The organism is Streptomyces flavofungini (assembly GCF_030388665.1).
GTDB classification, from domain to species: domain Bacteria; phylum Actinomycetota; class Actinomycetes; order Streptomycetales; family Streptomycetaceae; genus Streptomyces; species Streptomyces flavofungini_A.
In genome coordinates, this window is record NZ_CP128846.1 from 8,660,675 (window position 1) to 8,718,345 (window position 57,671).

The following is a 57,671-nucleotide window of genomic DNA, read 5'->3' on the forward strand; positions in this document are numbered from 1 at the left end:
CCGACCTGGACGCGGCCATCGGCGGACTCGACCGCCTCGACACCGGCATGATCCGGGTCAACGCACCGTCCACCGGCGTCGACTTCCACCTGCCGTTCGGCGGCACGAAGGCTTCCAGCCTGGGGGCGCGTGAGCAGGGCCGGGCGGCCCTGGAGTTCTATGCGACGACCCGGACCTACACCCTGGCGCCCGCGATGACGGCGTGACGCCTGGTTCCGTGTGATGCCTCTGCGGGCCGGTGGGGGCTGATCGCGCAGTTCCCCGCGCCCCTGGCGGGGCTTGCGGTGCCGTCCCCCTACAGAGAAGGGCTCATGAACCCTGCCCGCACAGCCGTCGATCACTTCTTCACCGTCCCCCTGGACCACTCCGCCCCCGGCGGGGCGACCCTCCAGGTCTTCGCACGCGAGGTCGTCGACCCGGGTCGTGCCGGAGAGCGACTGCCCTGGCTGCTCTATCTCCAGGGCGGTCCTGGCGGCAAGTCGCCGCGTCCGTCGGCCGGTTCGCCGGGCTGGCTGGACGAGGCGCTCAAGACACACCGGGTGCTGCTGCTCGACCAGCGCGGCACCGGCCGCTCCACCCCCGTCACCGCGCGGGCCGCCGCCCGCTGCGCGGACCCGGCCAGGCTCGCCGCGTACCTCGGCCACTTCCGCGCCGACGCGATCGTCGCCGACGCCGAGCTGATCCGCCGTCGACTCTGCGGCGACGAACCCTGGGAGACCCTGGGGCAGAGCTACGGAGGCTTCCTCACCCTCACCTATCTGTCCCGGGCCCCCGAAGGCCTGAAAGCCTGCTACGTCACCGGAGGTCTTCCCGGGCTCACCGCCACCGCCGACGACGTCTACGCCCGCACCTACCCGCGCGTGCGCGACCGCGTACGCGACTTCTACGCCCGCTATCCGCAGGACGCCACCCGGCTGCGCCGCATCGCGGACCTCCTCGCCGCCACCGACGTCCGCCTGCCCGACGGCGATCGCCTCACCGTGCGCCGACTGCGCACGCTCGGCCTCGTCCTCGGCATGGGGGACGGGTTCGAGCGGATCCACTGGCTGCTCGACGAAGCACTCGACGCCGAAGGGGAGTTGACCGACACCTTCCTGCACCAGGTGATGGCCGTCACCGGCTTCACCGACAACCCGCTGTTCGCCGTCCTGCAGGAGACGCTGTACGGGCAGGGCGCGGGCCCCACCGGCTGGGCCGCTGCCCGCGCCCTCACGGGCTTCGCCGAGTTCGCCGAGAAGGCCGACCCGCTCCTGCTCACCGGCGAGATGATCTATCCCTGGATGTTCCGCGACATCGCGGGCCTGCGGCCCTTCGCGGACGCCGCCGACCTCCTCGCCGCCCGCACCGACTGGCCCCCGCTGTACGACCTCGACCGGCTCGCGGCCAACCAGGTCCCGCTCGCCGCGATCGTCTACCACGACGACATGTACGTGGACGCCGGGCTGTCCCTGGCCACCGCGTGCCAGGTCGGCGCCGCCCGCGTCTGGGTCACCAACGAATGGGAGCACGACGGCGTCACCGCGTCCGGCGGCCGCGTCCTCGAACGCCTGAAGGCGATGGCCGCGGGCCGCGCCTAGGTCCTTGTCCGGCCCGTTCCCGTTCCGCACCCGCGGACCGCCGCGCCCACCCGCACGTCCCGTACTCGCGAGCCGTTCCGCACCCCGGGAGAGCCATGCCCGCCCAGCCCCTCCGCCTGCGGCCGTTGACCGCTGCGTTCGCCCTCGTCGCCGCCCTCACCGCCCCCGCCGCGGCCGAAGCGGCCACCCAGTCCCCGTCGGCCGCCGCCCCCGCCTCCGACTGTGCCCTTCCCGGCCGCACCGGCTGGACCGACGAAGGGCACGACACCGACCCCCGGCAGTTCCAGCGCGCCACCGGCACCCGCAAGGTCCTCACCCTCTTCGTCGACTTCCCCGACGCCCCCGCCACCGAGTCCACCCGCCCCTACGCCGAACACCTCGCCCCCGCGGCCCGCTGGCTGAGGCAGGCCAGCCACGGCCACGTGCGCCTCGACGTCACCTCGCTGCACCGCTGGAACCGGATGCCCGCGGACTCCGCCTCGTACGGATTCGAGCGCGGTCTGACCTTCGAGGCACACGAGACGTACGTACGCGACGCCGTCACCGCCGCCGACCCGCACGTGGACTTCTCCCGCTACGACATGGTCCACATCGTCCCCACCAGAGCGGCCGCCGCCATCACCTTCTCCCCGACCTACCTCTTCGACCCGGGCACACCCGGCGTGCGAGCCGACGGCAGGCGCGTCAAATGGGGGGTCACCTTCGGTCAGGACCTGTGGCGCTGGGGGCACAGGGTCGCCGCCCACGAGACCGGGCACACCTTCGGACTGCCCGACCTCTACGCGTTCGCGGGCGACACCCACCGCCACACCGGCGGCTGGGACGTCATGGGCGACATCGCGGGCCGCGCGCCGCAGTTCCTCGGCTGGCACGCGTGGAAGCTCGGCTGGATCCGCGACGGCCAGGTGGCCTGCCTGCCCGGGCAGGGGCGGCGCACGGTGCGGCTGACAGCGGTGGAGCGCGGAGGGGGCACCCAGATCGCCGTCCTGCGCACCGGCGGGACGACGGCGTACGTCGCCGAGTCCCGCCGGGCCGAGGGCCATGACCGGACGGCCTGCTCCACCGGCGTCCTCATCTACCGGATCGACTCCGCCACCCCGACCGGCGAGGGTCCCGTGCGCGTCATGAACGCCGCGCCGTCCACGACCCCGCCGCCCGGCTGCGCACCGCTGGACATGGCCGCCCACGCCCCGGGCCAGACCTTCACCGACCCCGGCACCGGGGCGAAGATCACCGTGATCAGGCGCGGTGGGTCCGGTGACACCATCCGGCTCAGCAGGCCTTGAGAGCGATGCGCCCTTTGCCTCCACTTGATCTTCGTTGCGTAGGCTGGCGGGACAGGGGGAGGGGATCACCATCGCACAGCACAAGAAGCACAGGGCGGGAGCAGGCGGCCTCGCGCGGTCGTCGCTGATCATGGCCGTCGGCACCGTCGTGTCCCGGGCGACCGGCCTCATCCGGCAGGTCCTCCAGGCCGCGGCGCTCGGCACCGGCCTGCTCGCCAGTACGTACAACACGGCGAACACCGTGCCCACCGGCCTGTACACGCTGCTGATCGGAGGCGCGCTCAACGCCGTGCTCGTGCCGCAGCTGGTACGGGCCCGCACGACCCAGCCGGACGGCGGCAGGGCCTACGAACAGCGCCTGGTCACCCTGGTGTTGTGCGTCCTCGCGGCGGGCACGGCGCTCGCCGTGTGGGCGGCGCCGGAGATCGTCGGCCTGTACATGCGCGACACGGCCGAGAACCACGAGGCCTTCGAACTCACCGTTGTCTTCGCCCGCTTCCTGCTGCCGCAGATCTTCTTCTACGGCATGTTCGGGATGCTCGGCCAAGTCCTGGGCGCCCGCGAGAAGTTCGGCGCGATGATGTGGACACCCGTCCTCAACAACGTCGTCCTGATCGCCATGTTCGGCGCCTACCTCGCGCTGATGACGGCGCCCCGAAGCGTCGGTGACATCACCGCCGAGCAGGTCAGGCTCCTCGGCGTCGGCACCACCTGCGGCATCGCGCTGCAGGCCCTCGCGCTCGTGCCGTACGTGCGCGAGGCGGGCTTCCGCTTCCGGCCGCGCTTCGACTGGCGCGGCACGGGCCTGCGCAAGAGCGCCCGCGCCGCCCGCTGGACCCTGCTGTTCGTGTTCGTGAACCAGGTGGCCCTGACCGTCGTCTCCAACTACGCCAACGCCACCGACCAGCGACTGCCGCACGCGGGCGCCGGGTACACGGCGTACACGTACGCGCAGACCATCTGGCTGCTCCCGCAGTCCATCGTCACCGTCTCGCTGGTCACCGCGCTCCTGCCCCGGCTGAGCAAGGCGGCGGCGCAGGGCCGCACCGACGACCTGCGCGGCGAACTGTCCCGCGCGCTGCGCCTGACCGGTGTCGTGATCGTGCCCGCCGGATTCTTCTTCCTCGCGCTCGGCCCGCAGACCGCGGCGCTGCTGTTCGGCCACGGAGCCGCCGACGCGGCGGCCACGCGCCCGCTCGGCCAGATGCTCCAGGCCTTCGGCCTCGGCCTGATCCCTTTCTCCGCCCAGTACTTGCTGCTGCGCGGCTTCTACGCGTACGAAGACACCCGCACGCCGTTCTGGACGGCCGCGTGGATCGCCTCCGTGAACATCGCCCTCGCCGCCGCCTGTTACCAGCTCCTGCCCGCCCGCTGGGCGGTCGTCGGCATGGCCGCCGCGTACACGTTGTCGTACGCCGTGGGTCTGCTGCTCACCGCGCGACTCCTGCGCAGGCGCCTCGACGGTCGCATGGACGGCAGACGCCTGGTGCGCACCTACGGCAAGCTCACCCTGGCCGCCGCCCCCGCCGGGGCCCTGGCCTGGCTGGTGGCCCGGGTCTGCGCGGACGGGACGGGCGCCACGGACACGGCGACGACGGCCCTCGCGCTCACGGCGGGCGCCGCCGTGCTGGTCGTCGGATACGTGCTGCTCGCACGGCTGCTGAGGGTGGGCGAGCTGCGACTGCGTGTCCTGCGCTGAGGCGGCGCCGGACGGCCCTCGACCAGCAAGGTGGTCGAGGGCCGTCCCCGTGTGTGCGGTGGCTCCCGGTCGGGCTCAGTGCTCCGTCACGCACACGTGCGCGGCGGTCCGCGCGGGGAGTTCGGCGGCCGCTTCGCCACTGCCGACAAGGACGCCGCCGGGCGCCGACGTCACGCTCACGACCGCGCCGGGCCGCACCCCCGCCCGCCCCAGGGCGTCCATCACCTGCGGGTCGGTCTGGACGCTCTCCCTGATCCGCCGTACGACCGCACGCGTGCCCTCAGGGCCGGGTTCGAGGTCGCTGAGACTGACCACGCTCTCGTCGGGGCCCGGCCCCGCGGCGCGCTCCTCGCCCAGTTCATCGAGGCCCGGGATGGGGTTGCCGTAGGGCGACTGCGTCGGGTGCCGCAGCAGCCGCACGACGCGGCGCTCGACGGCCTCGCTCATCACATGTTCCCAGCGGCAGGCCTCGGCGTGGGCCTCCTCCCACTGGAGCCCGATCACGTCGACGAGCAGGCACTCCGCGAGGCGGTGCTTGCGCATCACGCGCGTGGCGGTCCGCCGCCCCTCCTCCGTCAGCTCCAAGTGCCGGTCGGCGGCCACGCGCAGCAGTCCGTCGCGCGCCATGCGGGCCACGGTCTGGCTGACCGTGGGGCCGCTCTGGTCCAGGCGTTCGGCGATGCGGGCCCGCAGCGGGGCCACGCCTTCCTCCTCCAGCTCCAGGACCGTGCGCAGATACATCTCCGTGGTGTCGATGAGTCGGGTCATGCCGTGTGTCAGGCGGAGGTCTCGGCGGTGGCGGTCAGGACCGCGCGGCCGAGTAGGTGACCGGCGATGTTGAAGCCGAGGAAGGCCGGGGTGGCCTCCGCGGGGACACCGAGGGACTCGACGTCGAGGGCGTGCACCACGACGAAGTAGCGGTGCGGGCCGTGGCCCGCGGGCGGGGCGGCGCCGATGTAGCGGGCCAGGCGGGCGTCGTTGGGCAGTTGGAAGGCGCCGTCGGGCAGGCCCGAGCCGGTGTCGTCGCCCGCGCCCTCCGGCAGCTCGGTGACGGTGGCGGGGATGTCGGCGACCGCCCAGTGCCAGAACCCGGACCCGGTGGGGGCGTCGGGGTCGTAGACCGTGACCGCGTAGCTCTTCGTGCCTTCCGGGGCGCCGCTCCACGACAGCTGCGGCGAGACGTCCTTGCCGCCGGGGACGCCGGCGGAGAGCTGCTCGGGCGACCAGGCGGCGCCGTCGGTGACGTTGGTGCTCGTCACGGTGAAAGAGGCCGCCTCGGGGAGGCGGGCGAAGGGGTCGTTGGCGTTCATCGCGTCGTTCCTTTCAGGCCGTGCTGTGGGTGGCGACGAGGGGCGGTGGCGTCTCTCGCCGTCGGTAAATCGACCATAACACTGATAATCGATTATTCAAGGGATCGTCTATGCTGACTCCATGACGCAGACGGTTCACACCTCGCCCCCGCCGGAAGGGCGGCCCGGGAATCAGTCCGGCAAGCAGTCCGGGAAGCAGATGCTCTCCGAGCAGGTCCACGCGCATCTGCGGGACGCGATCATGCGCGGGGACTTCGCCCCGGGGGACGCCCTCAAGCCGCAGGACCTGGCCAAGGAGCAGGGCGTGAGCCTGGCCGTCGTACGCGAAGCGCTCGTGCGGCTGGTCGGCGAAGGCCTCGCCGACCGCCTGCACAACCGCGGCTTCGCCGTCCCGGCCTTCTCCGACCGCCGCTGGCAGGAGATCGCCGAGGCCCGCAGGACCGTCGAACCGGTCGTCCTGCGCATGTCCGTCGAGCGCGGAGACGTCGACTGGGAGGCCCGCGTACGAGCCGCCCACCACCGCCTGGCCCGCACCCCGGCGTACGAACCGGGGGAGGGTGAGTACTACAGCGGCGCCTGGTCCGAGGCCCACCGCGTCTTCCACCGCACCCTGCTCGAAGGCTGTGGCAACCCCGTCCTGCTCGACACCTTCGACCGCATGTGGACCGCGAGCGAACTGGCCCGCCGTTGGTCGGCGTACCGCGACCCCGACCGGGACGGAATCGGCGAGCACCGTCGCCTGGAGGAGGCCGCCCTGGCCCGCGACGCGGACGCGGCCGCCGAGGTCCTGGTCCGGCACCTCACCCAGACGGCGACCGCGCTGAGGACCGGCTAGGCCGCCCGCCGCGCCCGCGACCGGTGCCGCCGGATCGGATCTGCGTACGGGCGCCCGCTGCCCTGCACCGTGCGCCGCGCGCCGGTGCGCCGCGCGCCGGTGCGCCGCTCTCCGGGGCGCCGAGTCGCCGTGGCGTTCGGGGAGTTCGGGGAGTCCTGCGTCGTACACCAACATCCCGGCGGGGAGGCTGCGGCCGTGCAGCGGGTCCAGCCACCAGCGGCTGGTGCGGCCGTCGACGCGCCGCGCCGCCGCGACGTCCTCGGGCCGGGAGGGGCCCATGACGGCTGTGTTCAGTGCTCGAAAGAGCTTCACGGCTTAATTTAGGGCGTGAATTAAATCCTGAGGACAAGTCGCGTCAAGGAGTACGGCACGGGTATGTTGCGACCGGGGAGAGGAGCCACATGGCCGAGCGGAGCAGCCGAACCGTGCGTGACCTGCGCCTGGGCAACCGGGCTTCGGTGCTGCGCCGGTTGTACTTCCACGGGCCGATGAGCCGCCAGGCGCTCGGCGGCGCGACCGGGCTCAGCTCCGGCTCCGTCAGCAACGTTGTCGCCGAACTCACCGCCGATCACCTCCTGGAGGAGGCCGGCGTCGTGGAGTCCGACGGCGGCCGCCCCCGCACCCTGCTGCGCGTGGCCCCCGGCAGCGGCCACCTCATCGGCGTGGACGTCGGTGAGACTCGCGTCCGCGTCGAGGCCTTCGACCTCGCCCTCACCGAACTGGCCCGCACCGACCGCCCGTTGACCCCGACCGGCCACGACGTCGAGGCCGTCGTCGCCCACATCCGCGACGGCGTCGCCGAAGTCACCGCCGCCGCCGGGCTCACGGCGGGCGAGGGCCTGATCGGCGTCGGCGTCGGCGTCCCCGGCATCGTCGAGACCACCGCCCCCGGCGGCGCCCTCGTCCACGGCCAGACCGTCGGCTGGGACGCGGTACCCCTGGAGTCCTTGCTCCGTGAGGCCGTCCGACTCCCGCCCGGGACCGCGTACTTCATCGACAACGGCGCTCGCGCGCTCGGCCAGGCCGAGATGTGGTTCGGCGGCGGCCGCGGGGTGCGCGACGCCGTCATCGTCCTGTTCGGCTCCGGCGTCGGCGCGTGCGTCGTCACCGACGGCGTCATCCACGGCGGGCCCGGCGAGTGGGGGCACCTGACGGTGCACGTGCGGGGGCGGCGCTGCCGGTGCGGGGCGCTCGGCTGCCTGGAGGCGTACGCGGGGGCGGAGGCGCTCCTGGAGCGCTGGCGCGAGGCGGGGGGCGAGCCGCCCGGGACCGGCGAGGAGGACGGGGTCGCCGCGCTGCTCGCGGCCGCTCGCCCTGAGGACGGCGGCGCCGCCGACCCCGTGGCGCGGGCCGTCCTCGACGAGACCGCCGAGTACCTGGGCGCGGCCATCTCCGGCCTGGTGAACCTCTTCGGCCCCGAACGCGTCCTCGTCGGCGGCTGGGCCGGGCTCGCCCTCGGCCCGCACCTCCTGCCCGCCGTCCGCGAGCACGCCGCCGCGTACTCCCTGCGCCGTCCCGCGGCCCGCGTCACCGTGGCACTCGGCGAGCTGGGCCCGGACGCGGTGACGGTGGGCGCGGCGACGCTGCCGCTCGCGGACTTCCTGGCGCGGGGCGGGCGGCGGCGCGAGGAGGCCGGGGAGGCGCCGGGGGCGGGGCCGTCGCTCGGCCCGGCGGCGCGCGCGGCGCTCTGACTCCGGCCCCGCCCCGGTCACGCGTCCCCAGCGGACTCGCTCGCTCCTCCAGTCGGTACGGACTCGCTCACTTCCCCAGGAAGGCGACCAGCGCCTCGTTCACTTCCTCGGCGTGGGTCCACAGCAGGCCGTGCGGGGCGCCCTCGATCTCGACGTACGTGGAGTTCGGCAGGATCTCGCGGAACGCGCGGGCGGTGGCGTCGATCGGCAGGATGCGGTCGGCGGTGCCGTGCAGCAGCAGCGTGGGGATGCCGGACGCGGCGATGGCGGCGGAGTCCTCCCGGAAGTCCGTGGTCCAGGTCGGCACGGCCGCGACCGAGGCGTGGGCCGACGCGCCCGCGGCCACGTTCCAGCTGGCGCGCAGCGCCGCCTCGCTGAGACGGGAGCCGAGGGTCTCGTCGGTGTTGTAGAAGTCGGCGTAGAACGCGTCGAAGTAGGCGTACCGGTCGGCCTTCACGGCGGCGAGTATGCCGTCGAAGACGGACTGGTCGACGCCGCGCGGGTTGTCGTCCGTCTTGAGCAGGAACGGCTGGAGCAGTCCGAGGAAGGCGGCCTTGCCGACGCGCTCGGTCCCGTACGTCGACACGTAGCGGGTGACCTCGCCGCTGCCCATCGAGAACCCGACGAGCACCGCGTCCCGCAGGTCCAGCGTCCGCATCAGGATGTCGAGGTCCGAGGCGAAGGTGTCGTAGTCGTAGCCGGTCGTCGGCCGGCTGGACCGGCCGAAGCCGCGGCGGTCGTAGGTGATGACGCGGTGTCCGGACTCCAGGAGGGCCGGCACCTGCTTCTCCCAGGAGTGCCCGTCCAGCGGGTAGCCGTGGATGAGGACCACGGGGCGGCCGCTGCCGTGGTCCTCGTAGTAGAGGTCGATCGACGCGCTGTTCTCGGTACCGACGGTGATGTACGGCATGGCAGTCCCTTTCGTTCCCTCTGGTCGTCCGACGTGCTGACGTAGAAACACCGTACACGATTACATCGCGCACGATGCAATCGTTCGCGCTGTGCTCTCGCTTACAGTGGTCCGCATGGAAGGCACCAGGGAAGACAAGTCACCGCTGGCCGAGCTGCTCTGCTTCGACCTCTACGCGGCCTCGCGCAGCGTCACGGCCGTGTACCGGGTCCTCCTCGACCCCCTGGGGCTGACCTACCCCCAGTACCTGGTGATGCTGGTGCTGTGGCGGCGGGACGAGAGCACGGTCCGTGAGCTGGTGGAGGAGCTGCGGCTCGACTACAACACGCTGTCCCCGCTTCTGAAGCGACTGGAGGCGCGGGGCCTGCTCGAGCGCCGCCGCCGTCCGGACGACGAGCGCTCGGTCGCCGTGGTCCTCACCGCAGAGGGGCGCGCGATGCGGAAGCAGGCGGCACATGTGCCCGCCGCCATCGGCGAGGCGATGGGCGTGGACGAGTCGGAGATCGCCGCGCTGCAGGCGGTGCTGCGGAGGATCACGGTGAACGCGGGGGCTCGGGCCGCGGAGTCGGGTGCGCGTCGCTCCTAGGCGGGCTTCCCGGTGGGTGCGCGGGTCCGTCGGGGACGGCTCCGTGGCCGGAGTCGCCGACCTGTCATGATCATCTCGTCGTGTTCCACGGTGGGAGGCAAGAGATGGCGATACCGCTGCCCGATGGGCTGGCCACGCCGGCGCTGGTGGTCGATCCGGATGTGCTGGACAGGAACATCGCGCGGATGGCGGAGGCATCGCGGGCCCAAGGGTTCGCCCTGCGTCCGCACGCCAAGAGCCACAAGTCCGCGCAGATCGCGGACCGACAGCTCCGGTCCGGCGCGCGCGGCCTCTCGGTGGCCACGGTCGGCGAGGCCGAGGCGTTCGCCCGCGCGGGCGTGGAGGACCTGTTCATCGCCTACCCCGTGTGGCTCGACGCCGCCAAGGCGCGGCGGCTGCGCCGGTTGGCGGACGACGCCGCCGTGAGAGTCGGGGTGGAGTCGGTCGAGGGCGCGCGGCGGCTGGGGGACGCCGTGCGCGGCAGCGACCGGGCGGTCGAGGTGCTCGTCGAGGTCGACAGCGGGAGCCGGCGGACGGGGGTGCGGCCCGACGCCGCCGGAGAGGTCGGCGAGGCGGCCGCCGACGCGGGCCTGGACGTGGTCGGTGTGTTCACGTTCCCGGGGCACGGCTACGGCCATGACGCCCAGGCGCGCGAGCGGGCCGCGCGGGACGAGGAGCGCACGCTGGGTGAGGCCGCACAGGCGCTGCGGGACCTCGGACTCGGCGTCCGTGTCGTCAGCGGCGGATCGACTCCGACGGTGGGGCAGTGGCAGCCCGGCACGGTGAACGAGCTGCGGCCCGGTGTCTACGTCTTCAACGACGCCACGCAACTGGCCATCGGCACCTGCTCGGTGGAGGACCTCGCGCTGGTCGCGGCGGCGACGGTGATCAGCGTTCCCGCACCGGACCGCTTCGTGCTCGATGTCGGCAGCAAGGTCCTCGGCTCCGACCGGTCGTCATGGGTGACGGGCCACGGCTACCTGCCGCAGTACCCGCAGGGAGCCGTCACGGGGCTGTGGGAGCACCACGCCGTGGTGCGCCTTCCAGAAGGGGTGCGAGGGCCACGCCTGGGGTCGTTGGTCGCCGTCGTCCCCAACCACATCTGCACGCCCGTGAACCTCGCCGACGAGCTGTTGGTCGTCCGCGACCACGAGGTGATCGACCGCTGGCAGGTCACAGCACGTGGTGCCAACACCTGAACGTCACGCCTCCGCCCGATGTCCCGGCGGCCGACCGCGAGATCCAGTCAGGCGGAACGCGCCCTGACGCGTCCTGTCGTGTGTGACTAGTCCAGAACCGACGTTCGACGAACAATCTCACGCAGAAAGAGACCGCACCGGCCCCGCCAACCTCACCGGCCCTCACGCGGCCGGACTCGACACCGACCCCGCCGAGGGGCCGACGGACGCCGAGGGGGCCGAGGGGGCCGAGGGGGCCGAGAAGGAAGCCGAGCCCGAGCGGCTTCCTGCCCGGGAGACCTGGACCGTTCTGTACCGCCACTTCAAGCCGCACCGCGGCGTCGTGGCGCTCGGCGCGCTGTTCACGCTCATCGGCGCCGCCACCGGCCTCGCGCAGCCGGTCGCGGTCGAGCAGTTGGTGAGCCGGCTCCAGGACGACGAGTCGATCACCTCGATCCTCGTCCTGCTCACGGGTCTCCTGGTGATCGGGACGGCCGTCGAGTCTGTCGGCAGCTACATCCTGGAACGCACCGCGCAGTCCGTCGTCCTCGACTCCCGCCGGTCCCTCATCGGCCGCCTGCTGCGCCTGAAGGTCGCGGAGATCGAGCGCGTGCAGCCCGGCGACCTGATGTCCCGCGTCACCTCGGACACCACGCTGCTCCAGGCCGTCACCACGCAGGCCGTGGTGTCCGCGTTCTCCGGGGCGCTCACCGTCGTCGCGACCATCGTGATGATGGCCTTCATGGATCCGGTCCTCCTCGGCGTCACACTCGGCGTGATCGTCCTCATCGGCGCCGCCACCGGCCTGGTCATGCCGAAGATCTCCAAGGCCACCCAGCGCTCCCAGGAGGCCGTGGGCATGATCTCGACGGCCCTCGAGCGGGCCTTCGGCGCGTTCCGGACCCTGAAGGCCTCCGGCGCGGAGGAGCGTGAGGTCGCCAAGGTCGAGGCGGCCGCGCGGGAGGCCTGGCGGCACGGCGTGAAGTCCGCCAAGTGGCAGGCGGTGGCGTGGAGTTCGATGGGCTTCGCGATCCAGGTGTCGTTCCTCGCGGTGCTCGGTGTCGGCGGCGCCCGCGTCGCCTCCGAGGCGATCTCCGTCGCGACCCTCGTGGCGTTCCTGATGCTGCTCTTCTACCTGATCGACCCGGTGAGCCGCCTCGTCGACGCCGTCACCCAGTACCAGGTGGGCTCCGCCGCCGTGGCCCGCATCGTGCAGGCGGAGCGGATGGAGACCGAGGAAGCGGCCGTCGTCGAGGACCAGGCCGATCGACCGGGGCGGGCGGCGGGGCGGCGGGCAGCAGTGGAGCGGCCCGCGTCCGTCCTCTTCCAGGACGTCACCTTCCGCTACCGCCCCGACCTCCCCCACGTCCACCACGGAGTGACCTTCGCCGTCCCCGGCCCCGGCATGACGGCCTTCGTCGGCCCGTCCGGCGCGGGCAAGACCACCGTCTTCGGGCTCGTGGAGCGCTTCTACGACGCGACGGGCGGCCGCGTCCTCGTCGACGGCCGGGACGTACAGGACTGGCCGCTCGCCGAACTGCGCGCGACCATCGGGTACGTCGAGCAGGACGCCCCCGTCCTCGCGGGCACCCTGCGCGAGAACCTGCTGTTCGCCGCGCCGGACGCCACCGACGCAGACATCCGCGACGTCCTCGTGCGAGCACGCCTCGACGGCCTCGTGGAGAAGCTGCCGGACGGACTGGAGACCGTGGTGGGCCACCGCGGCTCCAAGCTCTCCGGCGGTGAACGCCAGCGCGTGGCCATCGCCCGCGCCCTGCTGCGCAAGCCCCGGCTGCTGCTCCTCGACGAGGCGACGTCGCAGCTGGACGCCGTCAACGAGCTGGCGCTGCGCGACGTCGTCGCCGAGGTGTCGAAGACCGTGACGGTGCTCGTCGTCGCGCACCGCCTGTCGACGGTCACGCTGGCCGACCGGATCGTCGTCATGGACGCAGGGCGGGTCCGCGCGGTCGGCACGCACGACGAACTGGTGGAGAGGGATCCGCTGTACGGCGAGCTGGCGGCGACCCAGTTCCTGGCGACGTCGTGACGGCGTGACGTCGCCCTGAAGCGGTTCCTCCTGTTCCCCGTGTTCCCCTGCTCCAGCCCCCTGGAAGCAACGCTCCGTGCCCAGGAGAAGCGATGGCTCGACGCCCGGGAAACTGGCCGGACCCGGCGCCGAGCCGTCGCTATCGTGACCGCATGACCGACTTGACCTTGGATCGCTACGCCGCCGAAATCATCGCCCAGACCGAGCAGTTGACCGCTTCGGTCAAGGGCGCCGACCTCGCCGCCCCGGTGCCGACCTGCGCCGGCTGGAGCCTCGGCGACCTGCTGCGGCACGTGGGCGGCGCGCACCGCTGGGCCGAGGAGATCGTCCGCACCCGGGCGACCGGCCCGGTCCCCGACGACCGGGTGAACGACGTCTCGGGCGACGACCGGGCGGACGCCGCCGCGCTCGGCGCCTGGCTGACCGAGGGCGCGGCCCTGTTCGCGGGCGCCCTCCGGGAGGCGGGACCGCACGCGCGGGTGTGGACGGTGGCGCCGGGCGGCACCCCGGTGTTCTGGGCGCGCCGGATGACCGTGGAGTCGGTGGTGCACCGCGCGGACGCGGTCGGGGCCGTCGACGGGACGTACGCCCTGGACCACGACGTCGCCCTCGACGCCCTGGCCGAATGGCTGGGCTTCCTCGAACTGCCGCAGGTCTACGAGTCCGTCGAGGCGATGCGCGCCCTGCTCGGCCCGGGCAGGACCATCCACTTCCACGTCACGGACGCGGCCCCCGGGGCGGAGGGCGACTGGAGAATCGACCTCACCGGCGAAGCGCCCGCCGTGCGGCGCTCCACAGCGGCGGACCGTACGCCCGAAGAAGCGGCCGCGACCGCGCGGGGTTCGGCGGCGGCACTGCTGCTGCTCATGTACCGGCGGGACTCCCTCCTGGAGGACAAGGCGGAGATCGTGGGGGACCGGGAGCTGTTCGATGAGTGGCGGGAGGGGGTCAGCGCCTGGCTCCGGAGGTGAGGAGTGCGGCGGTGGGGGGCACTGACGGAGTGCGCCCGGCCTCGCTCCGCCGGCCCCCGAAAGGCCTGAGCAGGCCCACCCCGGCGAAGCGGGCGCTCGCGGACGCGGGGGCGCGGCGGGCGTGGTCCGGTCCCCGGCGCGGTGTACCGGCGCGGGAGACCGGAAGCGGCCGCTTCGCGCTGCACCGGGGTGTGCGCGGCGTGACGCACCCCCGCCGCCCGCCGCAGGCGTGCCCCGGGCCCCATCGGCTTGAAGGGGCGTCTCACGCACCGCACTTGAGCTTGTACTCGACGACGTAGGCGCGGTTGCCACGCCCGCGTCTGCGGTAGGTGGGGTGCTGCTGCCAGGGTCCGGGCGGCCAGGGTCCCGGCTGCGCGGGCCGGGGAGGGAGTTCGTCGCGCTCGTCGGGGGCGGGGGCGGCGCACAGCGCGGGGTCGGGGGCGCGGACCGGCAAGGAGGTGAGACGGCGGACGCGGTCGTGGAACCCGCCCATGGGCAGCGGGAGTTCGACGTCGTCGTCGACGAATCGCACCGCGACGGCGGCGTACTCCATGACGGCGACGGCGACGGGCGGCCAGGACCGCAACGTCGATCGATTGGTCATCCGGAGGATGCCGAGCATCCGCAGCGTGGCCGCCACGCTGACGGCCGGGGCCTCCGTGGGCCACTCCAGTTTCAGCAGGGGCGCGCCCCGTTCGGGCCGGGGGGCGTGGCGCGGCGGGTGCTCGTCGGACGCGGGGGCGGGCAGGGCGGCGTCGGGGGTCTGCTCCCTCCACCAGGCCGCCTCCTCGGACTCGCCGAGGGTGAGGTGGTGGAGGTAGAGGCAGTAGGCCGCCGCCGTCTCCCCGGCCCCGGCGGCGTACTGCCACAGGAAGCGGGCGGTGTGGGCGCTGTCGTTGAGCCGCAGCATGCAGCCGAGGACGAGCGCGCCGGTGGGGGTGGGCAGGGACTCGGTGAGGAAGTCGGTCACGGACGCCAGGGGCATGGTGGTCACGACGGCCTCGCACAGGATCCGCAGATCGCCGTCGGCTGCCTGAGCGGTGGCATGGCGGGGGCCGTCGGCCGTGGTCGGGGCCGGGGGTGACGCGGGTCGGGTCGGCACCGGGTCGTGGGGGGTAGGGGAGTCGTCGAGCAGCAGAGCGCCCTTGAGCAGCTCATCGATCGGTGAGGTCACCGGGGTGTCCCTCCTGGGTGATGGTGCGGAGATTTGCCGTCAGATGGCGTTTGGCGTGGCGGTCCGCCGCGCGGACGGTGGCGCACGGGACGCCGAGGACGTCCGCGACGTCGTTGTCCCGCAGCCCGCGCAGGTGCAGCAGCACGATGACGTCGAGGTGCAGGGCGGGCAGCCGCCGGATCGCGTCGAAGAGGTCGAAGGTCCTGACGACCTGGGCGAGCGGGTCCGCGGCCTCGCGCTGGGCGCGGGTGTCGAACGCGGCCTCGGAGAGCGCCGGATGGCCGTCACAGCGCGGGGCGCGCTCCATCACCGTCTGGCGCAGGAGCCGCCACGCGTACTCCTCGGGCCGCGTGCTGGCCACGGCGTCCGGCCAGAGGATCAGCAGCAGGTAGAACACGTCGCTCACCGACTGCTTCGCCTCGCCGGCCCGACGCTGGAACGTGGCCGCGTACGCGGTGTAGTTCGTGCGGTGGGTGTCCCTGAAGGCGAGGAAGTCCCGGGGCGGACGCTGGCCGGGCAGGCCGTTCTTCCGCTCCTTGGCCAGGGCCTTGTGTATCCAGTTGAGGCGCTTGTCGGCCTCCTGGGCGGCGCGGACCCACTGGGCCCGGATGTCCGCGAGCGCCGGGTCGGGCAGGCGCAGGGCGACGAGCAGGTCCCGGGTGATCTGCCAGCGGGGGTAGCGGCCGACGGCCCGCAGCAGCTCGGAGATCTTGGAGCGCGGCCAGTTCGCCTCCTTCTCCAGCTGAATGAACGTCAGGCCACTGTCGTGATAGGCGCCGCGCAGGTGCTCGAGCCAGGCCCGGTGGGCCGGCTTGGTGCCCTCGGCGATGGGCCCCAGCTTGCGCCCGGGGCGCCGGTGGCGGGCGCCTCTCGGGGCCGGCTGTGCGCTCACCGAGTGCCCTGCCGGGCGTCGGCCTCGGGCGGGGGCGTACGCAATCCGTCCGCCCGCGGGCTGGTCTGCGGCCTGTGCATCAGGCTCCTTCGCTTACGTCATGATCGTGCGTCCAGGTACGTGGAGCAGCCCCTGCGACGCCACCGGCGCCCCCCGCCCCAGGAACTGGCAGCCAGCATGGGCCGCACGTGCCCCGATGGCGAGGCGATCGAGCGGTTCGGGAACATTGCCGTCGTCGCCGGGGCCGCGGAATCGGCCGTCCCGCCCGATGGCCGGTGGGCGGTCTGCCGCGTCCGACCGGCGCGGAACCCGTGGGTGTGGAAGTCCCGTGCGTGAGCTGTGGGTTGTGCGTGACCGGTGTGTGGGGAGGGCTTGCCGTGCCGTTCGGTGGGTCCTCATAATCGCGGAAGCACTTCACGGGCTCACCCCACTGGGCCCGGACACCTTGCGGGCAACTGCCCTTCTCCACGCGGTTTTTCCGAAGGGCGCCTCCGGTCATTGGGGTTGGCATGAGCCCATCAGGGTGCTGACCCCCCACCGAGAGGAAGTCCGTTGAAGAACACGGCCACGTACCTCAAGAGGGCTGTCGCCGTCGGCGCCGTCACCCTCGCCGCCGTCAGCCTGAACCCCGCCAACTCCTGGGCTGTGCCCGCTGACGGGCCCGGCGGCGACGGGCCCCGCACCAGGGTTGTCGGCGGCACCCCGGCCGAGCAGGGTGAATTCCCGTTCATGGTCCGGCTTTCGATGGGCTGTGGCGGCTCGCTCCTCGAGCAGGACGTCGTGCTCACGGCGGCCCACTGCGTCGACGGCAGCAGCGACAACCCCGACATCACCGCCACCGGCGGTGTCGTGGACCTGCAGTCGCCGGATGCCGTCACGGTCAAGGCCACCAAGGTCATCCAGGCGCCCGGCTACAACGGCACGGGCAAGGACTGGGCGGTCATCAAGCTGGAGAAGGCCATCGACCAGCCGACGCTGCCGATAGCCGAGAACGACTCGTTCGACAAGGGCGACTTCACCATCGCCGGCTGGGGCGCCGACAAGGAGGGCGGCAACCAGCAGCGCCACCTCCTCAAGGCCCAGGTGCCGTTCGTGGACGACGCGACCTGCAAGGGCGCCTACTCCAACCTGGTCGAGAACGAGGAGCTGTGCGCCGGAAAGATGGACACCGGCGGCGTCGACACCTGTCAGGGCGACTCCGGCGGCCCCATGTTCCGCAAGGACGACAACGACAAGCTGGTCCAGGTCGGCATCGTGAGCTGGGGCGAGGGCTGCGCCCGTCCGACCAAGCCGGGCGTCTACACCCAGGTGAGTCACTTCGCGGCCGACATCAAGAAGGCGGCGGGCGAGCTGGGCTGACGCCCGTCCCGTGCGGGCGGGCCGCTGTCTGAGCCCGTCCGGTGAGTCTGTACGCGCCGTGCGTCCGCGGGGGCCGGTTCCGACCGCCCCGCGGACGCACGGCGCACCCGTGTGCCGACCGCGCGACCCGCCAGATCTCGATCCCGCTCCCCGGTCTTCACTCGTACGTGCGGCCGCTCGCCAAGATCCTTGCCTGTCCGCACGCGGTCGCCGACCCTGGCGGAGGCCAAGATCCTCCTCGATCCGCAGGTGGGACGGCCCGACCCCCAGGCTTGCGGGTAGAAGGAGTGCGAATGCTGCGACGGTCACTGGCAAAACGAGCGTTGTTGGCCTCCAGTGTCACCGTCGCGCTCGCGACGGGCGCAGGACCGACGGCGCTGGCGGCGACACCGGGTTCAGTCGAACACACCCTGGTCCGGGCAGCCGGTCAGGCCCCGATGGCCCCTCCCGGCTGCACTCTCAGGAACATCGACGGCGGTCGGACCGCGGAGGCCAGGTGCATCACTCCCGGTCACTACGAGCACTTCGTCAAGTGCAGGACACCGACCGGGTACGACCTCCGCATCGAATACTTCGTCACCGACTCCGACGTGTTCTGCGAACGAGGCGTGATGACTCACGACGTTCGCAAGGTCGAGGGCCTGTGAAGTGCGTCCGTCGGCGAGCGTGTCCCAAGCCCTGATCCTCAGGCGGGCTGTTGGGTGGCCTCGTGCGCACCGGCGCTGATCAGGCCCGTCTCGTAGGCGACGATGACGGCCTGGACACGGTCACGCAGTCGGAGTTTGGCGAGGATGCGGGCGACGTGCGTCTTGACCGTCGCCTCGGCCAGATGCAGGCGGGAGGCGAGTTCGGCGTTGCTCAGGCCGCGGGCCAGCAGGCCGAGCACCTCCAGTTCGCGTGGGGTGAGCGGGGCGAGGCCACGGGGGAGCGCGGCGGTGTCGCTGTCGGGCGGGCCGCCGGATCGATGGTCGCCTCCGGCACAGGCGAAACGCCGTACGAGGCGGCGGGTGATGGTGGGCGCGAGGAGGGCGTCGCCGGTCCGGACCGTGCGGACGGCCGCGGTCAGCTGCTCGGGGGTGACGTCCTTGAGGAGGAAGCCGCTGGCCCCGGCGGACAGTGCCGCGTAGACGTACCGGTCGAGGTCGAAGGTGGTCAGGATGATGACCCGGGGAGTGGCGGGGGGCGGGGGCTCCTCCGCTCCTCGGACGGCGTCGGGGGAGCGGGGCGGCGCGAGGATGCGGCGGGTGGCCTCCAGGCCGTCCATCTCGGGCATCCTGACGTCCATCAGGACCACGTCGGGACGTGTGCGGCGCACCGCTTCGACCGCTTCGGCTCCGTTGGTCGCCTCGGCGACGACGTCGATGCCGTCGGCGCCGAGGATCAGTCGGAAGCCGGTGCGGACCAGGGTCTGGTCGTCGGCGAGGAGCACACGGAGCGGCTCGGTCACGGTGCCTCCAAGGGGATCAGGGCCTCCACACGGTAGCCGCCGGTCAGGCGCCGGCCGGTGTTCAGGGTTCCGTCGTAGACGGCGAGGCGCTCGCGCAGGCCGATCAGACCCCGGCCGCTGCCGGCGGCCGCGTCCGCGCAGGGGCGGCCCCCGGCGTCGGTGACTTCCACCCGGAGCCGTTCCGGGCGGTATTCCACGGTCACGGCGGCGGTGGCGCCGGAAGCGTGCTTCACGGTGTTGGTCAGGGCTTCCTGGACCACGCGGTACGCGGCGAGTTCGAGACCGGGCGGGAGGGGACGGGGCGGCCCCGTCACGGTCAGTTCGACGGGCAGCCCGGTGTCCCGGACCCGTCCGACCAGCGTTTCCAGCTGGCCGAGGCCGGGCTGCGGGGCCAGCTCCGCCGCCACGTCGACCACGTCGGCACCCCGACGCGTCTCCTCGTCCTCGTCGGCCATGGTGAGCAGCCCCATGACGTGGCGCAGCTCGGTCATGGCCGCCCGCCCTCCCGCCTCGACGGCGAGCAGCGCCTCGCCCGCCTGCTCGGGCGATGACCTCATGATCGTGCGCGCGGCGCCCGCCTGGATGACCATCACGCTGACGTTGTGCGTGACGACGTCGTGCAGTTCGCGTGCGATGCGGGCCCGTTCGTGCTCGACAGCACGGCGCAGCGCCTCGGCCTGCTCGCGCTCCAGGGCGGACAGGCGGGTGCGGCCCTCGACGGTGCGGAGTTTCCAGGTACGCAGGCCGACGGCGGCCACAGCCATCGGGACCAGGATCAGCAAGGCGATGTACTCGTTGGGGACGATCGGCGTCACGGAGTTCCCCGAGGTGCCGACCAGGAGGACCGACACCGGCAGCGCCGCCAGGGTCGCCACCCGGTACGGGCTGTACACGGCGGCGCTGTAGACGGCGATGACGAACGCGTAGAAGGTCAGCCGCAGGACGCTCTGCGGTGTCGCCAGCGTCGCGGCCGTCACGACGCACAGCACGGCGAGCGGATAGCGGCGACGCAGCGCCAGCGCACCCGAGGCGACCGCCGCGAGGGCCACCATGAAGGCCAGGCCGCCGGGGCCGTGCGGGCGCGGCACGGCGTGCTGCACGCCGGGCGCGATCTCACGCACCACGACGTTGCCGACGTTGTCGATGCCGTAGTAGACGGTGGAGATGCCGATGACCAGGGCCACCAGCGCGTCGAACCGCCAGGCGCGCCGGGTGGGCCGCAGCGGCGGACCGCTCGGGATCCGGGCGTCGCGGACCGTCCGGCGGGCGGCCTCCCGCAGCTGGTCCAGCGATGCCCGCAGCCGCTTCGGCGTCGTACGTACGTTCATCACCGGCTCATTGTTGCCGCCGCGCGGCCCCGTGGAGTCCTTCTTGGCGGTCGTCGTCGACGCACCGCGTACATCACCCGCCTACATCCCAGGGATGACGTTCGCGCGGCTGATCCCAGCGGGGTACCGCAAAGGGTTCGGGCGGGCGACGCGCGCGGGCCGGGCCCGCTCCTAGCGTTCACGCATCCAACTGTCCGTAGCCAAGGAGCCTTCCATGACCGTGCCCGTGATCGAGCTGCGCGAGGTGAGCCGCCGGTACGACGACGGCCCGCCCGCCCTGCACGAGGTGTCCCTGACTGTGCGGCCCGGCGAGTCCGTCGCGATCCTCGGCCCCTCCGGCAGCGGCAAGTCCACCCTGCTCAACCTGATCGCGGGCCTGGACCGGCCCGACGCGGGGACCGTCACCGTGGACGGGGTGCGGGTGGACCGGCTCGGCGAAGGCGGATCGGCGCGCTACCGGCGGTCCAAGATCGGCATGGTCTTCCAGTTCTTCAACCTGCTCGACGATCTGACCGTCACCGACAACGTCGTCCTGCCCGCGCGCCTCGCGGGGATGGCACGGAGGGAGGCGGACCGCAGGGCGGCGGAGCTCCTTCAGCTCCTCGCCGTCGACCGGCACGCCCGCGCCCACCCGGGGCGGCTGTCCGGCGGCGAGCGGCAACGCGTCGCGGTGGCACGGGCGTTGATGAACCGGCCGCCGCTGCTCCTGGCGGACGAGCCGACCGGTGCCCTGGACACGGCCGCCGGACAGGACGTCAGCAGGCTGCTGACCGGCCTCAACGCCGAGGGCCAGACCGTCGTCGTGGTCACCCACGACCTGGCTCTGGCGCGGTCCTGCACGAACCGTACGGTCCGGATCGCCGACGGCCGGATCACCGAGGACGCCTCCTCGCGGGCCGTCGCCACGGAGGCCGTCCGATGAGCGCGCTCGGCAAGGTGGTGCGATCGGGGGTGGGGCGACGGCGGGTGCAGACCCTGGTGATCGGGCTCGCCACGATGATGGCGGTGGCCGCCTCCGTCATGGGCGGATCGCTGCTCGTGGTGTCCGGCGCGCCCTTCGACGACGCCTTCGCGGAGCGCCGCGGGGCCCATCTGTCCATGGAGTTCGACGCGAGTGAGGTGAGTGCCGGGCAGCTGTCGAGGTCCAAGGACGCCGAGGGGGTGATCAGTTCGACCGGCCCTTTCCGTGCGGCGACGGTCACTCCGCGGTCGGACGGGGCGGGCCCCGAGTGGCCGATGACCGTGGTGGGCCGGGGTGACCCCGGCCGGGACGTGGACGAGGTGGCGCTGCTCGACGGGCGGTGGCCCGCGCGTTCCGGCGAGATCGTGCTGTCCGCCGAAGCCGCGGTCGTCCCGACCCTGGGCAGGAAACTCGCCTTCCCCGATCTGCCCGGCGATCCGGCGCTGACGGTGGTCGGCGTGGCGCGCTCGGTCACGCACACCGCTGACGCCTGGGTGGTGCCTTCCCAGATGCCGGCGCTCACCGTGCCCGGCAGCGGCGGCCACCAGATGCTCTACCGCTTCACCGACGCGGGCACCGCCGCAGAGATCACCGCGGGCGCCGAGGCCGTCACCCGACACCTGCCGCCCAAGGCGGTCGTAGGGGAAAAGTCCTGGCTCACCGTCAGGAAGAACGCCGAGCGCGACACCGCCGTCTACGTCCCCTTCCTCCTCGCGTTCGGCGCCCTGGGCCTGGTCATGTCCGTGCTCATCGTCGGCAACGTCGTCGCCTCGGCCGTCGGCACGGGAACGCGTCGCATCGGCATTCTGAAGGCCGTCGGCCTCACCCCGCCCCAGGTCGTGCGGGCCTACGTGGGTCAGGCGCTGATCCCGGCCGCCGTCGGCACGGCCCTCGGCGTGCTCGCCGGCCACCTGCTCGCCGTGCCCGTACTGGCCGAGACCGAGGAGGTCTACGGCACCTCGTCCCTCGGCATCGCCCCCTGGGTCGACCTGGTGGTGATCGCCGGGGTGCTCGGCCTGGTGGCGGTGACCGCGTGGGCGAGCGCCTGGCGGGCGGGGCGGCTGCGCACGGTCGACGCGCTCGCCCTGGGGCGCAACTCCTCGGCGGGGCGCGGCCGGTGGGCGGCCCGCCTGACCGCACGGCTGCCGCTGCCGCAGCCGGTCGCCCTGGGCCTGGCCCGGCCCTTCGCCCGGCCCGTCCGCACCCTGGCGATGGGCACCGCGATCCTGTTCGGCGCCATCGCGGTCACGTTCACCGTGGGCATGGGCGCCACGCTCAACCAGGTGATGAAGGCCAAGGCGCACGACGTCGCCGACGTTGTCGTGCCCGCGCCCCTGCCGGACTTCGGACCCCAGGGTCCCGGGCGCGGCCCCGAGAAGCAGCCCGAACCCGCTGCGGTCGCCACGGCCATCAAGGCCGCCACCGGAACCGGGAAGTACTACAGCGTCGCGAGGGTACGCGCGACCGCGTCCGGCCTGACCGGCACCATCGATGTGAACGCCTTCACCGGCGACGCCTCCTGGGGCGGCTACACCATGGTCTCGGGCCGCTGGGTCGACAGACCCGGCGAGGCCGTGGTCCCGACCCCCTTCCTGACCGCCACCGGCTCCCGCGTCGGCGACACCGTCACCTTGAACGGCCTGGCCGAGCCGGTCACGGTACGCATCGTCGGCGAGGTCCTCGACCCCCGCAACGACGGCATGCAGGTCTTCACCGACGCCTCGACCCTCGCCGGCGCACATCCCGACCTGACGGAGACCAGCCATCACATCGCGGTCACATCGGGCACCGACGTCTCCCACTACGTCGACACGTTGAACAAGGACCTGACCCCGCTGGGCGCCACCGCCCGGGCCGGCGGGCCCGACGCCGGTGGAGACATGGTCGCCACGCTCAACTCACTGTCCGCGATCCTCACGTTGATGCTCGTCGCCGTCGCTGCGCTCGGTGTGCTCAACGGCGTACTGCTCGACACCCGCGAGCGCGTGCGGGAACTCGGAGTCCACAAGGCGCTCGGCATGACCCCCCGTCAGACCATCATGATGGTCATCACCTCGGTCGCCGTGACCGGACTCCTCGCGGGCGCCGCGGGTGTGCCGCTCGGCGTCGCCCTCCACGGCCGGGTCCTCCCCGCGATGGGCGACAGCGTGGGGCTCCGCCTTCCCGATTCCACCATCGCCGTCTACCACACGGCGGAACTCCTCCCGCTCGTACTCGGCGGCCTGCTCATCGCCACCCTGGGCGCACTCCTGCCCGCCGGCTGGGCGGCAAGGGCCCGAACCGCAGTGGCCTTGCGCACCGAATAGTCGGTGCGCCGAAGAGGAGGTCGGCTGCCCGGTGCGACGTCCCGCTCTTCATGGAACCGTTGCGGAATCCTCTTCTCTGACAGAGAGTTTGATCTCGGCGTCTTACAGGCACGGGGGGTGCACAGCGTTGACGTATGACATGCAGCGCCAGCGGGGCGGGGTCGGACGGGAAACCGTGGAAGTCCCGCTGTCCGTCGGTCAGAGCTCGTTGTTCTTCATCCACGAGATGGCTCCGGAGTCGACCATGTACAACATGGCCGTCGGCATCACGATGCGGGAGAGGTTCGACGACGAGCGTCTCAGGGGCGCATGGGCGAGGGTGTGGGCCCGCCATCCGGTGCTCACGGGAGTCGTCCGCGCGGGAGCGGGCGGTTACGCACAGCACTGGTACGCGGCCGAGCCGACGTGCACGGTGCGTGAGGTACCCGGCATGGATGCCGACGAGCTCACGCGACTGGTGAACGAGGACTACTCCCTCGCCTTCGCCCTGAAGAAGGAAGCGCCCGCCCGACTGTTCCTCTATCAGCACGCGAGGGGCTCCACGCTGCTCATGGTGGTGCACCACATGGCGGGTGACCTGACCTCCCTCTTCGCCGTGTGCGAAGACCTCCTCGCCGGGCATCGCGAGGGCGCTGCCGAGGAGACGGTCGAGCCGGACACCTCGTACGCCCGCTACGTCGCGCACGAACGCACCTTCTTGGAGAGCGCCAGGTCGGAACCCATGCGCCGGTACTGGGCGGAGCGCCTCGACGGCTGTACCTTCGCGCTCGACGTTCCCGGCGCGTCCGGGTCCACCGTGGCCGCGGACGCCCCGGCGCTGGCCCGGTTCACCCTGCCGCGCCCACTGGCGGACGGGATCCGGCGCACGGCCGACGACAGCGGTACGTCCACCGCCACGGTCCTGCTCGCGGCCTTCAACGTGCTGCTGCACAAACTCACCGGTGCGAGCGACATCGTCGTGGGCTTCCCCATCGAGGGCCGCAAGAAGCCCTTCAAGCGCACCGTCGGGTACTTCGTCAACTCGCTGCCCCTGCGCACCAGTGTGGCCGCGGACGACAGATTCCACTCCGTGCTGTCCGCCACCCATGCGGCACTCGTCGGTGCGGTCCGGCACCAGGCGATACCGATACCCGCCGTGCTCAGCAGCGTCAGCCCCGAAGTCGTGAGGGCCATCCACCAGGTGAGCTTCCAGTTCGAGCCCGAACGCATCTCCCACGGGGCCCGCATGCACTTCGGCGACCTGGGAGCGGCTCAGTTGTTCGGCCACGAGGTCGAAGCCGTCCCGATCCGTCAGCAGGTCGGCCAGTTCCCCCTGTGGATGCAGATCGGCGAGATGGAGGGTGCCCTGCAGGGCGGCCTGCACTTCGACCCCGCGAGGTTCGGCATCGAGGACGCCACCGGTTACGTGCGGCTGTACGAGGCGCTGGTGCGGGACATCGTGGCCGACGCGACCGCCTGCGTGGCCGACCTGGGGGCCGGCTGGACGGGGTCCGACTAGGCCGGCGCGGAGGTCGGACGGGGACACGCCGCACCGGCCGGAGGGTGTCAGGCCGGGGGCTGTGTCATGCGGTTGTTGCCCATGGTGTCGCTCCCGCTCACCAGGACGCACGCGTGGCCCGGGAACAGGGGTGAGGAGTCCTGGTCGACGATGTTGACCTTGGGGATCGTGTAGCGGGCGGACAGCCCGAGCCTGCGCCGGTCCGACGTGTTCTTGTTGGAGTGGTGCATCAACTGCTCGCTGAAGAGGAAGAACTCACCGGGGGCGAGTTCCATGTCGATCGCCGTGGTGGTGTCGACGAGAGCCGGGTCGATCTCCTGCGGGAACGCCTTCCCCGGGCGCGAGGGCACGTGGTGCAGCAGCTCACGGTGCGAGCCGGGGATGATCTGCACGCACGAGTTCTCCGCCGTCGCCTCGTCGACCGCCAGCCAGAGGGAGAGGTTCACGGGCGGATCGAGCGGCCAGCTGTCGATGTCCTGGTGCCAGGGCACCTCGAGGCCGCCCGGCTCCTTGTTGAACAGGAACGTGGACCACAGCAGGATGTCGTCGCCGAGCAGGCTCCGCACCCGGCCGAGCACTTCCGGCAGGGTGGCGAGATCGTGCACCGGACGATGGTCCAGGTGACGGGAGTGCAGGGGCGTCGCCGGATTCGGTCCCGGCGAGGTGAGCACCTCGGCGTCGATGTGCTGGCGGAAGGCGTCCATCTCCTCGGGCGAGCAGGCGACGTAGGGCCCGAGGAAACCCTGCTCGTGGAATCGGGTGACCTCGTCGCGGGTCAGTGCTGCGGTGGTGGTGTCCATGGAGATCACGGTGGCACCGGGCGGCCCCCGGCGACCATGGCCGAGGCCGGGTAAAGTTTGCACTCAACCGCGCGCCTCAGCGCGCTCGGTAGGTCCGCGGGGAGACACCCATCACGGACTTGAACTGGCGGCTGAAGAGATAGACGTCGCAGTACCCGAGGCCGCGGGCGATCCGAGTGATCGTTTCCTGTGTCTCGTCGAGCAGCCGCGCGGCGTGCTGGATCCGCCGCCGCACCAGCCACACCTTCGGCGGGCAGCCGTAGGTCCGGCGGAAACAGCGGGTGAAGTGCTCCGGGGACATCCGAAGGAGCCGGGCCAGCTCGGCCGGGTGCACCCGCTCGGCGACCCGCTCGTCGGCGTGGTCCTCCAAGAGGCGCCGCTGCGCGGCGTCAAGCGCCGGACGTACGGTCTGCTGCTGCTCCGCGAGCCGGAGAGCCGAGCTGAACAGCAGCTCGAGCGCGGCCCGCATCCGGACCTCGCGGAACGGCTGCCGTTCCTCCCTCTCGCTGATCAGCAGGTCGAGGGGCGCCCGCAGCTCCCACGCGCCGGGCAGCACCACGACCGGCCCCAGCGGCGGTTCCTCCGCGGGCGCCGGCGGCAGCTGGAGCCGGTAGAGAGCGAGCGGCCGCGATGCGGCGGCGCGCAACGTGAACGGCACCCCGGGCTTGAGCCACACCAGGGTCCCCGGCCCCACCTGGATCCGCTGGTGGCCGGCCACGCCCTCGTACCGGCCGGCCACCACGAGGTGGATCACATGCTCGGAGTGCCCGCGGTCGTACGACACCTCCCAATTCGTCGGCGCTGTCCCGTACTTCAGCACCCCGATCTCGGGATACCGATCGAGACGCCGCAGCCAGTCGCGATCCTCCCGTGCCCTCTCCGGGGCCTCCAGCAGAACGGGCATCGCAGACATGTCAGACCGGGACGTGGAATCCGCTGACCGGCTGCCCTGGGTCGGCGGACGCCGCGGTGAGGACCTGGGCCAGCCCTCGTACCAGGGCCTCGACGGTGCTCCGGTCGAAGAGGTCGGTGGCGAAGATCAGGTTTCCCTCGAGGCCGGCCGGGCGGCCCGCGGAGTCGAACCGCTCGTACAGGTGGATGTTGATGTCGTACACGATGAATGTGTGCTCCATCGGAACCGGCACGGCGGTCAGCCCCGGGAGGTCGAGGGCGGCTTCCGGCGTGTTGTGCAGGACCAGCTTGACCTGGAAGAGCGGGTTGCGGGCAGCCGACCGGTCGGGGACCAGCTCCTCCACCAGTCGCTCGAAGGGCAGGTCCTGGTGGTCGTAGGCCGCCAGCGTGTGCGTGCGGGTCCGCTTGAGCAGTTCGCTGAAGGACGGTTCTCCGGACAGGTCGTGACGCAGGACGAGGGTGTTGACGAAGAAGCCGACGAGTCCTTCCAGCGCGTCGTCGGTGCGTCCGGCGATGGCCGTACCGATGGGGATGTCCTCGCCCGCCCCCATGCGGTGGAGCAGCGCCGCCAGCGCCGACTGCAGCACCATGAACACGCTCGCCCCGTGCCCGTCGGCCAGCGCGATGAGATCGCGGTGCAGAGCGGCCGGCAAGCGCACGGGCACATCGCCGCCCCGGCGCGACGCGACGGCCGGACGCGGCCGGTCCGTGCGCAGCGTCAGCTCTTCCGGGGCCCCCGCCAGCCTGGCTTTCCAGTACGCCAGTTGCCTGCGCAGCGGGCTTTGCGGGTCGCTCTCGTCGCCGAGCAGGTCGCGCTGCCAGTGCGTGTAGTCGGTGTAGCGCACCGGTGGTGGGGTCCACCGCGGCGCATCGCCCTGGACGCGGGCCGCGTAGGCGGCCGAGATGTCCCGGCCAAGCACGTACTCGGACCATCCGTCCGACGCGATGTGGTGCACCACGAGCACCAGGACGTGTTCCTCCTCGGCCACCGCCAGCAGGTGGGCGCGCCAGGGGATCTCGTCGCTGAGGACGAAGGCGTGGTGGGACTCCCGCTCGACGGCCCGGCCGACCTCCTCGCGCGCCACCCGCAGCACCGGCAGGCCGAAGGCAGCGGCGTCCGCGTCGACGACGTGCTGACGGGGCTCGCCGTCCCTGAACGGGAACACCGTCCGGAGCGTCTCGTGCCGGGCCACCACGTCCTGGAGCGCCGCCTCCAGCGCCTTGCGGTCCAGGGAGCCGGTCAGCCGCAGCGCCATCGTGATGTTGTGCCGGGTGGGGCCGTCCAGCTCGTCCCGGAACCACTCCTGGGCGAAGGACAGCGGAGTCTCCCCCGAGCCGGTCGTGGGGACGAGCGCGGGCCGGTGGCGACCCGGCGTGTCCAGGGCCGCGGCGAGTTCCGCGACCGTGGGCTTCTCGAAGAGGGTGCCGATGCTCAGCTCCGCGCCGAACTCGGAACGGATGCGCGAGACAAGGCGGGTCGCCAGCAAGGAGTGGCCCCCCGCGGCGAAGAAGTCGGCGTGCACGCCGAGCTGTTGCCCGCCGAGGAGTTCGCTCCACAGTTCGAGGAGTCGGGCTTCGCGGGCGTCGCGTGGCGGTGTGGTGTCGCGTGACTCGTCGGTCAGCAGGGTGCCCGGCACCGACGGCAGGGCCTTGCGGTCCACCTTGCCGCTCCCGGTGAGAGGCATCGCGTCGAGTTGCGACCAGACGGTCGGCACCATGTACGCGGGAAGCCTGCTCGCCGCATGAGCGGCGAGCTCTCCGGCATCGGGCCGGGCCTCCGCGTCCGCCACGAAGTAGGCGGCCAGCCGCCCCTCGTGGAGCAGTACGGCGCACTCCAGCACGTCGGCGTGGCTCCGGAGCACGGCCTCGATCTCGCCCGGCTCGATCCGGTGGCCGCGCAGCTTGAGCTGCGCGTCGGCACGGCCGCGGAACTCCAGCGCGCCGTCCGGCCGATGCCGTACGAGGTCACCCGTGCGGTACATCCTGCGGGTCACGCCGGCGTGGTCGGTGTGCTGGATGAAGCTGGCCTCGGTCAGGTCGGGCCGCCGGTGGTAGCCCTCGGCGAGTCCGGCGCCCGCGAGGTAGAGCTCCCCGGTCACGCCCTGGGGGACCCGCTGTCCGTGGCGGTCCAGGACGTGCACTTCGGAGTTCGCGATCGGCCACCCGATGGGCACGGTTCCGCTGCCGTCCTCCGTGCACCTCCAGTGGGTGAGGTCGGCCTCGGTGGGACCGTAGATGTTGTGCAGCTCCGCGGGGAGCGCGGCCTGGAAATGCCGCTGCAAGTCGTACGGGAGCGCCTCGCCCGCGCACAGGACACGGGTCAGCCCGGTGCACCCGGAGCTGGCCGGATCCTCCAGGAACGCCCGGAGCATGGAAGGCACGAAGTTCACCGTCGTGACGGACTCGGCGACGATCAGCTCGGCCAGGTAGGCGGGATCGCGATGGCCGCCGGGCCGGGCCACGACCAGGACACCGCCGGTGAACAGCGGCCAGAAGAACTCCCAGACGGACACGTCGAAGGTGGCGGGCGTCTTCTGCAGCACCGGCTCGCCGGGCCGCAGGGGGAACTGCCGCTGCAGCCACAGCAGTCGGTTGGCGATCGCGCCGTGGGACACGAGGACGCCCTTCGGCTTCCCGGTCGAGCCCGACGTGAAGATCATGTAGGCCCCGTCCTCAGGCCCTGCCGCACCACCCTCGGGCGGCCCCGGTGGACAGGTGAAGCCCGGCACCTCGGCCGCGTCGGGCCGGACGACCGTGACGCCGGGCGCCGCGACCTTCTCGCCGGCGGAACCGCGGGCGACCGCCATGGTGATCCCCGCGTCGGTCAGGATCTCGCGCAGCCGCCGCGGCGGGTGCTCGGGGTCCAGCGGCACATAGGTGCCACCGGCCTTCAGCACCGCGAGCAGGCTCACCGGCAGCTCCGCCGAACGGTCGAGCACCACCGCGACGAGGCTGCCACGCCGGACGCCCCCGGCCCGCAGCAGCCGGGCGAGCCGGTCGGCCCGCTCGTCCAGTTCGCGGTACGTCATGCCCGCTCCGTCGAACCGCACGGCCGTGGCGTCGGGGGTCCGGCGTGCCTGCTCCGCCACCAACGTGTGGAGGACGTGTGGGCGGTCGTACCGCTCGGCGGTGTCGTTCCACCCTTGGATCGTGCGGTGCTCGGCCGCCGACAGCAGATCGGTGGTCTCGTAGCGCGCGTCCCCGTCCGTGGCGAGGGCGGTGAGCGCCGCGACGTAGTAGCCGTGGATGAGGTCCACCTGCTCCGCGGTGAACAGCGAGGCGTCGAAACGCAGTCCGAGGCCCAGCGCGTCCTTGGTGCCGCTCTGGAGGAACTCGACTCCGAAGGGGAAGTGCGTGTCGGCGACGACGTCCTGCTCGACGACTTCCACCTCCGACTGGTCGGCAAGGGAACGCTCGACGTGGAAGTGGGTGTAGTTGAAGAACGTCTCGAAGAGCTCGGGCGCGTTCGTACCGCGCAGGATCTCCGCGAGCGGATGGCGGCGGTGGGGCTGGACGGCACGGTCGAGCTCCGCCGTGTGGCGCACCAGGTCGCGCCAGGTCCCGCCGGTCAGACGGCCGCGCATCGGCAGCGTGTTGAGGAAGAGCCCGAGGGTGAGGTCGCCGTCCTGCTCCTCACTGCGCCCGTTGTGGATGACGCCGGTGACGACGTCGTCCGAGCCGCTCAGCAGGCTCATCACCCGCAGATGAGCCGCGAGCAGCACGATGCGCAGCGACACGCCGAGCTGACGCCCGAGGGCCCGCAGGCCCTCGTACACCTGCGGGGAGATCCAGCGGCCGTCGATCCGCATCAACGGCCCGGCCGGCTTCTCGGCGTCCGGCACGCCGCGCGGCAGCGGCGTGAACGTCGCGCCCGCCAACTGATCGGCCCAGAAACGCCGGTCGGCCTCGTTCGCCACCGACGCGCGCTCCGACTCGACGAACGAGGCGAAGCGGGCGGCGGGCGCGGGAGGCGTCGCGCCACTCGTGCCCCGCACCCCGTCGGCGTACCGGCGCAGCAGTTCGACGAAGAGCGAGCGTTCGCTCCAGCCGTCGAGGATCGCGTGGTGCTCGGTCACGAACAACTGGTGCGTGTCGTCGGTGCGGCGCTGCACATGGAATCTGATCAGCGGGGCCGACCGCCAGTCGAACCGCTCGGCGCGCTCCTGGCCGAACCTGCGGTCCGCGGCGGCGTCCAGGTCGGCTCGATCACGACCGCGCAGGTCCTCGAAGGTCAGGGGCGGTTCCGCCCGTCGGTGCACCAGTTGCAGGGGCTCGCTGAAGTGGACCAGGTCGAAGGACGTGCGCAGGACGTCGTGCCGCTGGAGGAGGCCGGACACGGCCTCCCGCCAGGCGCGTTCGCTGAAGGGGCCGCGCAGCCGGTACGTCGAGACGTTGTGGTACGCCGCCCCGGGTGCCGTCGGGTCGCTGTGGAAGAGCATGCCCTGCTGCAGCCGGGTCATCGGGTAGGCGTCGGCGAGACCCTCCGGCAACAGGGCCCGGTCCGCCGCAGTGAGCAGGGAGAACGCCTCGTACACCGGTGTCGCCCGGGGCTCGTGCTCGGTGTCCCGTGCCACCGCGGCGAGCGTGCGGACCGTCTGGTGCTCCAGCAGGTCCTGGAACGCCAGTTCCAGACCGGCCTTCCGGGCGAGCGCCAGCATCCGGATGCTGAGGATGGAGTCGCCGCCGAGGCCGAAGTAGTTGTCGTCGATGCCCACGCGGTCCACGCCGAGGACCTGGCTCCACGCGTCGGCGAGGACCCTCTCCGCGCGGTCGCGGGGAGCCGCGTACGGCTCGGCGGCCCCGCCCTCGTGGGGGTCCGGTACGGGCAGCCGCTCGCGGTCCACCTTGCCGTGCTCGGTGAGCGGGAGTTCGGGCAGGACGGTGAAGACCGACGGGACCATGTGGGCGGGCAGCCCGCCGATCGCGTGGGTGCGCAGCGCGCCGGGGGCGGGGGCGGGCCCGCGTACGGTGACGTAGGCCGCGAGGCGGACGTGTCCCTCGTCGTCGGTGCGCGGCACCACCACGGCCTCGTGCACGGCCGGGTGTTCGGCGAGCACCGACTCGATCTCGCCGAGCTCCACCCGGAATCCCCGGAGCTGGACCTGGGAGTCGAGTCGGCCGCGGTATTCGACGTCCCCGTCGGGTCGCACGCGCACCAGGTCGCCGGTGCGGTACAGCCGCTGTCCGGGGAGCGTCGCGAACGGGTGCGGGACGAAGCGTTCCGCGGTCAGACCCGGCTTGCCGGCGTAGCCGTGTGCCAGACCCGCCCCACCCACGTACAGCTCGCCGGTCTCCCCGGCCGGCACGGGCCGTCGCCGGGGGTCCAGGACGTACAGGTCCAGATCCGGCAGAGGCCGGCCGATCACACTGCCGATGCCGGCCGTGACATCCCTCAGCGTGATCGGCCGGTAGGTGACGTGCACCGTCGTCTCGGTGATTCCGTACATGTTGATCAGCTGGGGCGTGGCGTCGCCGTGCCGGGCGCACCAGTCGGCCAGCGCGCGCGGATCGAGCGCCTCACCGCCGAAGATCACATATCGGAGGGCCAGCGGGCCCGCGTCCGGCGGCGCGTCGGCGTCGGCGCGGATGAGCTGGTGGAAGGCCGACGGTGTCTGGTTGAGCACGGTGACCCGCTGTTCGCGCAGCAGCCGCAGGAACGCGTCGGGCGCACGGCTGGTCTCGTACGGCACCACCACGAGCCGGCCCCCGTGGGCTAGGGCACCCCACATCTCCCAGACCGAGAAGTCGAAGGCGTACGAGTGGAACAGCGTCCACACGTCCTGCGGGCCGAAGCCGAACCAGTCCTCGGTGGCGGTGAACAGCCTGCTGACGTTGCGGTGCGGCACCACGACGCCCTTGGGGCGGCCGGTGGAGCCCGAGGTGTAGATGAGGTACGCGGGGTCGTCTGGCCCGGCGCTCTCCGCTACCGGCGTGGCCGGGCACGGATCGTGCTCATGCGTGCCGGCCAGGTCCAGGACGGTGCCCGTGAACCCCGACCACCACCGCGGGATCTCCCGGCTGACCAGGACGGTGGTCACACCGGAGTCCTCGGCCAGATACCGCAGCCGCCGCTCGGGGTACGAGGGATCGAGGGGGACGTAGCAACCCCCGGCCTTGAGGACGCCGAGGAGAGCCGCGACCAGGTCGGCGGACCGGTCCATGCTGACGCCGACGAGGACGCCGGGGCCGACTCCGTTCGCGCGCAGGCGGTGCGCGATCCGGTCGGCGCGGGCGGCCAGTTCGGCATAGGTGATCCGGGTGTCGCGGTCCACCAGGGCGGTCGCGGCCGGGGTGCGCGCGGCCCAGTGGGCGAAGCGTTCGTGCACCAGGGCGGGGCGCGGCTCGGGGCCGGTGGGGCCGGGCGCGTCCTGCCGGTCGGAGACGGGTGGCGCGGGCTGCTCCGGTGACGGAGCCTGCCGGGGCGCGGCGTCGAGAACCGTGTCGAGATGAGCGCGCAGTTCGTCGGCGCTCATCCGGCGGAAGGTGTCCTGGAGGCGCTCCGCGGTGCCCTCCGGCGCCGGACCGCCCGTCTCGTGCTCCGGGCCGCGTGCCTCACGCGTAGTCATGGAAGCCCTTTCCGGTCTTGCGGCCGAAGTGCCCCGCGTCCACCAGCTCCCGCAGCACGGTCGGTGCCGTGTAGCGGCTGTCCCCGGTGTGCGCCCGCAGGACGGTCAAGGTGTCGTCGACGTTGTCCAGGCCGATGAGGTCCGCGGTGCGCAGCGGGCCCATCTGATGGCCCAGGCACTGCTCGAACAGCGCGTCCGTCGTCGCCGCGTCCGCCTTGCCCTCGCCCACGGCCGCCGCGGCCTCGACGATGGTCAGCATCAGCACGCGGTTGATGACGAAGCCGGGGCCGTCGAGGACCACCAACTGGCGCTTGCCCATGCGCTCCAGAAGGCGCGCGGCGATGTCCAGCGTGTCGTCGCTGGTCTCCGCAGTCCGGACCACCTCGACGGTCTCCTTCAGCGGCGCCGGGTTCATGACGTGCAGTCCGAGCACCCGGCCGGGGCGTTCGGTGCGGGCGGCGAGCCCGGCGATGGGGATCGCCGACGTGCAGGACGCGAGGACGGCCTCCGGCGGGGTGACGCGGTCGAGCTCGGCGAAGAGCTTCTCCTTGAGGTCCTGCCGCTCGGTGGCGCACTCGATGACGAAGCCGACGTCGTCCAGGGCGTCCAGTTGCTCCGCCCAGCGCACGCGGCCGAGGACTCCGGCGGCGGTACCCCGCTCGAGTCGGCCGAGGAGAGCGGCGAGACGCACACCGTCCTTGATGGCGGCGCGGGCCCGGTCGGCCGCGGCGGGGTCGGGTTCGACGACCACGACCTCGTACCCGGCCTGGGCGAGGCTCTGGGCGACTCCGCTGCCCATGGTGCCGGCGCCGACGACGCCGACACGTTCCCGAGCTTCCTGGGGGCGGTTCCCTGCGGTCATCGTGGTCCTTCCAGGTGTGAGTCGGCGTCTCGGCGCGGCGTGCCGGAGGGGTCTTGCCGAAGAACGTCGGAGGTGCTCCGCGCGGCGGCGTCGAAGGCTTCCCGCGCGGCGCTGTCCGGGGTGTCGAGCAGCGCGGCTATCGGCTGCGCGGGGTCGTGCGTGAACGCGAGGGCCCGCAGCACGTCCTGGTAGGCGCTGATGAAGCCGGCGGCGGTCTCGGCGGTGAACAGCTCGGTGCTGTACTCCAGGCCCGCGGTCACGTCCGCCCGGCCCTCCCTGACGCTGGTGACCAGGGTCAGGTCGAGCTTGGAGGTGTCGGCGGGCATGCCCTCGACGAGGGTGACGACGTTCTCCCGCTCGTCGAAGAGCCCGCCCCGGCTGCCGTCGGCCAGCGTGAAGACGGGCACCTCCTGGTGGACGAACGACACGTCGACGACGGGGTCGCGACCGGCCTCGCGCTGGGCTCCCAGCGCGCTCACCACCCGGTCGAAGGGAACCTCCTGGTGGTCCATGGCGTCGAGCACCGTCGCCCGCGTCCGGCGCAGGAAGTCACCGAGACCGGCCTGGGGCGGCACGGCGCAACGCAGCGCGACCGTGCTGTTGAAGTAGCCGATCAGGTCCTGGAGCGCCGGGTGGTTGCGGCCGGACGTCGGCGTGCCGACGACCAGGTCCCGCTGTCCGGTGAGCCGCGCGAGCAGCAGGTTGAACCCGGCCAGGAGCACCACGAAGAGCGTCACCGACTCCTCGGCCGCCAGCGCCCGCAGCCCCCGCACCACCGGGGCCTCGACGGTGAACGGCACCATGTCGCCGGTGTACGACTTGCGAGCCGGGCGCGGACGGTCGAGAGGCAGCTCGACGCGCGGCGCGTCGCGCAAGGTCTTCTTCCAGTACGCGAGTTCGTGGTCGAGCGCGGCACCGGCGAGCAACTCGCGCTGCCAGAGCGCGTAGTCCCGGTAGCGCACGGGCAGGGCGGGCAGCCGGGCCTTGCGCCCCTCGCGCCGTGCCGCGTACAGCTCGGGCAGTTCCCGGCGCAGGACACGCGGGGTGCCGCCGTCGCTCACTGCGTGGTGCGTCGTGTACTGCATCACGTGCCGTTCGGGCGCGAGCCGCACCAGCAGGACCCGCAGCAGCGGTTCCCGGGCGACGTCGAAGCGGTGCCGCGCGGCCCGTGCGACGAGCTCCCTGGCGGACGACTCGGGGTCGGGGGCGTCGGAGACGTCGGCGAAGGTGAAGAAGTCGCCGGGGTCGGGGCGGACCCGCAGTTGCGGAGCTCCGTCGACGTCGACGAAATTGCACCGCAGCGGCTCGTGCCTCAGGGCGAGGTCGTGCCACATGCCGCGCAGCGCGTCCACGTCCAGCGGACCGTCGACACGTCGGACCGTCGGCTGGTTGTAGAGGGTGGTGCCCGGCTCGATCTGGTGGTGGAACCACATGCGCTCCTGACCGAAGGACATGGTCATCTCGTCGCGGACGACCAGTTCGGGCCGTTCGGTCGGTGCGGCGGGCCGCGGGGAGGGAGCGGGCTCTGTGGTGGTGGGAGCGGCGTGGCTGCCGGGTGTCCCGGCGGGGGCAGGGGCCGCCTCGCGGCGGGCGGGCGAATCCGGGAACTCCCCGATGAACCGGGCGAAGTCCTCGATCCGCGGGTGTTCGTAGAGGTCGAGGAGCCGATGCCGGACCCCGGACCTCTCCTCGACGCGGTTGATGACCTGAAGCGCGACGAGCGAGTTGCCCCGCAGCTCGAAGAAGTCGCTCTCGGGGTCGGGGACCGGTATCCCCAGGAGTTCGCCGAGGGTCGCGCAGAGCCAGTCGAGCGTGTCGGGGCCGCCGTCCGGCTCCGCGGCACGGCCGGTGCCGTCCTCGGTCTTCGGCGTCGGCGCCGGTGCGGGCGGCGCCGCGCTCGCGTCCCGAGGCGGCAGCCAGCACGGCGTCGGCCGCAACGGGTGCCCCGGGAGCCGGGCGCGGCTGTGCCGGGGTGCGGCCGGGCCGACCGCGGACCAGTCCGGGTCCACCCCGGCTTCGTACAGCGCGCCGAGGACCCCCAGCAGACCGCGGTCGTCGGCGTCGACGATGTGGCAGCGGGCACGCGGATCGGCGCCGAACCGGGCACGCGTCAGGGAGCCCAGGGACCCGCCGGGGGAGACGTCGATGAAGACGGCGGGTCCCTGGTCGAGCAGGTCGGCGGCCACCTCGGCGAAGCGGGTGGCGTCCAGCGGGCCGGGGACCGTGCCCGCGGCGAGGTCGGCGGTGTCGGCAGGTGTGAGTTCGGCGCGCAAGTAGCGGGCCAGATAGCGGGAGACGCCCGCGCCGATGACCACGTCCGGGCGGACGCCGCAGCGCCGCAGTTCGTCGACGGCGGCCAGTTGGCTGGAGAGGATCTCGGCGGCGGCACCGTCGGCCGGGAGCCGGTCCGGCAGCTCCGGCGGCTCGGTCGGCAGGGGAAAGGGTGCCGGGGCGTCAGGGGAGAGCAGCAGCACCACCTGGGGGCGGTCGCCCCGGGACGGTGCGATGGACGTGTGCTCCTCAGGACCGGCGGCGAGCCAGGTCGCCTGCGCGGCCAGGTTCAGGGCGAGCGCGCCGGTCGAGTCAGCGGTCAGGCCGACGCGGTGCTGATAGTGGGTGCGGCCCCGGTTGAGGGTGTCGGCGATGTCGTCCAGGTGCCGCGTGTCGCCGTGGAGGGCCACGGCGAGGTCGGCGCACAGCCGCGCCAAGTCCGCGCGGGTGCGGGCCGATACGCCGACGAGCCGCGGGGTCCGCGGTTCCGCCGTGCCGGGCGCGGGCGTACGGGGCGGAGCCTGGACGACGCAGTGCGCGTTGCCGCCGCCGAGGCTGAAGGAGCTGACCCCCGCGATACGTTCGTCGTCCTCCCACGGACGCGTCTCGCCGATCATCTCCAGTGAGGCGGCCCGCAGGTCGACCCCGGGCGGTGGTTCGGTGAAGTGCAGCGAGGGGTAGAGCTCGCCGTCGCGCACGCTCAGGACGGCCTTGACCAGGCTCGCCACTCCGGCCGCGCCGTCGAGGTGACCGATGTTGGACTTCACCGCCCCGACGGGCAGCGGTCGCGCGCGGCCCCGGAAGACCTCGGTGAGACCTTCCAGCTCCACCGCGTCCCCGAGCCTGGTCCCCGACCCGTGGGCCTCCAGGTACCCCGCGCGGGCAAGGTCCGCGCCCGCCGTCCGCCACGCCTGCCGGATGACGGTGGCGTGCGCCGACGCGCTGGGCGCGCTGATCGTCGCGGCGGCGCCGCCGTTGTGGCGGGCCGCGATCCCGCGGATCACGGCGTGCACCGGCAGGCGCGCGGCCCGGGCGCGGGCCAGCGTCGTCAGGAGCAGGGCCGCCCCGCCCTCGCCCGCGACGGTGCCGTCGGCCGTCGCGTCGAACGACCGGCAGCGGTCGGTGCTCGACGCGATCTCGGCGAAGCCGCCGACCTGCTCGCGCGTGACACCGTCGGGCCGTAGGCTCACGCCTCCGGCGAGCGCGTACTCGGCGTCGCCCGCGGCCAGTTCGCGGCACGCGAGCCGGACGGCGAGCAGCGACCCGTTGCAGCCGCTGTCGAGGGAGTAGCAGGGGCCGTCGAGGCCGAGGGTGTGCGCGATCCGGGAGGGCAGGCCGAAGGGCGCGTTGCCCAGGGAACCGACGACGTCGGACAGGTCGAGGCGCTTCCCGTAGCCGGAGGACGCGGCACTGAAGACCACGGCGGTGGACCGGCCGCGCAGTTCTTGTGTGCTCTGGCCGGCGTCTTCGATCGCCTGGTGGGCCAAGGTCAGCGCGAGACGGTGCTGGGGGTCGATCAGCCCGGCCTCGTGCCGGGTGAGTCCGAAGAACGCGTGGTCGAAGGTGTGGATGTCGTCCAGGTACCCCATGGGCAGGTAGTCCGCCGCCGGGTCGAGTCCGGTCGCCGCGGCGCGCGCCGCGGGCATGGTGCGCACGCCGTCATGACCGGCCCGGAGGTTGGCGCGGAAGGCGTCCAGGTCGTCGGCGCCCGGAAAGCGCACGGCCATGCCCACGATGGCGATGTCGGTGTCGCGTGGGCCCCTCGCCGGGGCGTCCGTGTCGTCGTGGGCCAGGTGGGCCCGGTCCGCCCGAGAGTCGTGGAGGCCGCCCTGGCCCGTGGCCGGTTCATGGGGCCCGTGCGCCTCGCCCTGCCGTCTCGCGGTACGCGGCTGTGCTCCCCCGCTCATGCGGCCCCTCCGTCTCGTCTGCGTCTCGTGCGTTCCGCTCCGCTCATACGTCCCTCCCCGTGGGCACGGCCGGGCCCGGCGCCCGCGTGGCGGTGTCGTCCGGAGCGGCGGTCCCGGCGATGAGTTCGGCGTGTGCCGCGACCGTCCGGCTGTCGTAGAGCTGGCCCAGTTGGACGGCGCCCGGCCAGCGCAGTTCGTACGACGCGTGCAGTGCGAGCAGTTGGAGCGACGTACCGCCGAGGTCGAAGAAGCTGTCCCGCGCGTCGAAGTCGCCGTGGCCGAGGACGCCCGCCCAGCACGTCGCGACCTCCCGCTGCGCGTCGGTCGGCCACCGGTCGGTGTCGAGTGCCACGGTCTCGGCCGTCGGCGCCTGGAGTCGGCGCAGGGCCTCCTCGTCCGTCTTTCCGTTGGGAGTCAGCGGGATGGAGTCCACCGCCACGAACCGTCCGGGTACGGCCTGAGGCACGAGCTGCCGTGCGCAGAACTCGCGCAATTCCCGGACGTCAGGGGGCGATTGCCGCCCGTGATCCGCGGTGGCGCGCACCCAGTAGGCGGTCAGCGTGGTGACGTCCACGTCCTCCACCCCCGGAAGCGCCTCCCTGGTGTCGACCACGACGGCCTGTCCGACCCCGGGGTGGCTCTCCAGAACGGCCGCCGCGGCGACCCGCTCGACCCGGACCCCGCCGATCTTGACCTGGCCGTCTTCGCGACCCAGGAACTCGAAGTGCCCCTCGGCGTTGAGTCGCGCCAGATCACCGGTGCGGTACAGCCGCTCCCCGGGCGCGAACGGGTTGGCGACGAACCGCAGCGCGGTCGTCGTCGGGCGCGCCGCGTAGCCGAGGGCGAGCTGCAGGCCGCCCAGGTACAGCTCGCCGACATCGCCCGTCGGTACGGGGCGGAGCCGGTGGTCAAGGACGTACGCGGTGGAGCCCGCCGTGATCGCCCCCATGGGCACCACGCCTTCCGGGACGCCGCTGACGTCATGCGCGGTGACCGCCACCGTCGCCTCCGTCGGCCCGTACTCGTTGCCGAGCCGCGTGCCCGGCAGCGCGGCGCGGTGTCGCCGCACCAGCGCGGGCGCGGTGGCCTCACCGGCCAGGACGAGGAGCCGCAGATGGCGGTCGGCGCCGTCGAGGTGCGGGAGCAACTGCCGGTAGAAGGACGGTGTGGTGAGGCACTGCTGGGCCTCGTGGGCGCGCAGCAGGTCCGCCACCCGCTCGGCGGACGGGAGTTCGTCCGCGCCCGGGAGCACGGCGGTGCCGCCCGTGCACAGCGCGTGGAACGTGAACATCAGCGAACCGTCGAAGGCGAGGCGCAGCGCGGAGAAGGCCGTCAGCCCCGGTTCGTAAGGGCGCGAGGCGATCAGGGAGGCAAGCCCGCCGCGGCTGATCATCACGTTCTTGGGCGGTCCGGTCGTGCCGGAGGTGGAGATGAGGTACGCGGGGGAGTGGGGGGACGGAGCGGCGTACGACGGGGTGTCGGGCGGCCCCGCGTGGGGCGAGTGGGCCCGCGGTGTCGCACCGGCACCGTCGGTCGGCGTCCCCGCGCCCGGCGCCGCGTCCAGGTCGATGAGCCCGGGTGCCGTGCCGTCGGCGGCCACTGCCGCGCGTACCTCCTCGGGCGGGGTCGCCGCGTCCCCGCCGTGGAAGACGACCGCTGCACAGCCGGTGTCGCCGACGACCGCACGCAAGTGCGCCACGGGATGTCCGGGGTCGGCGACGCACCAGGCCGCTCCCGTGCGCAGGGCCGCGACCATGCCGACGATGAGCGAGAGGCGCTGCCGTGCGTGGAGCACCACGACGTCCCCGGGGCGCACCCCCGCACTCTGCATGCGTCGGGCCAAGTCTGCGCTTTGCACGTCGAGGTGACGGTATGTCACCGATTCCGTGCCAACGGCCGCGGCGGTCCGCTCGGGCACCCGCTGGAACTGTCGGGCGATGAGGTCGAGCACGTCGGGCGGAGCGGCGGATGGGGCGGGCACCGGCGAGTCGTCGATGAGCGTGACGTGCTCGGCGCTCGGCGCCACCTCCTCGGGCGCGACGAGCACCATGGGCTCCGGCCCCGGATCAAGGACCTGGAAGCCGGAGAAGCGCAGCGTCACGAGCATGACGCGGTTGACGTCCGTCGCCACGAACTCGGCGAGCGGGCGCAGCCCCGCCGCCCTGGCCCGGGCGTTGACGTGCTGGATGAAGAGGGTGCCCACGCCCCGGGACATCACCCGGCAGGACATGAGGAGCAGTCGCAGCACGTTGTCGCCGCCGCGCCGGTGCGAGACGGAGAGCCCGATGGTGCCGTAGTCGCCGAAGCGGTCCCGCAGCGATGCCACGAGGATCTCGTGGTCGGGCGAGGCCATCAGCTCACGCAGTTCCTCCATCCCGTACACCAGGCCGGTGCTGTTCAACTGATGGGTCCGGACGGTGAGTTCGTGGGCCCGCGCCAGGTCCTCCGGGGTGGCCCGCCAGATGCGCATCTCCAGGCCGAGCCAGGTCAGGAACTCCTCGCGGGTGCCGTCGAACGCCTCCTCGCTCTCCTTGCGCGCGCGTTCCGTGCGGTAGAGGGCGGCGCGGTCCGCGGACTCCGCGGTGGTGACGGCGGGGGTGAACTCGGGCCGCTCCGGAAGCCCGGCCATGTCCTCGGGGGCGTAGACGCGGACCTCCGGCAGGGCCTGCTGGACCTCGGCCCGCTCCAGGGGGTCGTTGTCGATGAAGGCGAGCGAGTCGACGCCGATGTTCAGCTCCCGCGCGATCCGCCGCATGGACTCGGACTTGTCGCCCCAGCCCACGCACACCGCGGCGAACCGGTCGAGGAGGCCGTGGGCGCGCAGGTGCGTCGTGGCCGTCGTGTGGTCACCGCGGCTGGCGACGGCGTGCAGGATGCCGCGCCGCTCCAGCTCGGCCAGGGCGCGCAGGGCCTCGGGCCGCGGGGTGACGGTGTCGTTCTCCAGGATCACGCCGTCCCACATGGTGTCGTCCAGGTCCCACACCAGGCACTTCACCGGCGAGGTCGGTGAGGCCGATGAGTTCGACGAGGTCATCGCGGTTCCTCCGTTCCCGGTGTCGGGGTCGCGGGGTGTGCTGTGCGGCGTACCAGCCAGCTGCTCCAGGCGGCCACGGGGCTGCTGTTCATCACGAGGGCATGGGCGCCGGGGGCGAGGGCGGGCGCCGTGTCGGCCATGTTGAGCAGCACGTCGACGGGGCCCAGGTGCCCGTAGCGGGAGAGGTTGCGCCCGCAGACCGGGTCGATGGGGACGTCGAGGGCCTCCTGCCAGAAGCCGAAGGCGGCCCCGGACAGGTTCTGCATCAGGTGGGTCGTGATGTCGTCGCCGGTCAGGCCGTTGCGGCGGAGCAGGTCTTCGTTGAGGGCGAGGAACTCCTTGCGGCTGCGCACCGCGAGCCGGAACGTGTAGTCCGGCTCGTTGGCGCACTTCTCCGCCCAGTCGCGTTCCGGTACGTCCCGGTAGTCGATGCGGAACAGGTCGGCGAAGGCGCCGTCCGTGCGCAGCGACTGGTCGACCAGTTCGAAGGGGCCCGGCACCTCGGACGTTGTCAGGAGCACGGCGGCGGCGCCGTCCCCCACGATCGTCATCGGCGGGCGGTAGCGGGCGGGCGCGGCGGCCTTGGAGGTGGCGACGACCAGGACGCGGCGGAAGCCGGGCATGCCGCGAAGCAGCGCGGTGCCGAGGCTGAACGCCGCCGACACCGAGACGCAGCCCAGGTCGCCGACGCCGGAGACCAGCGCCCGGTGGGCGCCGATGGCGTGCTGGACGCGGGTCGCCTCCGAGGCCATCAGGTACTGCGGCGCGCGGCCCTGGACGAGCAGCAGCGCGTCCAGCTCGGCCGCCCCGGTGCCCGTCGCGCGCAGCGTCGCCTCGGCAGCGCGTACAGCGAGGTCGGACTCGGTGAGGCCGTCGGCGGCGCGTACCTCGTCGATGCCGAGGGCGCGGGCGTGCCCGCGCCGGGCGGCGGGGAGCCCGTCCGTCAGGCCGTCGAGGGACCTGACGGTGTCGGGGAACCAGGTGCCGACGTGGCCGACGGTCACCGGCGGGGCGGCGGTCACCGCTGCCCGTCCCTGACGTGCGGGGTGTGCCGCGCGATGACCCGGTCGCCGATCGCGAGCGCCGAGACCTCGTCCGTTCCCTCGATGACCTGCATGATCTTGGCGTCCCGGAAGAAGCGCCCGACCCGGTCGTTCAGGGTGCAGCCCGCCGCGCCGAGGAGCTGCACGGTGTCGCGGGTGACCGCGGCGGCGGCGGTGGCGGCCGCGTACTTGGCCATGATGGTCGCGGTGATGGCCTCGCGGTCCTTCGACTCCCGCAGGGCGGCGGCCCGTTCGCACAGGGAGCGTGCTCCTTCGGCGCGCACGTGGGCACGGCCGACGGCGGTGCGCACCGTGGCGTGCCCGGAGAGCGGGATGTCGCCCTGCCTGCGCCGGGCGACGTGCCCGGCGGCCTCGGCCAGACTGCCCTCGGCCATGCCGACGCACCCCCAGGCGACCGTGTGGCGGCCGTGGTCGAGGGCGGTTCCGACGGTGTGGGTGAGCCCGAATCCGGGCGGGCCGACGACGTGGTCCGCGGGGACGCGGACGTCGTCGAGGCTGATGTGGGCGAGGCGGGCGCCGCGCAGTCCGAGCGCGTCCGTGACCGGCTGTCTTCGTACGCCGGGGGCGTCGGCCGGTACCAGGACCGTGGTCAGCCCGCCCGGCGCGCGGCCGAGGACCAGCAGCACGTCGGCGTCCTGGCCGAAGGTGACCCACACCTTGTGGCCGCTGACCCGGACCTCGCCGTCGTGTGGCTCGACGCGGGTGGCGACGGCCGCGAGTTCGGTCCCCGCGCCCGGTTCGGTGGCGGCGAAACCCGCGAGCAGGTCCCCCGAGGCGAGGCGCGGCAGCCAGGTCTGCCGCTGGGCGGCGGTGCCCCAGCGGTGGACGGCCGCGTTGACCATGCCGCTGACGGTGAGCAGGGCGCGCAACGAGGAGCAGACCGCCCCGAGTTGGGCGGCCGCGTGCCCCACCGCGCGGGCTCCGGCGCCGCCGCCTCCGTACGCGGTGGGAACGTCCAGGCCGAGAAGACCGGCCCGCGCCGCTTCGCCGATCACGTCCTGGGGCAGACCGGTTCCGGCGTCCCACGCGGATGCCTCGGCCGTCGCTCTCGCGAGCAGTGCGGGGAAGCCGGGTGGGAGGTCGGGCGAGAGACCGGGAGCGAGGTCGGTCACCGTCACTTCGACACCGCTTCCGCGGTGGGCGACGACCGCTCCCCACGCTTGCGCCGCACGTACTCGGCGATGCGCCTCACGGTACGGAAATTGTCGAGGTCAAGGTCCTCCACCTCGACGGAAACGCCATAGGCCTGTTCCACATGGACCACGATTTCCAGCGCTCTCAAGGAATTGATGAGTCCGCGCTCGAAGAAATCGTCGTCCGGTTCGATCGGAGAGGCAGTGAGGGACTCAAGGTGATTCTTCAACTCAACAATGAGATCGTCGTGCACAGCGTCATGCAAAGAATGTGCCTGTTGGGTCATGCCGCGTTCAATTCCTTTCGCGACGGCCACCGCGACGGCCGCAAGGGCGCGAAGCTTCGGTGGCCGCTACCGCATACCGCCACATAAGTGCAGTTCGTGGCGGCATGCATGGGCGGTCGGTCAAACTGCGTGCAGGATTCACGTGCAACGCGGCGAGTCTGTCACAGGGCTTGTTCATGCGTCTAGAGATCTAATGGATCTCCTTGTGTGACATCAAATGAAAGGGAAAGTCTGCAGCTCCGAGGTACTTCGGAACATGAACTTCCCCTTTCACTTGACAGCAGTGTGCAGAAGTTTGCCCGTTTCGGGACGTGAAAGCGGTGAGAAGCGGCTAGGCCGGGGTCGGCTCCAGGCGGGCGGGCAGGCGTTCATAGCCGCGGAGTATGCGGGTCCCGCGACGACGGGCGCCCGCCGTCAGGGCGAGCCGTGGAAAGCGCTCGTGGAGAATGCGCAGCCCGACTTCCCCCTCCATGCGGGCGAGGGCCGCGCCGAGGCAGTAGTGGCGGCCGGCGGAGAAGGACAGGTGGTCCTTGGCGTTGGCCCTGGTGATGTCGAACCGGTGCGGCTCGGTGAACACCGAGGTGTCGCGGTTCGCTCCGGTGAGCAGCAGGGAGACGGCCGCTCCTTGGGGGACAGGGTGTCCGGCGACGGTGGTGTCGCGGGCGGCGGTCCGTCCGGTGCGGAACAGGGGCGGGTCGAACCGCAGCATCTCGTCCACCGCGTTCGGCCACAGGGTGGGGTCGTCGCCGAGCGCGTCACGCTGGTCGGGATGGCGGTGCAGCAACCCGATGCCGTTGCCGAGCAGATTCACCGTGGTCTCGAAGCCCGCACCGAGCACCAGCCCGGCGGTGGCCCGGAGTTCCACGTCCGTCAGGCCGCCGCCGTCCTCGTCGCGGGCGGCGACCAGTTGGCTGAGCAGGTTGTCGCCGGGCTCGCGCCGGACCCGCTCGATGTGGTGCCCCAGCCAGTGGTCGAAGCTGATCAGCGAGTGTTCGAGGGCACGGAACCGGCGCCGGGACAGTCCGTAGTCGAGGCTGGGAGCGAGTGCCGCACCGTAGGCCCGCAGGCGTCGCAGCTCGGACTGTGGGACACCGAGGATCTCGGCGATCACCGTGACGGGCAGCAGACTGCAGTACGAGGCGACCAGGTCCACGGGCGCGGCACCGGGCTCGCCACGCCGGAGGTCACCGAGGAGCTCATCGGCGATCTTCTCCGTGCGGGTGCGCAGCTGCTGGACCGCCCGGACGGAGAAGACCCGGGTCACGAGCTTGCGGTACCTGGTGTGCTCGGGCGGTTCGGTGACCAGCAGGGACGGCGGTTTCAGCGGTCCCATCGGCGCGTTCGCGGCGGACCAGGCGGCGAGGCGCGCGAGCGGGCTGGTGCCCTCGGGGATGATCCCGGTGCGGAAGTCGTTGCTGCTGAGCACTTCCCTGACGACGGCGTGGGAGGCCGTGACGTAGCCGTACCGGCCGTGATGCAGGGGGCCCTGGTCGCGGATGCGGTCCATCAGTTGGTGGAGCCGTCCGTCACCCGCGCCCGTGGGGTCGGGGGTTCTGGACTGGGCCACGAATTGGCTGTGGAGCTCGTCCCGCCGTGCCGCTCCGGCGATGGCAAGGCGGGGCAGGGCGTGCCCGAGGGCCCAGCGGACCTGTTGGGCGAGCCACTGCGTTCCCTGTGCGGTTGTGCTCATGCGGTTTTCGTCTCCGATCCTTACGTGGATGCGTGCTGTGTGCGCCCCTCGTGAGTCGTCGCAGTGTGGGGACGGGCCGTCGCTGCGCCGTCGGCGCGTCATGGGCACGTGTCCGACGCCCGGCGGTACGCCGTCGGCGCGTCGCCGCGCGCGAGCCCTCGCGGTCCGCTCGACGAGCGCGAGTGGCTTCGGCCTTCGGAGCAGCATGCCCCGTACGGTGTTCGAAAATCCACGCTTCTTGGATCGCGGGCCCGTCGACGCGCCCGGACCGCCCCGGAGTTGGCAGCACAGCAGGAGGCGGCAGAGCCGGAGCGTCGGCTCTGCCGCCTCGGATCCACTGTCCAGTGGGAGGAGTTCGCTAGGCGTCCGCGTTGAGCACCCCGATCAGTCGCGTCGCCGTCGTGGTCATGGCCTGCCGGCCCACCGTCAGGTAGCTGCGGGTGTCCACCGCCTTGGGGTGCTCGGCGAGGTAGGCGCGGATCGCGTTGGTCATGGCGATGTTCAGGGCCGTGCCGATGTTGACCTTGGCGATGCCGCCCGAGACCGCCCTGGCCAGTTCGTCGTCGGGGACTCCGGAGGAGCCGTGCAGGACCAGGGGCACCCGCAGGGCCTCGTCCAGGCGGGCGAGCAGGGCGTGGTCGAGGGCCGCCGTGCGGGAGGTCATGGCGTGCGAGCTGCCGATGGCGACGGCGAGCGCGTCGACGCCGGTCTCGGCGGTGAACTGGCACGCCTCCTCGGGGCCGGTGCGGGCGCCGGGCGCGTGCGCGTCCAGGGGAGGTTTGCCGCCCTTCCCGCCGACCTGTCCCAACTCCGCCTCGACCCACAGGCCTTGGCTGTGCGCCCAGTCGGCGGCGGCGCGGGTCGCGGTGAGGTTCTGGTGGTAGGGCAGCTGCGACGCGTCGTACATCACGGAGCTGAAACCGGCGTCGGCCGCCTGCCGCAGCAGGGCGTCCTGCGTGACGTGGTCGAGGTGCAGGGAGACCGGCACGGTCGCCGCCTCGGCGAGGGCGAGCGCGGCGCGGGCGAGCGGCAGGATGCGTCCGTAGCGGTAGCTGACCGCGTTCTCGCTGATCTGGAGCACCACCGGGGACGTGGCGGCCTCGGCCCCGGCGACGACGGCCTCGGCGTGTTCGAGGGTGATGATGTTGAAGGCCGCGACGGCGCGGCGCTTGGCGGTGGCCTCGGCGACGAGAGCGCCGGTCTGTGCCAGCGGCATCTGGTTTCTCCCGTCCCGGTCAGTGGCCGTCGAGGACGATGGAGCGGCGCAGATGGCGCGGCTGGTCCGGGTCGAGGCCGCGGAAGGCGGCGACCGCGACGGCCAGGCGCTGGGCGCGCACGAGTTCCGCCAGGGGGTCGAGGGTGCCCTCGACCCACAGCGCGCCGGTCGCCCGGACCTCATCGGCGAGCCCCGTCGGCGCCGTGCCGATCATCCAGGTCGCGGTGGTGGCGGTGGAGATGCTGATGGGCCCGTGCCGGTACTCCATGGCCGGGTACGCCTCGGTCCAGGACAGCGACGCCTCCCGCATCTTCAGGGCGGCCTCCTGGGCGAGGCCGTTGGTCCAGCCCCGGCCGAGGAACGTGAACTGGGAACACTCCACGAGCCCTGCGGGCAGCGGCCGGGCGAGCGCGGTGCGGGCGTCGGCGACGGCCTGCTCGGTGTGCAGACCCAGGTGGGCGCGGAGCAGCGTCAGCGCGGTGGTGGCGAAGCGGGTCTGGACGACGGACCGCTCGTCGGCGAAGTCGAGGACCACGAGGTCGTCCGCCGCGGTCATCACCGGGGTGTCCGGGTCGGCGGTGACCGCGGTGGTACGGACGGAGCCGCGCAGCCGCGCGAGCAGGTCGAGCACCTCGGTCGTGGTGCCGGACCGAGTCAGGGCGACGACCCGGTCGTACGAGCGCGCCGCGGGGAACTCGGAGGCGGCGAAGGCGTCGGTCTCGCCGAGGCCCGCGCCCTCGCGGAGCGCGGCGACGGCCTGCGCCATGAAGAAGGAGGTCCCGCAGCCCACCACGGCGACGCGCTCGCCGGGAGAGGGCAGCGCGTCCTTGTGGCGCACCGCGAGACCGGCGGCGCGCGTCCAGCACTCGGGCTGGGTCATCAGTTCGTTCTCGGCATGGCTCATGGCCGGATTCCACCCTGTGAGTCTGGCGCCCCCTGGCGCCTGGATGATTGTTTCTGCAACCTATAGCTATGTTTCGAGCACAATCAAGCATCCGCTCGTGCGTTAAGGTCGTTACGGACAGTGAGTGGAACCGACTGGGAACGCCGGGTCGGGAGTGAGTGGAGGGTCCGGATGTCGCGCGATGCCCGCTGGCAGGCGCTGCTTGAACTGCTGGTCGACCGGGGGCGTCTGGACGTCGAGGAGGCGGCGACGGAGCTCGCCGTCTCCACCGCGACCATCCGCCGGGACTTCGACCAGCTCGCCGAGCAGCAGATGCTGGTGCGCACCCGGGGCGGCGCGGTCGTCCACGGCGTCTCGTACGAGCTGCCGCTGCGCTACAAGACCGCCCGGCAGGCCTCGGAGAAGCAGCGGATCGCCAAGGCGGTGGCGGATTCCGTCGCCCCGGGCGAGGCGGTCGGCCTGACCGGCGGTACGACGACCACGGAAGTCGCGCGTGCGCTCGCCGTGCGCACCGAACTGGCCGCCGGATCACCGGCGTTGACCATCGTGACCAACGCCCTCAACATCGCCAACGAGCTGGCCGTGCGGCCGCAGTTCAAGATCGTGGTGACGGGCGGGGTGGCCCGCCCGCAGTCGTACGAGCTCACGGGTCCGCTGGCCGGCGGGGTGCTCGGCCAGATCACGCTGGACGTCGCGGTGCTCGGCGTCGGCGCCTTCGACGTCGCGCACGGGGCGACCGCGCACGACGAGGACGAGGCGGCCATCAACCGGCTGCTGTGCGAGAGCGCCACGCGGGTCGTGGTCGCCGCCGACGCGACGAAACTCGGCCGTCGCGCGTTCGCCCGCATCTGCGAGACGGGGCGCGTGGACACGCTGGTGACCGACACGGCCGTCCCCGAGGAGACGGCCGCACGGTTCGTGGAGGCGGGAGTGGCGGTCGTCACTGCATAGATTGTGCGAGGATGTTGCGGCAGGTCCGGCAAAGTTTGTGCCTCGAACGTCCAGAACTGCACTGGACAATGGGGACTCTGATTGACCAGCATGGTCAGGATCTGTCACTGCGGCACGGGGGTTCCCAGGGTGATGCCCCTCGCGATGGGTAGAGTCCCCCACCACGATCGCTCGGAGGAACACACTCGTGAGCCACCCGGTCCCGAAGAACCAGTACGGCCAGGAAATCAAGCAGTTGGGCCAGGCGGAGCCCCGTGGCGACCACGCCGGCACGCCCCGGCCGGGCGCGGCTCCGGCGCCACGGCCGGGCGCGGCCCCGGGCGTCGGCGCCCCCGGCGGCGCACCCGACACCAACGCCCCGTACGGCTACGACCCGTTCGGGCGGCCCTACTCCGACAAGTCCAAGATCGTGGCGGGAGCGCTCTCGATCGTCCTGGGCCCGCTCGGCATCGGCCGCTTCTACACCGGCCACAACCGCATGGCCGTCTGCCAGCTCATCACCCTGGGCGGACTCGGGGTCTGGTCGCTCTTCGACGGGATCCTCATGATCGTCAGCAACGGCAAGACCGATGCCGAGGGCCGCGTCCTGCGCGGCTGAGGCCCACGGCACCGCCCGTGCCCCGGCCCGACTCGTCGGCCGGGGCGCTCCTCGTGTGCCGCGCCGGGCGGCCGCGCCCTCAGCCGCGGCCGTGCTTGACGCGCAACCGGCCGTGCCCCATGGTCCCGAAGATCCGGACGCGTGGCCCCTTCGAGCCGCTGTGCTGCGGTGCCCGGTAGCTCGGCTGCTTCCATTCGGCGGTCAGTTCCTCGTAGTCGACCGTCGCGTCGGGCGGTACGACGATCCGGGCCCAGCCGTACCCCAGATGCAACTCGATGTTGACCACGGGGTACTCGATGACCGCCCGTGACAGGTCCAGGTACACCTTCGCCATCCGGGAGGTGACCTTGAAGTTCCGCGGCACGTGCCACCTGCCGCGCCGGTGGATCAGTCCGCCGGCGGCGTTCACGACGACCGTCGGCCCCGCGTCCTCCTCGGGCAGCGACGCCAGGGCCGACGCCAACTCGGCCCGGGTCGTGGCGGTCAGCGCGGCCTGGAGCAGCGCGTGCATCTCGTCCTGAGGGATCAACCCCTCGGCGAACGCCTCTTGCAGGCGCTGAACAGCCGAGTCGCGGTCCACTTCGGTGACCCGCGGCGATACGTTTTCTGGCACGGAGGACATGCCGTCACGATAGCGTCGGCACCGGCGAAGCCGCAGGCTGAACTCTTGCCGATGCCTTGCTGATTCCTTGCCGGGCATGTGCCAGTCCGTGCAGGGGCGGTCGCCGTGGCCGAAGCCGACGTCCGCGCGGCCCGCTGCTGAGGCTTTCGGTTCGGGGTGACGGTGCTTTCGGTCGTGGGTGTGGTCCGGTGTCACGCGGTATCCCGATGGGGGCGGCCTGACCGCGAAGCGGCGGGCTCGGCGGGAACAAGTGCGGTTCGAGGCCGCCGAGTTGTGCGCTGACCTGAAGGCGAGCCTGGGCAACCCGCCCCCCTGCGGGCTCGACGCCCTCGCCGAGCCGGCCCGCACCCGCCTCGAGCGGATGCAGTACCGGCGCGGCCTGCTCGACGGGTTCATCGCCGGGACCGGACTGATCACGACACCGCCATGACGTCACCCCGAACCGAAAACCTCAGGAGCGCGGTGCGATCGCCTTGACCCAGTCGTCGATGGTGACGACGTCGGCCCACTGCGGGAACAGCCGCTCGACGAGGACCCGGTGCACCTCCGGGTCGGTGTCCAGGCAGCCGTCGGAGAGGACGGTGAGGCCGAAGTCCAGGTCGTTGGCCTGGCACACGGTGGACAGCACCACGGCGCTGGTGGCGATGCCGGTGACCACGAGGTCGTCGATGCCGCGGGCCCGAAGGACCACGTCCAGGTCGCTGCCCGAGAACGCGCTCGCCCGCCGCTTGGTGACCACCACGTCGCCGGGGCGGGGCGCGACCTCGGGGTGGATCTCGGTCCCCGGGGCGCCCTCGACGAACAGACCGGCCTGCGCGATGGCGGCCAACGGCTTGTTGCGCGTGCCGACTTCAGGGAAGCCGGGACGCAACGCGATGACGACGTAGATCACGGGTATGTTCGCCGCACGGGCCCCGTCGATCGCCCTGCGCAGCCGTGGCAGATACCCGGAGCCGTCGTCGGCGATGTCCACGATGGCCTGCTGGATGTCCATCACGAGAAGAGCGCTGCCCATGTCGCCTCCAGGAACGAAGTCGGCCGGCGTCGTAACGATCCGGGTTGTGATCTTCGGATCCTACGCGGCCCCGACCCGGGCCCGGCGTGCCCGTCGGGCCGTCTCAGCGCGGCCCGTTGCGACTTCCTCGCGCGCTCAGCTTGCGGATCGGCCCGATCAGCGTCCGGTAGAACGGCCGCACCACACGGCCGGGGAGACGGCGGTGCCGTTCCTCGCTCCACACCCTCGCCCTGGGGTGCGCGGCGATGGGCGACCACCGGTCGGGGTCCGGCGGCCGGGAGGTGTGGAACTCGACGCGGCAGAGGTGCTTCGTACTGACGAAGCCGTACTGGCTGGGGCTCACCAGCCGCACCGGAGCACCGTGGTCGCCGTCGAGCGGCCGCCCGTCGAGGCGGTCGGCGATGAGGACGTCGTCGGCCAGGGCGTCCTCGAGCACCACGACCGACCGGTAGCCGTCGAGCCCCTCGAAGACGACGTGGCTGACGGACGCGTCCGGCACGAGCAGCGGTTCGACCCGGCCGCGGTAGACGGCCTCGAACCTGGCCCCCTCCCACAGCAGGCCCGTCGCCGACCACCCCGCGACGCAGTGGAAGTCGGCCCCGAGCTCCCGTCGTGGCAGCTCGGCGAGGTCGGCCACGGACAGGGTGACGCCCTTCGTCAGCGCTCCGACCAGCTCGATCACCGGGTCGGCGGGGACGGGCGGCGGCGGGTGGTGCAGATGGGTGCCGAAGCGGGGGAATCCGGCGACGGCACGTTGGCCGGGGGGAAGCGCCATGTCGCTCCTCGCGTGGGGTGCGGCTCGGTGTCAGGGACGGCGTGGTCCGGTGCTCCGTACGCTAGGACCTCCACCGCACGGGAGATTCAAGGGGCTGGGATGGACGGCACTCGGTCGATCGGGGAACTCGCCGCGCGCACGGGCCTTTCCGTGAAGGCCATCCGCTACTACACCGACATCGGCCTCCTGCCGACGGCCCCGCGCAGCCAAGGAGGGCATCGCCGCTACCCGCCCGAGGCACTGGACCAACTGCAGCTGGTACGGCAGTTGCGTGCGCTGGACGTGCCGATCGCGGTCATCGCCGAGCTGGCGGCGGGGGAGTCCGGTCTCGGCGAGCTGGTGGCCGGGCAGTTGGAGAGCACGCGCACGCGGTTGGCGGAACTGCGCTGGCGCGAGGCGGCGTTGCGGGCGCTGGACGAGTGCCACGGCCCGGAACGGCTGCGCCGTCTGCGCCTGCTGGCCGGCGTCCTGCACCGACCGCCGGACACCGCGGACCTCACCCGGGCGTGGCAGCGCGCCCTGCCCGCGAGCCTGCCGCCGCGCCTGGCCGACGCCGTCACCGCCCGCGCCGTCCCCGAACTGCCCCTCGCCCCCACCCCCGAAGCCGTCCTGGCCTACGCCGAACTGCACCTGCTCGTGGCGGAGCCCGCGTTCCTCGACTACTGGGCCGCACCCCACGTCCGGGACAAGGCATCGATGTACGCGGCGCTCCTGGACGCCTCGGACAGCGCCGCGCCCGCCGTCGCCGCCGGGCGCGCACCGCAGCGGTGCGAGGCCCTGGACGCCTTCTGCCGGGCCTGCGCCCGCGCCCTCGACCACGAGGACACGCCCGGCTTCCGCGCGTTCATGGCCACCGGCGTGCGGACCACCGTCCCCATGATCCGCCGCTACCGGCAGCACCTGGACGCCCTCACCACCGCCCCCGGCCCGAGCCTGGGCACGACACACTGCTGGCTGGCGGAAGGCGTCATCGCCGAGTACGGCACAACGTACTCCCGATGACGTACGCGGGACGCCGACCAGCGGCCTATCGTTCGCAACGTGACCCCTCCGAGTCCTGTCCTCCCCGGCCCGCGCCGCCTGCGGTGGCCCCTGTGGCCGCTCTCCCCGACGGTGGCGGACCTCGTCGTGGCGGCGGTGGTCGCGGTGCTCACCGGCGCCGACGCAGCGGTCAACGACCCCGCCTACCGCCAGGCCGACTGGCTGACCTGGCTCCTGTTCGGCGTCTCCGTCGCGGCGCTCCTGGTGCGCAGCCGGTGGCCGGTGGCCGTCAGCGTGATCACCGGCGCGGCGTGCGCGGGCTGGGCGCTGTACGGACACATCGGGGAACTGTTGAACCTGCCGGTGATGGCGGCGCTGTACGCGCTCGCCGTGCGCGGCGACCGGCGCCGGACCCTGCGCGCGGCAGCCGTCGCCGCAGTCGCGTCGGGCGCGGTGTCGGTGGTGGCGGGCATCGACGTGGCGCAGCCCCAGGGCGCGCCCCTCCTGGAGATGCTCTGGCCGCTCGTGCCGCTGCTCCTGGGCGAGGTGGTGCGCGGGCGCGGGGAGCTGTTGCAGGAGTACGCGGACCGGGCGGTGCGCGCCGAGGCCGAGCGGGAGCAGGAGAGCCGGCGCAAGGTGCACCAGGAACGGGTGCGGATCGCCCGCGAGCTGCACGACGTGGTCGCGCACACCGTGTCGGCGATGACCGTGCAGGCCGGGCTGGCACTGGACGCGCTGGACAAGCGGCCGGACGTGGCGCGCGAGGCCATGCGGCAGGTCAGGGCGTCGGGGAAGGAAGCGGTACGGGAACTGCGGGCGACGGTCGGAGTGCTGCGCGACGGGCGGCAGCCCGAGCGGGGGCCCGCGCCGCGCCTGGAACGCCTGGAGGAGCTGGTGGAGCGGGTGCGGGGAGCGGGGCTGAAGGTGTCGCTGCACGTGGACACCGGTCGCCGGGAGGTGCCGCAGATGGTGGAGTTGGCGGCGTACAGGATCGTGCAGGAGGCACTGACCAACGTGATCAAGCATGCGGGGGCCCGGCACGCGGCCGTCTCGGTCGTCCTGGCGGCGGACCGCCCGGACGGCGACGCCCTCGTCGTGGAGACGACCGACGACGGACCGCCCGCGCAGGCCGCGGCCGGCGAGGGCTACGGCCTGATCGGCGTGCGGGAACGCGCCACGGCGGCCGGCGGCAGCGCCGAGGCGGGGCCCGTCCCGGGCGGCGGCTGGCGCGTGCGCGCCGTGCTTCCCCTGGAGGCGCCGTGATCCGGGTCCTGCTCGCCGACGACCAGAACGTCGTACGGGCGGGCTTCCGCGCGCTGCTCGACCTCACGGACGATCTCGTGGTGGTCGCCGAGGCCGCCGACGGGAGGGCCGCGGTCGAGCTGACCCGCACCACCCGGCCCGACGTCGTGCTCATGGACATCCGCATGCCCGGCGTCGACGGCCTGGAGGCCACCCGCCGCATCGCCACCGACCCGTCCCTGGACCGCGTCCGCGTCCTCGTCCTGACCACCTACGAAGCCGACGCGTACGTCTTCGAGGCCCTGCGCTCGGGAGCCGCCGGCTTCCTGCTCAAGGACGTCGACCCGGACGACCTGCGCGCGGCCATCCGCACGGTCGCGGCCGGTCAGTCCCTGCTCGCGCCCGCCGTGACCCGGCGTGTCATCGAGGAGTTCGCCCGCTCGCAGGGCCCGCGGGCCGAGGCCCGGCAGCGGTTGGCGCCACTGACCGACCGCGAGCGCGAGGTGCTCGCGCTCGTCGGGCGCGGACTCTCCAACGCCGAGATCGGCACGCGCCTGCTGATGTCGCCGCTCACCGCGAAGACACACGTCAGCCGCACGATGACCAAGCTGGGCGCCCGCGACCGGGCACAGCTGGTCGTGCTCGCCTACGAGACCGCTCTGGTACGGCCCGGCGAGAGCTGACACCGGCCCGGCGAACGCCGCCACCCCGCGCTGCCACGTGCGGCTACTCCCGGGGAAGTAGTCGCCGACTCCCCGCGGCAGATGTCCGGCATCACCCCGCGTCCGTAGCGTCGACAGCATGATCGAAGTACGGGAACTCACCAAGAAATACGGCGCGAGGACCGCCGTCGACCGGCTCACCTTCACCGTCCGGCCCGGCGTGGTGACCGGCTTCCTCGGCCCGAACGGCGCTGGCAAGTCGACCACCATCCGCACGATCCTCGGCCTGGACGCGCCGACCGCGGGCACCGTCACCGTCAACGACCACCGCTACGACCGGCTCGCCGCGCCCCTGCGCGAGGTCGGCTCCCTGCTGGACGCACGCGCCGTGCACGGCGGGCGCACCGTGCGCGGCCACCTGCTCGGCCTGGCCCGCTCCAACGCCCTGCCCCGGCGGCGCGTGGCCGAGGTCCTCGACCAGGTCGGCCTCGACGGGGTCGCGGACCAGCGGGCCAAGGGCCTGTCCCTGGGCATGGGGCAGCGCCTCGGCATCGCCGCCGCGCTGCTCGGCGATCCGGCCGTGCTGATCCTGGACGAGCCGGTCAACGGACTCGACACCGAAGGCATCCGCTGGATCCGTGACCTCCTCAAACGACTCGCCGCACAGGGCCGCACGGTCTTCCTCTCCAGTCACCTCATGAGCGAGATGGAGCTGACCGCCGACCGGCTCATCGTCATCGGACAGGGGCGGCTGCTCGCCGACACCGGCATGCGGACGTTCATCGAGGACCATTCGCGGGGCGGCACCCGGGTGCGAGCCGCGGACGGCGAGCAACAGCGCATGCGCGCCCTCCTGGAGGCGCACGGCGCGCAGGTGCGCCTGGACGCGCGGGGCGCCTGGCGCGTCGACGGCCTCCCGACCGCGCGGATCGGCGAGCTGGCCCGCGCACACCACCTGGCCGTCCACGAACTGACGCCGGTCTTCTCCTCCCTCGAGGAGGTCTACACCGCCATGACCCGGTCCTCGGTCGAATACCGCGGCACCACCCCCGAGACGGAGGAAACCGCATCATGAGCACGCCCACCGGCCGGTCACCCGGCTTCCGCGCCGCCCTGGCCTTCGAATGGACCAAGTTCGCCACCCTCCGCTCGACCCGCTGGACCACGGCGGCGACGGGCCTGGTCACCATGGCGGGCGCGGTCTTCGTCGGCGTCAGCGGCAGCCTGCAGCCCGACGACACGGTCCTCGGCGGCAGCCTCACCCTCAGCGTCGTGTCCCTGATGATCGCGGGCGTGGCGGGAGCCCTGACCGTGTGCGGCGAGTACGCCAGCGGCACCGTCACCTCCACCCTCACCGCCGTGCCCCGCCGCGGCCGGGTCCTCGCCGCCAAAGCAGTCCTGCTCACCGTCCTCCTGTACGGGATCGCGCTCGTCTCCTGCACGGTGGCGTACCTGCTCGGCGGCGCGATCCTGGACGACGGAAAGTACGCGCGCGGCGAACCCCTGCCCGCCCTGTTCGGCATCGCCGCGCTCTTCGCCGTCGTCGGCGTCCTCGGCCTCGCGATCGGGGCCCTGCTGCGGCACTCCGTCGGCGCCGTGACGACCGTCGTCGCGCTCCTGCTGCTGCCCTCCCTGTTCGGCCCCCTCTTCGGTGACGCCCGGAGGTGGATCGCGGGCGCGTCCCCGACTGCCGCCCTGGAGAAGCTGACCCAGACCTCCGACGCGGGCCCGCAGGCGGTGGGCTCCCTGGGCGCGTGGCCGTCGCTGGCCCTGGTGGCGGCCTACAGCACGCTGCTGCTCGCAGTCGCCGCGCGGCGACTGCGGGGGCGCGACGTGTGAACGTACCGTTTCGTCGAGCCGGTTCGCGATCGCCCTCGTCAATTCGCCGTATATGCAACCGTGTTGGCTCAGTTCGTCTCCGAATGGCTGAGTACGTGCCTAGGCAGCCAAGGCCGCGCGGCCTAGGTTTTCCGCCTGGTCCCGGACCCCGGCCATTGCTGTAGACGCGGCCGCGAGAGGCGTTGAACTGGCCCCGCCTCTCGCGGCCTGACACCCTCACCCCGCAGCGGGAGCCCGAGATGTCCAGCACGGCCCACCCCGGCACCAGATCGCCCCGCGCCGCGCACGCGCCGGACGCGCCGGAGCCGACACCGCCGCGCCTGTCCCTGACCGTCGAGGCCGACCGCGGCCAGCGCACCCACACCCTCATCGGCGAGGCCGCCCACAGCCTGCTCGTCGCGATCGGCGCCCCGCCCCCGCTGGCCCGCCGCATGAGCGACGCGGCCACCGTCGCCGCGCACTACCTCGTCGGGCACAGCGCCCTGTCCCGCTACCGGCTGCGCGTCACCACCGACCCGGGCGGCGTCAGCCTCGCCGTCACCGACTACATCGAACCGTCGTCGGCCGGAGCACCCGCCTGGCTGCCCGTCTCCCACGCGGGCCACCTCGAACCCGCCCCCGTCGCCCTCGCGTCGCTCCCGGCCAGAGGCGACGACGACCACGGCCTGGACCTGCACCGCACCGCGGACGGCCGCCTCCGCCTCGCCTACCGCGGCGCGTGGGCCGCGTCGACGCCCCCATGCTGAACCGGGGCCGCGCCCGGTCGCCCACAAACTCCATGGGGCGGGCCCGGGGGCGCGGACCCGCCGAAAGGACCGGACGGACCGACCCATTGCGGGACGGCGCGGGTCACAAGGGCGCTAGCGTGGAATCGTTACATCCCGTACGCACGACGCCGGTTCACCCCTCGCCCGGCCCCCAGCACATCCCCGGAGCCCAGGTTGGCACTGCGGCGCAGCGCATCCCTCCCGACCGGCCACCACGCCGACCGCGTCCTGCGCCTGGCCGCGGTGGTGGCGGCCTACTACGCCGCGGGCCGCTGCGGTCTGCTCCTGGAAGTGGTGCGCGGGCAGGTCACTCCCTTGTGGCCGCCGACCGGAATCGCCGTGGCCGCGCTGCTCCTGTGGGGACTGCGGATGTGGCCCGCGATCGCCCTCGGCGCCGTCCTCGTCAACTGGCCCTTCGGTCCCTCCCTCTGGGCGCTCGCCGGCATCTCCGCGGGCAACACGCTGGCCCCCGTGTGCGCGGTCCTGCTGTTGCGCCAGGTCCGCTTCAGCCCGACACT

Annotated in this window: 46 protein-coding genes and 1 pseudogene (2 of these 47 running past the window's edge); 25 read left to right on the forward strand and 22 right to left on the reverse strand. The window is 72.7% G+C overall.

Annotated features, from left to right (window positions below; genetic code table 11):
- The 4 genes from QUY26_RS37585 to murJ all read left to right on the forward strand — a co-directional run.
- Positions 1-206, forward strand: the 3' portion of a protein-coding gene (locus QUY26_RS37585) for an aldehyde dehydrogenase family protein (protein ID WP_289954738.1). Its footprint begins 1,189 nt before the window's first position; 206 of the gene's 1,395 nt are visible here — the last part of the coding sequence; its start codon lies beyond the left edge, outside the window; its stop codon occupies positions 204-206.
- A gap of 105 nt (positions 207-311) precedes the next feature.
- Complete coding sequence (locus QUY26_RS37590) at positions 312-1,577, forward strand: alpha/beta fold hydrolase (protein ID WP_289954741.1); 1,266 nt, start codon at positions 312-314, stop codon at positions 1,575-1,577.
- Positions 1,578-1,672: 95 nt separating this feature from the next.
- The gene (locus QUY26_RS37595) at positions 1,673-2,863 is read left to right on the forward strand and encodes a M6 family metalloprotease domain-containing protein (RefSeq protein WP_289954743.1); all 1,191 of its coding nucleotides are present in this window, start codon (positions 1,673-1,675) and stop codon (positions 2,861-2,863) included.
- 70 nt (positions 2,864-2,933) lie between these two features.
- Positions 2,934-4,562 (forward strand): murein biosynthesis integral membrane protein MurJ, encoded by a 1,629-nt coding sequence (murJ, locus tag QUY26_RS37600; protein ID WP_289956367.1) that lies wholly within the window; start codon positions 2,934-2,936, stop codon positions 4,560-4,562.
- Between the two features lie 75 nt (positions 4,563-4,637).
- Here the strand turns inward: murJ and QUY26_RS37605 are convergent, their stop codons facing one another.
- Entirely contained in the window at positions 4,638-5,330 is a 693-nt protein-coding gene (locus QUY26_RS37605; protein WP_289954745.1) for a metal-dependent transcriptional regulator, read from the reverse strand.
- Between the two features lie 8 nt (positions 5,331-5,338).
- Positions 5,339-5,872, reverse strand: coding sequence for a YbhB/YbcL family Raf kinase inhibitor-like protein (locus QUY26_RS37610; protein WP_289954747.1), 534 nt, complete (start codon positions 5,870-5,872; stop codon positions 5,339-5,341).
- A 121-nt stretch (positions 5,873-5,993) separates the two neighbouring features.
- On the opposite strand from QUY26_RS37610, the gene QUY26_RS37615 reads away from it, so the two are divergent.
- Both QUY26_RS37615 and QUY26_RS37625 read left to right on the forward strand, forming a co-directional pair.
- Entirely contained in the window at positions 5,994-6,707 is a 714-nt protein-coding gene (locus QUY26_RS37615) for a GntR family transcriptional regulator (protein WP_289954749.1), read from the forward strand.
- A 401-nt stretch (positions 6,708-7,108) separates the two neighbouring features.
- The gene (locus QUY26_RS37625; RefSeq protein WP_289954752.1) at positions 7,109-8,398 is read left to right on the forward strand and encodes an ROK family transcriptional regulator; all 1,290 of its coding nucleotides are present in this window, start codon (positions 7,109-7,111) and stop codon (positions 8,396-8,398) included.
- Between the two features lie 67 nt (positions 8,399-8,465).
- Here the strand turns inward: QUY26_RS37625 and QUY26_RS37630 are convergent, their stop codons facing one another.
- Entirely contained in the window at positions 8,466-9,308 is an 843-nt protein-coding gene (locus QUY26_RS37630; protein WP_289954753.1) for an alpha/beta fold hydrolase, read from the reverse strand.
- 115 nt (positions 9,309-9,423) lie between these two features.
- On the opposite strand from QUY26_RS37630, the gene QUY26_RS37635 reads away from it, so the two are divergent.
- The 4 genes from QUY26_RS37635 (at position 9,424) to QUY26_RS37650 (ending at position 14,090) form a co-directional block, all read left to right on the forward strand.
- Positions 9,424-9,894, forward strand: a complete 471-nt coding sequence (locus QUY26_RS37635; protein ID WP_289954755.1) for a MarR family winged helix-turn-helix transcriptional regulator — start codon at positions 9,424-9,426, stop codon at positions 9,892-9,894.
- Positions 9,895-9,998: 104 nt separating this feature from the next.
- Complete coding sequence (locus tag QUY26_RS37640; RefSeq protein WP_289954758.1) at positions 9,999-11,093, forward strand: alanine racemase; 1,095 nt, start codon at positions 9,999-10,001, stop codon at positions 11,091-11,093.
- A gap of 289 nt (positions 11,094-11,382) precedes the next feature.
- Complete coding sequence (locus QUY26_RS37645) at positions 11,383-13,119, forward strand: ABC transporter ATP-binding protein (protein WP_289956368.1); 1,737 nt, start codon at positions 11,383-11,385, stop codon at positions 13,117-13,119.
- 152 nt (positions 13,120-13,271) lie between these two features.
- A complete protein-coding gene (locus QUY26_RS37650) occupies positions 13,272-14,090 on the forward strand; it encodes a maleylpyruvate isomerase family mycothiol-dependent enzyme (protein WP_289954761.1) in 819 nt (272 codons plus the stop codon).
- Between the two features lie 262 nt (positions 14,091-14,352).
- Here the strand turns inward: QUY26_RS37650 and QUY26_RS37655 are convergent, their stop codons facing one another.
- Both QUY26_RS37655 and QUY26_RS37660 read right to left on the reverse strand, forming a co-directional pair.
- Complete coding sequence (locus QUY26_RS37655; protein ID WP_289954763.1) at positions 14,353-15,264, reverse strand: hypothetical protein; 912 nt, start codon at positions 15,262-15,264, stop codon at positions 14,353-14,355.
- A complete protein-coding gene (locus QUY26_RS37660) occupies positions 15,245-16,156 on the reverse strand; it encodes a sigma-70 family RNA polymerase sigma factor (RefSeq protein ID WP_289954765.1) in 912 nt (303 codons plus the stop codon). Before QUY26_RS37660 ends, QUY26_RS37655 begins: the two co-directional genes overlap by 20 nt.
- A gap of 552 nt (positions 16,157-16,708) precedes the next feature.
- Here QUY26_RS37660 and QUY26_RS37665 point away from each other — a divergent pair.
- Positions 16,709-17,515 carry a S1 family peptidase gene (locus tag QUY26_RS37665; RefSeq protein ID WP_289954766.1) on the forward strand — a complete coding sequence of 269 codons (807 nt, stop codon included), beginning with the start codon at positions 16,709-16,711 and terminating at the stop codon, positions 17,513-17,515.
- 293 nt (positions 17,516-17,808) lie between these two features.
- Positions 17,809-18,162 carry a hypothetical protein gene (locus QUY26_RS37670; protein ID WP_289954769.1) on the forward strand — a complete coding sequence of 118 codons (354 nt, stop codon included), beginning with the start codon at positions 17,809-17,811 and terminating at the stop codon, positions 18,160-18,162.
- 38 nt (positions 18,163-18,200) lie between these two features.
- Here the strand turns inward: QUY26_RS37670 and QUY26_RS37675 are convergent, their stop codons facing one another.
- Positions 18,201-18,962 (reverse strand): response regulator, encoded by a 762-nt coding sequence (locus tag QUY26_RS37675; RefSeq protein WP_289954771.1) that lies wholly within the window; start codon positions 18,960-18,962, stop codon positions 18,201-18,203.
- Positions 18,959-20,290: a sensor histidine kinase gene (locus QUY26_RS37680; RefSeq protein WP_289954773.1), complete on the reverse strand. Its 1,332-nt coding sequence runs from the start codon at positions 20,288-20,290 to the stop codon at positions 18,959-18,961. Before QUY26_RS37680 ends, QUY26_RS37675 begins: the two co-directional genes overlap by 4 nt.
- Positions 20,291-20,504: 214 nt before the next feature.
- Between QUY26_RS37680 and QUY26_RS37685 the strand changes: the two genes are divergently transcribed.
- The 3 genes from QUY26_RS37685 (at position 20,505) to QUY26_RS37695 (ending at position 25,055) form a co-directional block, all read left to right on the forward strand.
- Entirely contained in the window at positions 20,505-21,212 is a 708-nt protein-coding gene (locus QUY26_RS37685) for an ABC transporter ATP-binding protein (RefSeq protein ID WP_289954775.1), read from the forward strand.
- Positions 21,209-23,557: an ABC transporter permease gene (locus tag QUY26_RS37690; protein ID WP_289954778.1), complete on the forward strand. Its 2,349-nt coding sequence runs from the start codon at positions 21,209-21,211 to the stop codon at positions 23,555-23,557. The genes QUY26_RS37685 and QUY26_RS37690 overlap by 4 nt, the downstream gene beginning before the upstream one ends.
- A 127-nt stretch (positions 23,558-23,684) precedes the next feature.
- Complete coding sequence (locus QUY26_RS37695; protein WP_289954780.1) at positions 23,685-25,055, forward strand: condensation domain-containing protein; 1,371 nt, start codon at positions 23,685-23,687, stop codon at positions 25,053-25,055.
- Positions 25,056-25,102: 47 nt separating this feature from the next.
- Here the strand turns inward: QUY26_RS37695 and QUY26_RS37700 are convergent, their stop codons facing one another.
- From QUY26_RS37700 to QUY26_RS37755, 12 genes are all read right to left on the reverse strand, one after another.
- Complete coding sequence (locus QUY26_RS37700; RefSeq protein ID WP_289954782.1) at positions 25,103-25,855, reverse strand: phytanoyl-CoA dioxygenase family protein; 753 nt, start codon at positions 25,853-25,855, stop codon at positions 25,103-25,105.
- 76 nt (positions 25,856-25,931) lie between these two features.
- Positions 25,932-26,759: a helix-turn-helix domain-containing protein gene (locus QUY26_RS37705; protein ID WP_289954783.1), complete on the reverse strand. Its 828-nt coding sequence runs from the start codon at positions 26,757-26,759 to the stop codon at positions 25,932-25,934.
- Between the two features lie 10 nt (positions 26,760-26,769).
- On the reverse strand, positions 26,770-33,333 hold the full coding sequence (locus tag QUY26_RS37710; protein ID WP_289954784.1) for an amino acid adenylation domain-containing protein: 6,564 nt from the start codon (positions 33,331-33,333) through the stop codon (positions 26,770-26,772).
- The gene (locus tag QUY26_RS37715; RefSeq protein ID WP_289954785.1) at positions 33,320-34,195 is read right to left on the reverse strand and encodes a 3-hydroxyacyl-CoA dehydrogenase family protein; all 876 of its coding nucleotides are present in this window, start codon (positions 34,193-34,195) and stop codon (positions 33,320-33,322) included. Before QUY26_RS37715 ends, QUY26_RS37710 begins: the two co-directional genes overlap by 14 nt.
- Positions 34,192-38,373 carry a condensation domain-containing protein gene (locus tag QUY26_RS37720; protein WP_289954787.1) on the reverse strand — a complete coding sequence of 1,394 codons (4,182 nt, stop codon included), beginning with the start codon at positions 38,371-38,373 and terminating at the stop codon, positions 34,192-34,194. The genes QUY26_RS37715 and QUY26_RS37720 overlap by 4 nt, the downstream gene beginning before the upstream one ends.
- A 43-nt stretch (positions 38,374-38,416) precedes the next feature.
- Positions 38,417-41,407, reverse strand: a complete 2,991-nt coding sequence (locus QUY26_RS37725; protein ID WP_289954790.1) for an HAD-IIIC family phosphatase — start codon at positions 41,405-41,407, stop codon at positions 38,417-38,419.
- On the reverse strand, positions 41,404-42,429 hold the full coding sequence (locus tag QUY26_RS37730; RefSeq protein ID WP_289954792.1) for a 3-oxoacyl-ACP synthase: 1,026 nt from the start codon (positions 42,427-42,429) through the stop codon (positions 41,404-41,406). The genes QUY26_RS37725 and QUY26_RS37730 overlap by 4 nt, the downstream gene beginning before the upstream one ends.
- Positions 42,426-43,589, reverse strand: a complete 1,164-nt coding sequence (locus QUY26_RS37735; protein ID WP_289954794.1) for an acyl-CoA dehydrogenase family protein — start codon at positions 43,587-43,589, stop codon at positions 42,426-42,428. Before QUY26_RS37735 ends, QUY26_RS37730 begins: the two co-directional genes overlap by 4 nt.
- Positions 43,586-43,891, reverse strand: coding sequence for an acyl carrier protein (locus QUY26_RS37740; protein WP_289954796.1), 306 nt, complete (start codon positions 43,889-43,891; stop codon positions 43,586-43,588). The genes QUY26_RS37735 and QUY26_RS37740 overlap by 4 nt, the downstream gene beginning before the upstream one ends.
- Positions 43,892-44,222: 331 nt before the next feature.
- Positions 44,223-45,581: a cytochrome P450 gene (locus tag QUY26_RS37745; protein ID WP_289954798.1), complete on the reverse strand. Its 1,359-nt coding sequence runs from the start codon at positions 45,579-45,581 to the stop codon at positions 44,223-44,225.
- Positions 45,582-45,939: 358 nt separating this feature from the next.
- Positions 45,940-46,797, reverse strand: a complete 858-nt coding sequence (locus QUY26_RS37750) for a class II fructose-bisphosphate aldolase (protein ID WP_289954800.1) — start codon at positions 46,795-46,797, stop codon at positions 45,940-45,942.
- 19 nt (positions 46,798-46,816) lie between these two features.
- Complete coding sequence (locus QUY26_RS37755) at positions 46,817-47,701, reverse strand: SIS domain-containing protein (RefSeq protein ID WP_289954802.1); 885 nt, start codon at positions 47,699-47,701, stop codon at positions 46,817-46,819.
- Positions 47,702-47,872: 171 nt separating this feature from the next.
- Here QUY26_RS37755 and QUY26_RS37760 point away from each other — a divergent pair, with 171 nt between their 5' ends.
- Both QUY26_RS37760 and QUY26_RS37765 read left to right on the forward strand, forming a co-directional pair.
- The gene (locus QUY26_RS37760) at positions 47,873-48,652 is read left to right on the forward strand and encodes a DeoR/GlpR family DNA-binding transcription regulator (RefSeq protein ID WP_289954803.1); all 780 of its coding nucleotides are present in this window, start codon (positions 47,873-47,875) and stop codon (positions 48,650-48,652) included.
- A gap of 187 nt (positions 48,653-48,839) precedes the next feature.
- Positions 48,840-49,250 carry a TM2 domain-containing protein gene (locus QUY26_RS37765; protein ID WP_289954804.1) on the forward strand — a complete coding sequence of 137 codons (411 nt, stop codon included), beginning with the start codon at positions 48,840-48,842 and terminating at the stop codon, positions 49,248-49,250.
- Between the two features lie 79 nt (positions 49,251-49,329).
- Here QUY26_RS37765 and QUY26_RS37770 read toward each other — a convergent pair whose 3' ends face one another.
- Entirely contained in the window at positions 49,330-49,872 is a 543-nt protein-coding gene (locus QUY26_RS37770) for a DUF1707 SHOCT-like domain-containing protein (protein WP_289954806.1), read from the reverse strand.
- Positions 49,873-50,149: 277 nt separating this feature from the next.
- On the opposite strand from QUY26_RS37770, the pseudogene QUY26_RS37775 reads away from it, so the two are divergent.
- Positions 50,150-50,302 (forward strand): annotated as a pseudogene (locus QUY26_RS37775) (IS630 family transposase); the annotation flags it as partial.
- 21 nt (positions 50,303-50,323) lie between these two features.
- Here QUY26_RS37775 and QUY26_RS37780 read toward each other — a convergent pair.
- Together QUY26_RS37780 and QUY26_RS37785 are read right to left on the reverse strand one after the other, a co-directional pair.
- The gene (locus QUY26_RS37780; RefSeq protein ID WP_289954810.1) at positions 50,324-50,887 is read right to left on the reverse strand and encodes a cysteine hydrolase family protein; all 564 of its coding nucleotides are present in this window, start codon (positions 50,885-50,887) and stop codon (positions 50,324-50,326) included.
- Positions 50,888-50,990: 103 nt separating this feature from the next.
- Positions 50,991-51,662 (reverse strand): molybdopterin-dependent oxidoreductase, encoded by a 672-nt coding sequence (locus QUY26_RS37785; protein ID WP_289954811.1) that lies wholly within the window; start codon positions 51,660-51,662, stop codon positions 50,991-50,993.
- A gap of 99 nt (positions 51,663-51,761) precedes the next feature.
- On the opposite strand from QUY26_RS37785, the gene QUY26_RS37790 reads away from it, so the two are divergent.
- From QUY26_RS37790 to QUY26_RS37820, 7 genes are all read left to right on the forward strand, one after another.
- Complete coding sequence (locus QUY26_RS37790) at positions 51,762-52,664, forward strand: MerR family transcriptional regulator (protein ID WP_289954813.1); 903 nt, start codon at positions 51,762-51,764, stop codon at positions 52,662-52,664.
- Between the two features lie 39 nt (positions 52,665-52,703).
- On the forward strand, positions 52,704-53,906 hold the full coding sequence (locus tag QUY26_RS37795) for a sensor histidine kinase (protein ID WP_289954815.1): 1,203 nt from the start codon (positions 52,704-52,706) through the stop codon (positions 53,904-53,906).
- Entirely contained in the window at positions 53,903-54,568 is a 666-nt protein-coding gene (locus QUY26_RS37800) for a response regulator transcription factor (RefSeq protein WP_289954817.1), read from the forward strand. Before QUY26_RS37795 ends, QUY26_RS37800 begins: the two co-directional genes overlap by 4 nt.
- 118 nt (positions 54,569-54,686) lie before the next feature.
- Positions 54,687-55,622, forward strand: a complete 936-nt coding sequence (locus QUY26_RS37805; RefSeq protein ID WP_289954819.1) for an ATP-binding cassette domain-containing protein — start codon at positions 54,687-54,689, stop codon at positions 55,620-55,622.
- On the forward strand, positions 55,619-56,386 hold the full coding sequence (locus tag QUY26_RS37810; protein ID WP_289954822.1) for an ABC transporter permease subunit: 768 nt from the start codon (positions 55,619-55,621) through the stop codon (positions 56,384-56,386). Before QUY26_RS37805 ends, QUY26_RS37810 begins: the two co-directional genes overlap by 4 nt.
- Before the next feature lie 239 nt (positions 56,387-56,625).
- Positions 56,626-57,132 carry a hypothetical protein gene (locus QUY26_RS37815; RefSeq protein ID WP_289954823.1) on the forward strand — a complete coding sequence of 169 codons (507 nt, stop codon included), beginning with the start codon at positions 56,626-56,628 and terminating at the stop codon, positions 57,130-57,132.
- 195 nt (positions 57,133-57,327) lie between these two features.
- A protein-coding gene (locus QUY26_RS37820) for an MASE1 domain-containing protein (RefSeq protein WP_289954825.1) crosses the window boundary here: on the forward strand, positions 57,328-57,671 show its 5' end (the start). It continues 661 nt past the right edge of the window; 344 of the gene's 1,005 nt are visible here — the first part of the coding sequence; the start codon lies at positions 57,328-57,330; the stop codon falls past the right edge of the window.

Bases quoted from the DNA above. Each gene is read 5' to 3' on its own strand.
- QUY26_RS37590 (WP_289954741.1), top strand. From the start codon at position 312: ATGAACCCTGCCCGCACAGCCGTCGATCACTTCTTCACCGTCCCCCTG.
- QUY26_RS37595 (WP_289954743.1), top strand. From the start codon at position 1,673: ATGCCCGCCCAGCCCCTCCGCCTGCGGCCGTTGACCGCTGCGTTCGCC.
- QUY26_RS37605 (WP_289954745.1), bottom strand. From the start codon at position 5,330: ATGACCCGACTCATCGACACCACGGAGATGTATCTGCGCACGGTCCTG.
- QUY26_RS37610 (WP_289954747.1), bottom strand. From the start codon at position 5,872: ATGAACGCCAACGACCCCTTCGCCCGCCTCCCCGAGGCGGCCTCTTTC.
- QUY26_RS37615 (WP_289954749.1), top strand. From the start codon at position 5,994: ATGACGCAGACGGTTCACACCTCGCCCCCGCCGGAAGGGCGGCCCGGG.
- QUY26_RS37625 (WP_289954752.1), top strand. From the start codon at position 7,109: ATGGCCGAGCGGAGCAGCCGAACCGTGCGTGACCTGCGCCTGGGCAAC.
- QUY26_RS37630 (WP_289954753.1), bottom strand. From the start codon at position 9,308: ATGCCGTACATCACCGTCGGTACCGAGAACAGCGCGTCGATCGACCTC.
- QUY26_RS37635 (WP_289954755.1), top strand. From the start codon at position 9,424: ATGGAAGGCACCAGGGAAGACAAGTCACCGCTGGCCGAGCTGCTCTGC.
- QUY26_RS37640 (WP_289954758.1), top strand. From the start codon at position 9,999: ATGGCGATACCGCTGCCCGATGGGCTGGCCACGCCGGCGCTGGTGGTC.
- QUY26_RS37650 (WP_289954761.1), top strand. From the start codon at position 13,272: ATGACCGACTTGACCTTGGATCGCTACGCCGCCGAAATCATCGCCCAG.
- QUY26_RS37670 (WP_289954769.1), top strand. From the start codon at position 17,809: ATGCTGCGACGGTCACTGGCAAAACGAGCGTTGTTGGCCTCCAGTGTC.
- QUY26_RS37680 (WP_289954773.1), bottom strand. From the start codon at position 20,290: ATGAACGTACGTACGACGCCGAAGCGGCTGCGGGCATCGCTGGACCAG.
- QUY26_RS37685 (WP_289954775.1), top strand. From the start codon at position 20,505: ATGACCGTGCCCGTGATCGAGCTGCGCGAGGTGAGCCGCCGGTACGAC.
- QUY26_RS37690 (WP_289954778.1), top strand. From the start codon at position 21,209: ATGAGCGCGCTCGGCAAGGTGGTGCGATCGGGGGTGGGGCGACGGCGG.
- QUY26_RS37700 (WP_289954782.1), bottom strand. From the start codon at position 25,855: ATGGACACCACCACCGCAGCACTGACCCGCGACGAGGTCACCCGATTC.
- QUY26_RS37705 (WP_289954783.1), bottom strand. From the start codon at position 26,759: ATGCCCGTTCTGCTGGAGGCCCCGGAGAGGGCACGGGAGGATCGCGAC.
- QUY26_RS37710 (WP_289954784.1), bottom strand. From the start codon at position 33,333: ATGACTACGCGTGAGGCACGCGGCCCGGAGCACGAGACGGGCGGTCCG.
- QUY26_RS37715 (WP_289954785.1), bottom strand. From the start codon at position 34,195: ATGACCGCAGGGAACCGCCCCCAGGAAGCTCGGGAACGTGTCGGCGTC.
- QUY26_RS37720 (WP_289954787.1), bottom strand. From the start codon at position 38,373: ATGAGCGGGGGAGCACAGCCGCGTACCGCGAGACGGCAGGGCGAGGCG.
- QUY26_RS37725 (WP_289954790.1), bottom strand. From the start codon at position 41,407: ATGACCTCGTCGAACTCATCGGCCTCACCGACCTCGCCGGTGAAGTGC.
- QUY26_RS37740 (WP_289954796.1), bottom strand. From the start codon at position 43,891: ATGACCCAACAGGCACATTCTTTGCATGACGCTGTGCACGACGATCTC.
- QUY26_RS37745 (WP_289954798.1), bottom strand. From the start codon at position 45,581: ATGAGCACAACCGCACAGGGAACGCAGTGGCTCGCCCAACAGGTCCGC.
- QUY26_RS37750 (WP_289954800.1), bottom strand. From the start codon at position 46,797: ATGCCGCTGGCACAGACCGGCGCTCTCGTCGCCGAGGCCACCGCCAAG.
- QUY26_RS37755 (WP_289954802.1), bottom strand. From the start codon at position 47,701: ATGAGCCATGCCGAGAACGAACTGATGACCCAGCCCGAGTGCTGGACG.
- QUY26_RS37760 (WP_289954803.1), top strand. From the start codon at position 47,873: ATGTCGCGCGATGCCCGCTGGCAGGCGCTGCTTGAACTGCTGGTCGAC.
- QUY26_RS37770 (WP_289954806.1), bottom strand. From the start codon at position 49,872: ATGTCCTCCGTGCCAGAAAACGTATCGCCGCGGGTCACCGAAGTGGAC.
- QUY26_RS37780 (WP_289954810.1), bottom strand. From the start codon at position 50,887: ATGGGCAGCGCTCTTCTCGTGATGGACATCCAGCAGGCCATCGTGGAC.
- QUY26_RS37785 (WP_289954811.1), bottom strand. From the start codon at position 51,662: ATGGCGCTTCCCCCCGGCCAACGTGCCGTCGCCGGATTCCCCCGCTTC.
- QUY26_RS37790 (WP_289954813.1), top strand. From the start codon at position 51,762: ATGGACGGCACTCGGTCGATCGGGGAACTCGCCGCGCGCACGGGCCTT.
- QUY26_RS37805 (WP_289954819.1), top strand. From the start codon at position 54,687: ATGATCGAAGTACGGGAACTCACCAAGAAATACGGCGCGAGGACCGCC.
- QUY26_RS37810 (WP_289954822.1), top strand. From the start codon at position 55,619: ATGAGCACGCCCACCGGCCGGTCACCCGGCTTCCGCGCCGCCCTGGCC.
- QUY26_RS37815 (WP_289954823.1), top strand. From the start codon at position 56,626: ATGTCCAGCACGGCCCACCCCGGCACCAGATCGCCCCGCGCCGCGCAC.